Source organism: Pseudomonas sp. BP01 (assembly GCF_022760795.1).
GTDB lineage: Bacteria > Pseudomonadota > Gammaproteobacteria > Pseudomonadales > Pseudomonadaceae > Aquipseudomonas > Aquipseudomonas putida_Q.
Map to the genome: position 1 here is coordinate 114,278 of NZ_JAFBKA010000013.1, position 55,311 is coordinate 169,588.

The window sequence follows — 55,311 nt, forward strand, 5'->3', positions numbered from 1 at the left end:
GCTCGACGGTCGGTGAGTTGGCTTGAGAAAGGTTGCGCGCATAGGCGCGGCCCCAGCCGATGCTGCCGTTTGGCAACACCGAAGCCAGGTCGCTGACCTTTTCTTCGGTGTAGGCCCGTGCCGGCAACTGGTGGTTCCACAGCAGCTCCATGCCGTTTTTCGGAATCGGGAACGGGACTTGTCCAATCCCCTCGATGCCCATGCCGTCGTCGACCAGCTTGGCGCTCAAGGCGTTCTTCATCGCCCGCTCACAGACATAGTCCGGGTAACGGAAGTCCCGATGGCCCGGGTAGATGTTCATTTTGTAGGTGGTGGGATAGCGCTTGAGCAGGGCCTTCTGGCCTTCGGTCAAATGGCTCTCGTACTGGCCCATGTTCTGCGCGGTGATCACCAGGATGGGCTTCTCGTTGGCGTAGGGATCGACCGGTTGACCGCCGGAAAACTTCACATGGTTCCAGCCCGGCACTTCGCCAAGGTACTTGCCGGTGTAGGGCGGAATGGTGCCCTCGGCATTACCGGCTTTCTCGGCACCGACACAGGTCAGTTCCTTGCCGAGTTTGGCAGCCTCTTCAGGCGACACTTGCGCAAGTGCGTTGCCTTGCAGGCCGACATTGGCGGCCACTGCAGCTACGAACATCACGCCTTTTGTTGTTATTTTCATCGGTTGGCTCCTTCGCAGACCAGGACTACTGGGGTACCTCCATTGTTCCTGATCTGCGGGGGAGTACATCGTCCGGAAAGACTAATCAGTCAGGCGCCGACCAATGATTCCTTCAGTTGCGCCTTGATCACTTTGCCCGACGCATTACGCGGCAGCGGATCGCGGCGCAGGTGTACCTCGGCTGGCACCTTGTAGGCCGCCAGGCGCTGGCCGATAAAGGCGCACACCTGCTCGTGGGTAGGCGCTGGCTGCAGGTCGCTGCGCAACACCAGGGCCAGGCGCTCGCCCAGTTCCTCATCGTCCAGGGCAAAGGCGGCCGCCTCGGTCACCCCAGGCATTTCGCAGATACACGACTCCACTTCACTGGCGGATATCTTCTCGCCCGCCCGGTTGATCAGGTCCTTGGCACGGTCGGTGATGTACAGAAAGCCCTCGTCGTCCAGATGGCCAATATCACCGGTGTCGAGCCAACCGTCGCGCAAGGTCTCGGCACTGGCTTCAGGCAACCGCCAGTAAGCGTTCATCAGGGTCGGCGAACGTAGCCAGATCAAACCGCTGCGCCCCGCGGGTAGCGGTGAGTACGGGTCTGGGCCGATGCATACATCTACGATCGGCAGCGGCCAGCCCACCGAGTCGGGCTTGTAGACGAACTGATCGCCGCCCACCGCGGCACCGATGCCGTTGCTTTCGGTCAAGCCATAGCCACTGCCGCCAATCGCATGGGGCTTGCGCTTGCTGATGTGCGCCAGCAGCCGGCTGGAAGCCACCGCCCCGCCCAGGCCGAGGCCGTACAGGCTGTCGCTGTCGGTGCTGGCAAACCGCGGCGAGCCAAGCAATTGCTGCATCATCACCGGTGCGCCATTAAACTGGGTACAGCGCTCGTCGCGAATCAGGTCGAAGGCTTTGTCCACGTCCCATTTATACATCAGCAACAAGCGCCGGCCGCTGCGCAGCCCCAGCAAAAACTGCGCGTGCAGGCCACTGACATGGAACAGCGGCACCGCCATCAGGTTGGTCGGCGCCAGGCCGCTGGCGATTACCGCCTGGATCCGCTCGGGCGAACTCACGGCGCAGAACGCCGACTGGAACTCCAGCGCTGCCAGTGCCTGGCAAATGGCCCGATGGCTGGACAGCACGCCCTTGGCCCGGCTGGTGGTGCCAGAGGTATAGAGGATAAGCGCCGGGTCAGCCGGATTGATCTCGATGGCCGGCAGCGCCAGCAGCGGCCCCTGGATCAGCGCTTCGAAACGCTGGCAGTTGGCCGCTAATGCTTGCCCCGCCGGCATGCCAACCACAATGCTGACCAGTCGCTGTGCGAGCAGGTCGCTGGTCAGCAGTTGCAGGCGTTGTTCGTCACAGACCAGCACCTGCGCACCGCTGTCTTGCAGGCCATGGAACAATTCGTCACGCAGGCCCCAGCTGTTCAACGGCACGCACACCGCGCCACAACGCTGCACCGCGACAAAGGCCACCAGCCAGGCAGGCTGATTGCGCATGGCAATGGCCACTCGATCACCCTGCTTTACCCCGAAGCGCTGCGCCAGTTGCGCAGCCAGGCGGTCGACCTGATCGAAAAACCCGGCGAACGTCAGCCGTTGCTGCTCCCACACCAGAAACTCCCGCTCACCGTGCGCACGGCCTGCATCGATGGCTTCGAGCAAGTTCGCAGGTGCATGGCGAAAATACCGCAGGCCGTCGTTGGGCGAAGACACCACCTCGAACGGCGAACCAGGGCCAATCAATTGCTGCCAGGCGTTGCGCCACTGTTCCAACTTCATGTTCTTAGTTCTCCAAAGACGCAAAAGCGGCGTAGCGCGCGCACTGGAAGTCACTGTCACCCAGGCACGCCTGGGCCACGCGAACCCGCTTGAGGTAAAGGCCGACGTCCAGCTCATCGGTGACACCGATGCCACCGTGCATCTGTACCGCCTCATTGCTGACCTGGGCGGCCACCTCGCCGGCCTTCCATTTGCCCAGGCTCACCAGCCGCCCGCGCTCGGCCGCGCTCAACGCGTTGTCATCGAGTGCGGCCAATGCCGCCATCACCGCGCTGCGGGCCAGCTGCAACTCCACATGCAAGCGCGCGGCCCGATGTTGCAGGGCCTGGAACGAACCGATGGGGACATCGAACTGCACGCGGGTCTTGAGGTATTCCAGGGTCATGGCAAACAGTTGCTCGGCAGCGCCGAGCAACTCGGCGGCCAGGCAAGCACGTCCCCGGTCCAGCGCCTCGTCCAGCACCGACCAAGCCCCACCGAGCGTACCGAGCAATGCTTCGCTGCCCACTTGCACGGCACTCAGACGCAGCCGCGCGCAATTGCGCGAGTCGATCAGCGTCAACGCGCTGACCTGCAAGCCCGGGGTGTTCGCCGGGATCAGGAATACACTGATGCCCTGCTTCTCACCCGCGCGGCCACTGGTGCGCGCCGCAACCAGGTAGGCATCGGCGCCCAGGCCATCGATGACGAAGAATTTCTCGCCATCCAGACGATAACCACCAGCCTCGGCCGTCGCCGTCAGTGCCGTGTGCTCAGGGGCATGGCGCGGCTTTTCATCCAGTGCCAGAGCCAGGCGCCGCTCGCCACTGATCACCGCCGTCAGCCACTGGTCCTGTTGCGCAGCGCCGCCAGCCAGATGGATCAGCGAGCCACCGAGTACCACACTGGACAACAAGGGTGAAGCCGAGAGGTTTCTGCCCATGGCCTCGAAAATCGGCCCCAGGCCCATGCAGCCGAATTCAAGTCCGCCCAACGCCTCGGGAAATGGAATGCCACTCCAGCCCAGGCCCACGGCTTCTTGCCACAGCTGCGGGTCATACCCTGGCACGCTTGCCTCGTCGCGCAGGCGCCGCTGCGCCGCCACCGGGCTGCGCGCCGCGAGGAATTCGCGGGCGCTGTCGGCCAACAGGCGTTGCTCTTCGCTATACACCAGACTCATGTTCAAACTCCCCTCAAGCGCTGGGCAGGTTCAAGACCCGCTTGGCGATGACATTCAACTGCACCTCCGACGAACCGCCGGAAATGGTCAGGGCATAGCTGTTGAGCCAGCCACGGGTAATCGCCAGTTCCTGGCTGCTGAACGGCTCGCCTTCAACGCCCAGCGCGCGGTAGCCAAGGGCATCGAGGAGAATCTCGAACTTGTCGCGCTCCTGCTCGGTATGCACCAGTTTCATGATGGCCATGATCGCGCTGATATCCAGCCCAGCCCGGGCCTCCTCGCCCATGCGCTGCACGGTGAGGTTGTAGGCATGTTCATTCATCGCGCACGCCTGGGCCCGAGCACGCAGGGCGTGGTCGGCAGGCGCCTGGCTGTCGGGTAGATAGCGTTCGATCAACGGCAGCAGGTGAAAGTGCGTGGGCAGGCTGAACTCGCCGAACTTGGACATGGCCTTGCGCTCATGCTGCAGCAGGCTCTTGCCCAGGTTCCAGCCACCGTTGAGCGGCCCGATCAACTGGCTTTGCGGAACGCGCACGTTATCGAAGAACACTTGGCAAAAAGCCGATTTGCCGCTGATCAGGTCAATCGGTGAAACACTCACCCCAGGGCTTTTCATGTCCAGCACGATCAGGCTGATCCCCTGATGCTTGGGCGCCTTCGGATCAGTGCGCACCAGGGCGTACATCCAGTCGGACTTGTCTCCATAGGAGGTCCAGATCTTGGTGCCGTTGATCACGAAGTCATCGCCATCGACCACCGCCGAGGTTTTCAGGCTGGCAAGGTCGGAACCGGCATTGGGCTCGGAGAAGCCCTGGCACCAGCGCACTTCGCCGCGACACATCGGTGGCAGCAGCGCCTGTTTCTGCGCTTCGCTACCGAACTCCAGCAGCACCGGCCCGAGCATCCAGATGCCCAGGTTGATCTGCGCCGGCCGACACTTTAGCCGGCGCAGCTCGCTTTCCAGCACCGCGTTGTACTCGGCGCTCAACCCGCCACCGCCATATTCGCTGGGCCATTGCGGGCAGAACCAGCCTTTGTCACGCATACGCTCGAACCAGAGCCGGGCGTCTTCGCTGGGAAAGTCTACTTGACGGCCACCCCAGACGATTTCGCCGTCGGGGGTGGGCGTGCGCAGCGATGGCGGGCAATTGGCCTCCAGCCATTGGCGCGTCGCTTGCCTGAACTGCTCGATTGCGCTCATTCGTTCACCTGAAAGGGACGTTATTGTTATTCGCTTCAAGGGTACAACGGTGACTCAGCGTTGCGTGCGCGGCATGCCCAGGCCGAACTGGGCAATCAACTCGCGCTGGATTTCATTGGTACCACCGCCGAAGGTCAGGTTCACCGAGGCGCGCACTTCATACTCCAGCTCGCCGAGCAGATAAGCCGCCGCAGAACCCGCCCGCGTCAGGCCGCTGGCACCGACGATGGCCGACAGCTTGCGCAGGATCTCGATCGCCGATTCCGAGCCGTAGACCTTGGTGGTCGAGGCCAGCGCGACGTCGACGCGGTCCCGCTCAAGGTCGGCGGCAATACGGAAGTTGATCAGGCGCATGGCTTCGAGCCGGGCATAACACTCGGCCAGATCGCGCCGCACCCAGGCATGGTCGGTAGCACGCTGGCCCTGCTCATCAGCACACCGAGCCCACAGGTAGACGCGGCTGAACAGGCTGACGACCTTGTCTGACCAGGCCCCCAGGCCCAGGCGCTCGTGGTTGAGCTGTGCGGTGATGAGTTTCCAGCCACCGTGCAGTTCGCCCACCAGCATATCCCTCGGCACCCGCACGTTATCGTAATACGTGGCGGCCGTGGGGTTTCCGGAGGTCGGAATCAGCGTACTGGAGAAACCTTCGGCCTGGGTATCGAGAATCAGGATCGAGATGCCCTTGTGCCGCGCCTGCTCCGGATCAGTACGTGCCGCCAGCCAGATGTAGTCGGCCGAGTCGGCGCCCGAGGTCCACAGTTTGCTGCCGTTGACCAAGAAGCCGTCGGCGTCTTCGCGCGCGGTGGTTTTCAACACGGCCAGGTCGCTGCCGGCACTGGCTTCGGAGTAGCCGATGGCAAAGTTGATCTCGCCGGCGGCGATACCGGGCAGGAATTTTTCTTTTTGCAGCGCCGAGCCGTGGGCCATGAGGGCCGGGCCAACCGTGCTGATGGTCACGAACGGCAGCGGTGCGCCAGCAATGTTGGCTTCTTCGAAGAAGATCAATTGCTCGGTGGCCGCGTAGCCCTGGCCGCCATAGGCCTTCGGCCAGCCAACCGCCAGCCAGCCGTCACGGCCGATCTGGGCGATGGTGCGGCGAAACAGCTCGCCGCCTTCGGTGCCACGCATCTGCTGGCGAAGCTCGGGGGTCATCAGGTTCTGGAAATAGTCCCGGACCTTCAGCCTCAGGGCATGCTGTTCGGGGGTGAGATCGACGAACATGGGACGCTCCTTATACCGCGCCGAGAATCAGGCCGCTGGTAGGCACGCCGGTTCCGGCGGTCACCAACACGTTTTCGACACTGTCCACCTGGTTGGCGGCCGTACCCCGAACCTGGCGCACCGCTTCGGCGATGCCGTTCATGCCGTGGATGTAGGCTTCGCCCAACTGCCCGCCGTGAGTGTTGATTGGCAGTTTGCCGCCACGGGCGTGGTGCCCGGCACGGATGAATTCCTTGGCTTCACCGCGCCTTGCAAAGCCGAATTCTTCCAGTTGCGGCAGTACGAATGGCGTGAAGTGGTCGTAGATCACGGCAGTCTGCAACGCCTCCGGGCCCAAGCCCGACTGGCTGTAAAGCGCTTTGGCGACCACACCCATTTCCGGCAGCCCGGTGATGTCGTCGCGGTAGTAGGAGGTCATCACTTGTTGCCCGGCGCTGATGCCTTGGGAGCCGGCCTTGATGATCACGGGCTTTTGCTTGAGGTCTCTGGCCCGCTCGGCCGAGGTGATCACCATGGCCACCGCGCCATCGGACTCCTGGCAACAGTCCAGCAGGTGCAACGGCTCGCAGATCCAGCGCGAGGCCTGGTGTTCTTCAAGGGTGATGGGCTTGCCGTAGAAAAATGCCTGGGGGTTGGTGGCGGCAAAATCGCGCACTGCCACCGCCACCCGGCCGAAGTCCTCGGAGGTAGCACCGTAGGTGTGCATGTAACGTTGGGCAAACATGCCGACCCAGGCCGCCGGGGTGTGAAAGCCGTGCGGCATGTACCAGCCGTAGTTGACGTTCTCGAAGGTCGGCGTCGAGGCAAAGCCATAGCTGCCGGTACCGAAGCGGTACCAGGAGCGTTCGTTCATCGCCCGATAGACCACCACCACCTTGGCCACCCCGGTGGCCACCGCCATCGCCGCGTGCATCACCGGCCCGCAGGCGGCGCCGCCACCGTGGGGCACCTGGGAGAAGAACTTGACGTCCTTGCAGCCCAGCAGGCGGGCAATTTCGTACTCCGGTACCTTATCCACCGAATAGGAACTGAAACCCTCGACTTCGCCAGGGTCAATGCCGGCGTCCTCGAGCGCTGCCAGGGTCGCTTCCATGGCCAGGCGCAGTTCGGTGCGCCCGGAATTCTTGGAAAACTCGGTTGCGCCCAGCCCTGCAATGGCGGCGCGCCCGGAAATCGACGAATTCGTCATCTGTGTTGTCTCCCGCGGATCAAGGCAGAACCAGCGCGACCGTGCCGGTCACGTGATTGCCCATGGAATTTTTGCCCTTGAGCGTCACTTCCAGGCTGCGCGTAGCGGCATCCTGATGGGTCACTTCGCCGCTGAAGGTCATGCTGTCGCCGGGGTAGTTCGGCGCGCCCAGTTTGATTTTCAGCGTACGGAACTGCACCTGCGGGCCGCTCCACTGTTCGATGAAGCGTTGCACCAGGCCGTTGGTGGTCAGGATGTTCATGAAGATATGGGGCGAACCCAGCTCGCGCGCCGCGTCCAGGTCATGGTGACCGGGAAAGTAGTCGCGTGTGGCTATCGCCCCACCGGCAATCAGGCCAACCGTGATCGGGATCGTCAGCTCGGGCAGTTGCTCGCCAGGGCGCACGTCTTCAAAGCGCTTGGTGTTCATCGAGGTCATATTTCCATCCCAAGGTAGTGTTATCGCTCAACCAGTCGCCCAGACGCTCCAGGATCATCGACGACCCTCCCAATGCGCTGCTCAGGGCGCGGCTCCAATAGAGAAAGCGATGGATCGGATACGTCAGGTCGACCCCGATGCCGCCATGCACATGCTGTGCGGTGTGGCCGATGCGGTGCCCGGCTTCGCACGCCAGGTACGCGGTGGCCAAGGCTTGCGAAGGGGCCGGCAGACCGGCGTCGAGGCGGTAGCACAATTGCCACAGGGCACTGCGCAACACCTCCAGGTGCACATGGGTGTCGGCCATGCTCATTTGCACCGCCTGGAAACTGCCGATGCAGCGGCCGAACTGTTGACGCTCACTGACGTAGGCCACGGTGCGGTGCACCTGCTCGGCGCTGACGCCCAACTGCAAGGCCGCCAGGGAGGCAACTGCACGCGGTGCCAGCCAATCCAGGGCCGCGGCGGGCAGCACTTGCTGATTGCTCAGGTTGACGCCGCGCAAGTCCAGGTCGGCAATGGCTTCGCCGTGGGTCATGACGCCCGCTACACGGCTAATGGCCGACTGGCTGAGGTCCACCAGGACCAGCCGGGGCTGCCCCATCACCCGGGCCAGTACCAGCGCTGCCACCGACTGCTCGGCCAAGGCGAGCGCCGCAACCCGGCCATCGAGGCGCCACCCGCCCTCTTCGGCGCTGGCCTCGAGCTCGATGCCGCGCACCGTGTTCAGGCCATCGAGACTCAGGGTCAGCAAGCCTGAGCCCGCCACAGCCTGTTCCACCCACGGTGCCAGGGCCTTGTCGCCGAACTCGGCGAGGGCGGTCGCGGCCAATTGGTGACGCCACAACGGCACTTGCGCCAGGGCACCGCCCTGAGCATCGAGGATCTGCACCAGCTCGGTCATGCCCAGCCCGCTGCCACCAGCAGCTTCGGGGATGGCCAGGGCATGCAGGCCGGTTTGGACGCAGCTGTGCCACAGGTCTTGCATATAGGGTTGCCCGCAGAGGTCCCAGTCCCGCAGGCGCTCGTCGGTGCAGTAGTCGCTCATCAGGCTGCTCGCCATTTCGGCAATGGCCCGCTGGTCTTCGCTGAGTTCAAAATCCATGGTACCCCCTACTCTGCCGCTGGACGGAACATCGGCAGCGCCAGGTCGTCATCGAAGGTCTGAAACTCGACCTCCACACGCTGGCCAATGCTGATGTCTTCACGTTTGACGCCAACCAGGCCGGCGATCAGGCGTACGCCCTCGTCCAGTTCGATCAGACCGATCGGGTTGGGGTGATCGAACGGTGCCACCTGCGGGTAGTGCATCACCACGAAGGAGTACAACCGGCCCTTGCCGCTGGCCTGCTGGGTATCCCAGTCGAAGCAATGGCACTCGATGCACACCGGTGCCGGCGGATGGCGCAAGGTGCTGCACTGCGTACACCGCTGGATCAACAGCTTGCCTTCCTTGCAGCCGTCCCAGAAAAACCGTGTGTCGTCGCTGACACCGGGCGCCGGACGCTTCGCCTGCGCCTGCTCGGCCACGGCCTGGGGCTGCGCCTGGACCTTGTGCGCGTTGGCCGGGCGGAACTTGAACACCCGGAACAACAGCTCGCCGACCTTTTCGTCGCCCGTGGCCTGCTGCGAGAAGTAGCTCATGACCAGGGTGACAAAAAAGCCAGTGCCAAGGCCGGTGGTCTTTTCCTCGCCGACCGAGTCCAGGCGCGTGGTGTAGTAGAGCTTTTCGCCCAGGCGCAGGTTGCGCTCGAAGGTCAGCTCAGAATTCACCGCCACCACCGACGGGTAGCCATAGCTTTCGATCACACCGAGCACTTCATAGGGGTTTTCGGTGGTCGAGCCTGGTGCGTAGTTATTGATGTGAAAGCCTTCCATGCACCAGATCTGCAGCATGGGTGGCGGCGCGATGATGCCGTCATTGCTGCTGTTGGCAGCTGCCACGGGGTCGGTGTAGAGCGGGTTTTCAAGGCCGATGACTTCGCACCACTGGCGAATCATTGGCGCATTGACGTCGTCCCAGGCGTTCACACGACCGTATTGGCGCCCAACCAGGGCGCGCACTTTGGATAGCAATTCTGGATCAGCCAAGTTCGTCTCCTGCGTGTTCAAAGCGGCGCCCGCAACGCAACGCCGACGTGGGTCGATCAGTGCGGGGTAGCCTGCGCCGCACCGAGATAAGCCGGGCGTTCACCACCGCCATGCAGCAACAGGTTGCAACCGCTGGCGTAAGTGGCCAGCGGTGAAGCGATATAGAGGCAGGCGTTGCCGATGTCCTCGGGCACCGCCATGCGCCCGGCCGGGATACCGGCGCTGACCGCAGCGATACCTTGCTCGTCGCCATAGTGCAGATGGGCAAGCTCGGTGCGCACCAGGCCTGGGCTTATCGCCACCACCCGCACCTTTGGCGCCCATTCCGCTGCCAGCGACTGCACCAGGGCCAACACCCCGGCCTTGGCTGCGCCGTACGCTGCTGTGCCTGGCGAGGCACGCAGGCCGCTGATGCTGCCAATAAACACGATGCAACCGCCGTCGGCCTGGGCCTGCATCAGCAGGTTGGCTTGCTGGGCGACATTGAGCGGTGCAATCAGGTTGAGGCGGATAATCCCCTCATGAAAACGCGGCGAGGCGCTAGCTGCGTCGGCCGAGGGGCTGCCGCCGGCGTTGTTGACCAGCACATCGAGGCGGCCGTATTTGCTGCGGATGCTGTCAAACAGGCCTTGCAAGGAGGCCTGGTCGCGCACGTCGGCGGCGATGAAGTCCGCCTGGCCCTGAGCAACGCTCGGCAATTGCTCGGGCAGGTTGCGCCCACACACGATCACCTTGGCCCCGGCGGCCAGAAAGCTGCGGGCAATGCCAGCGCCAATGCCTTTGGTTCCGCCGGTGACCAGTACCACCTTGCCGTTGTAATCCAGCCCCGAGTGACCACTCATGGCACGCTCCTCATGCTTGTGTTGAGGGCCACTCTAGGGGCAAAACCGCTCCACCACGTCGTCTGAACGGACGATGAAGCGTGGCGCCGCGCTGGCAACAATCCGCGCAATGGCGCCCGCTCTGCGGTGCCTACTGCCAGAGGTTGATCATGTCCGATTCACTTACCGCGCCGGTGCTGCTGGAGTACCCGGCCCCAGGTGTCGCCCTGGTGCGGCTCAACCGCCCGCACGCCACCAATGCCCTGAGCCTGGAGCTGCAGGCACTGCTGTCGCACTACTTCAGCGAGCTGGGCAGCAATCCTGATGTGCGCTGCATTCTGCTGACCGGCGGCGACAAGGTGTTCGCCGCCGGGGGCGATATCAACAGCCTGGCCGGGGTGGGTCCCATTGATATCTATCAGCGCCACACCGAGCGGGTCTGGGCGCCGATCCAGCACTGTCCCAAACCTGTGATCGCGGCGGTATGCGGTTACGCCTATGGCGGTGGCTGCGAGCTGGCGATGCTCGCCGATATCATTGTTGCCGGGCAGAGTGCACGCTTCTGCCAGCCGGAGATCAAGATCGGGATCATGCCCGGGATTGGCGGCACCCAGCGTTTGGTGAGGGCGGTCGGCAAGGCCAAGGCGATGCGGATGGCGCTGACTGGTCAGCCGATCACGGCTGAGGAGGCCTGGATTGCGGGGCTGGTCAGTGAGGTGGTGGCCGACGATCAGGTGCTCGCTCACGGCTTGAAGTTGGCGCAGATGGTTGCGGCAATGCCGCCGCTGGCTGCCGAGCAGATCAAAGAGGTAATTCTTGCGGGGATGGATGCGCCGCTGGAAGCGGGTTTGGCGCTGGAGCGCAAGGCCAATGCATTGTTGTTTGCCTCACGTGACCAGAAGGAAGGCATGCAGGCGTTCATTGATAAGCGGCCTGCCCGGTTTGAAGGGCACTGATCGGGGTGGCGGACCAGCGCCAAGCAACGCTCCAGGGGCCCTGCGATTAGCTTCGGGCCCCCTCGCTGCTGCGGCGCTACGCGATACCACTGCACCTTGCGCGGTTGTTCAATCAGGGCCTCATCACGAGGCCAGCCCGCCCTCAGCCTGCAGAACCGCCTCACGCAGCTCAGGTTTGACCACCTTGTTCGAGGCATTCACCGGCAATGATTCGAAGAACCGAACCTGTCGCGGCACTTTGTAGTTGGCCATCCGCTCTCTGGCCCAGGCGATCAGAGACGGCTCATCCAGAAGCTGACCGGCACGCAATACCACGCAGGCACACCCCACCTCCCCCATGCGCTCATCCGCAACCCCGATCACCGCTACCTGCGCGATGGCCGGATGCTGGATCAAACCAGCCTCTATCTCTGCCGGATAGCAGTTGAAGCCACCGACAATGAACATATCCTTGAGGCGGTCGGTAATTTGCAGGTTGCCATGTACATCCAGATTGCCGATATCGCCCGTGTGGAGCCAACCCTCGGCATCAATGGCCTGCGCGGTCGCTTGCGGGTCATTGAAATAACCCCGCATCACATGAAAACCGCGCAGGCAGATTTCCCCCGACACGCCCGTGGCGACCGGTTGGTTATCCGCCGAACGAATGCACACTTCAGTGCCTTCGATGGCCCGGCCACTGGTGCCGGCAACAATGTCGGCGGGGTCACCCGGGTTGCAGATGGTCGCCAGGCCCCCACACTCAGTCAGCCCATAGGCGGTGGTCACCACATCTACCCCGAGCTCCCGCCGCATGCGCTCGATCAGCACCGGCGGGATCGTCGATGAACCGGTCACAGCGATGCGCAAGCTCGACAGATCAGTCTGGGCCAGGTGCGGGTGGGCCAACATCGACAAGTACAGCGTGGGCGGCCCTGGCAGCACGCTGATGCGCTCGGCGGCGATGCGCTGGAACACCGCTTCAGCATCGAACACCGCATGCGGCAGGATAGTCGCGCCAGCCAGCAGGCAGGTCAGCCATCCGGCCTTGTAGCCAAAGGCATGAAAAAACGGGTTGATGATCAGGTAACGGTCACCCGGCCGCAGGCCAATGACCCGCACATATTCGTTGTAAGCCCGCAGGTTCTGCCCATGGGCACTCATCACACCCTTGGGTTTGCCGGTGGTGCCGGAGGTGAACAGCAAGTCGGACAAATCCCGCGGCCCCACCGCCACCGCACGCTGGCGGGCTTGCAGCTCACTGACAGACTCGCCCCTGGCGAGAAAACCGGCCCAATCCAGGTCGCTGGCCAACTGCGGCGGCTGTGTACCGAACACTACCAGTTGTTCCAGACTGGCCGGACGTAGCGGCGCCAGCATGGCCGGGTAGTCCAGCCCCAGAAATACCCCCTGCGTCAACAGCACCCGCGCCTGGCTGCGCGCCAGGATATCGGCCGCCTCGGCGCCTTTCATGCGGGTATTGATCGGTACCAGCACAGCCCCCGCGCAATGCACGCCCAAGGCGGCGATCACCCAGTCGCGGCAATTGGGTGCCCAGATCGCCACGCGGTCGCCCGCCTCGATCCCCAGTGCCATCAGGCTGCGGCAGACACCCAGTGCCAACCCGGGCAAATCCCGGTAGTCGGTGGCAATGCCGTCTTCCTCGATCGCTGCCCGACCGGCAAAGCGTTCGGCACTGGCGAACAACAAGGCAGGAATCGACAAAGGCAACAGGTTCCAGGCATGCACGCTGCCCGGTAATGCTGAACATGCAGTCATAGTGACAAACTCGCCATCGGGTTATTCGGGAAAGAGCACCCGCAGGTGCTCGCTGCGGGCCAGGGACTGGCAAGCCAGCGTCCAGCCCTGGTCTATCTCCTGCTGGTCAAGAGCATCGTTGCGCAACATCTGCACCTCACCCCGTTCGACCGTGCACATGCAGGTGGCACAGGAGCCGACCAGACAAGAACTTGGCGGGCTCAGGCCGGCCCGGCGCATGGCGTTGAGCAGGGTTTCGCCTTCGGCGCAGGGCACCTCGAACTCTTCACCGTCCAGGCGCACCGAAAGCTGGCTGCTCGGGTGGCGGGTATCGACAGCTGCCGGCACTGCGACTTCGCCCTCTTCGGGCAGCGAGACAAAGCGCTCGACATGGACCTGCGCACTCGGCATGCCTAACGCCTGCAAGGCTGCGACGGCAGCATCCATGAACGGTCCGGGGCCGCAGATGAACGCCTCGGCACTCGCGAACGGGCGCGCCAGTTCGGCCAACTGGCTCACTGACGCAATGCCCTGCACCGAGTCGAGCCAGTGGATCACTTGCAGGCGCTGTGGGTGCGCGCTGGCCAGGGCTTTGAGCGAGTCACGGAATATCACCGACGCTTCGTCGCGGTTGGCGTAGATCAGCAGAATACGCCCAGTGCCCGCCAACAGCGCCGAGCGCAGGATGGACAGCACCGGGGTTATGCCACTGCCGCCGCCGAACAGCAGCAGGTCGGCGCCCAACTGGCGCGGCACAAACACCCCGGCCGGCGCCAGCACCTGCAAGGTATCGCCCGCCTGCACCGCGTCACAGAGCCAGTTCGAGGCGCGCCCATCGCGCACCCGCTTGATCGTGACCCGCAATGGCTCATCGAGCAGCGGCGTGCTCGACAGTGAGTAACAGCGCGGCAACCAACCCCCCTGGTGAGGTACACGCAGGGTCAGGAACTGCCCAGGTCGATAGCGCAAGCGCTCGGCAAGCGCTTCTGGCACCTCGAACTCCAGGGAGCGGCTGTCGGCGGTCTCTTCAATCACGCGGGTTACACGTACTGACAGGTAATCCAGGCTCATATCAATAGCTCGCTGGGTTCGATTTCGATGTCAGCCGTGGCCGCCGTCAACGACCGCCCGGCACGTCGCCCGGAAAACACACAATCGGCCAGCGACAGGCCGCTGACGTACAAATGGCAGGGAATGCCGATGGCGGTACGGCCGGCGGCGTACAAACCGGGTATTGGCAGGCCTTCAGGGCCCAGCACCGCGCCGCTGTCTTCATTGACCTTGAGGCCGCCCAGGGTCAACGCCCCGAGGGGGAACAGCGGGTTGCTGACAGAGATGTCACAGGCATAGTAAGGGCCCTGATCGAGTACCTGACGGCTGCTTTGCGACTTGCCGAAGGCATCCTCGGCGTCCCCCCGGGCAGCTGTGTTGTAGGCTTGCAATGCGCTGCGCAATACATCCGCACGCATGCCCGTGGCCTGGGCCAACTGCTCGATGCTCTGGCCCTTGCGCACACCGCGCAGCATCAGCAGCAATGCCGGCAAGCTCTGGAACCACCAGTAACCGTCGAACAGCGCTTGCTTGATCGACTGCTTGCGCAGGCGTGCGTCCAGCACCAGCCAGGCCTTGCCGCCCTGCTCTTCACACAGGGGCTGGCCCAGGGTGGCGCCATAGACTTCTTCGTTGACGAAGCGCTGCCCGAGGGTGTTGACCACAATGCCCTTGGGCCAGCACAACGGTGGGTTGATAAACCGCCAGGCCGACACCCGCTGCAGTCGGTCGCTGACCCCACCGACACTCACGCCCAGGCGTACGCCACTGCCATCGCAGCCGGTCGCGCCGACTTTGAAGTTGCGGCGAAACTTGGGGGCATGCTCGCTGACCATTTCGCGGTTGAAGATGAAGCCACCGGTGCTCAACACCACCCCTCGCCTGGCGCGTACCAGCCGCGGCCGGGCAAAGTCGACTTCCAGCTGGCGCACGCGTTTGCGCAAGGTATCGCAGTAGCGCGGGGCAAAGTTCTGCAGCCGTTCGGCACGCGCGGCCAATTTGGCATGCAACCGCGCCTGGGCACTGCCGGCCGGCAGGCACCACAGTTCCACGCCGACGACCCTGCCCGTGCGATCGCTCACCAGACGCCGCGCAGCGGACTGCACTTGCGGGCGCACACCGTTGCGCAGGCAAGCAGCCTTCAGGTGCGCGTACAGCACCGCGCCACATTGGCCCTTGCCCACCGTGCGATGGCCACGCGGGGCCGGCGGCAACTCGCTACGGTGCGACGGCACCAGCTCATTGCCGGAGTAATACAGAAACTGGCCATCGGCTGGATACGAGGTTTTGCCGCCGGGCGGCATACTGTGGGCATAAGGCACGCCATGGCCCTCCAGCCAGGCCAGGTTGGTGGCACTGTCCTGGCAAAAACGCCGCAAGGTGGCATCGGCGACCACACCTTGGGTTTCGTGCTTGAGGTAGGCGAACATCGCCTCAGGCGTGTCGCTGAAGCCTGCGGCCTGCTGCTGGCGGGTGCCACCGCCGGCGTAAACCACGCCACCGCTCTTGGCACTGGCACCGCCGCCGGTAAAACGGTCGGCGACCACCACGTCAGCACCCTGGGCGCGGGCCTCAAGGGCAGCGCAGGCGCCGGCCGCGCCCCAGCCGATCACCAGCACATCACAGTGGTCATCCCAGAGCATGGCGTCGGCATCGGCCACCTGCAACGCCGGCTGGATATCGGTACATGTCGATTTGACAGCGGCTCGCATGGCGATTCCTCAACGGTTGGCAGCAATGTGATGGGCCGCGATATAGCCGAACGTCATGGCCGGCCCCAACGTGCCGCCCGCGCCGGGATAGCTGGTGCCCATGACCGACGCCGAGCAGTTGCCAATGGCATACAGGCCAGGAATGACCTCGCCGTCCTGGCTCACAACCTGGGCGTGTTCGTTGGTCAATAGCCCACCTTTTGTGCCGATATCGCCAGCGTCCAGGCGCATCGCGTAGTACGGCCCCTTGCTCAGGGGCGCCAGGCACGGGTTGGGTTTGACGTTGCTGTCGCCGTAGTAACGGTCGAACACGTTGCCGCCACGGCCGAAGTCGGCATCGACGCCGCTGCGGGCGTAGGCGTTCATCTTCTGCACGGTCTGCTCGAGCCCTGCGCGGTCGACGCCGATCTGCGCCGCCAGCGCCGCCAGGCTGTCAGCCTTGAAATACAAGGTATTGAGCCATTCCTTGCGCAGTCGGCTGTCGGGCATGACCTGGGCCGGCATCAACGGCCCCATGGCGTAGTTGAAGCGAAAATGGCCGTCGAAGATCACCCAGGATGGGATCGACTTGCCACCGGTGTGCTGGTTGTCGCGGTACATGGCGTCGACAAATTCCAGGTACGGCGCTGCCTCATTGACAAAGCGCCGGCCCAGGCTGTTGACCACGATGGCACCAGGGAACGCCCGCTCGGCAAATACCCCACGGGGTTTTTCTTCGCCGGGCACGGTAATGGTCGGCGCCCACCAGGCCCAATCCATCAGGGCGGTCGCCGCACCCAGTTCGATACCGGCTTGCAACGCAGCACCGGTGTTGTTGCCCGGTGGCGTGGCGCTCCAGTCACGCAGGGTCGGCTGCGGTAGATAGCGCTCGCGCAAAGCCTGGTTTTGTTCAAACCCCCCGGAGCCGAAGATCACCGCATGGCGGGCATGCAGCTGCAGCGTCTGCCCGTCACGACTAACCTGCATGCCAATGACCCGGCCGTTGTCGGTGATCAGGTTCTGGAAGTCGGTGTTCAACCACAGTGGAATGTTACGGTCCATCAACGAGCGGCGCAGTGATGCAACCAGCGCACTGCCCAAGGCGGCGCGGCGGTCGCGCCGGCTCTTGCGGCGCCATTTGAAGTCGAGCTTGTAGCGCAGCATCAGGCCGAGAATCAGCAGGCGCCAGCCAAAGGAGCGCGACATGGCCTTGTGCGCATGCCGTGCGGTCCAGGCGATGCGCCCCATCAGCAGTGTCGAGGGTGAGGGTGTGCGCAGGTTGGCCAGTTCATCACCGAGCAGGCTGGTATCGAACAGTTCCGGGTCGAGGGTGCGGCCGCCGGCCAGCGAGCCTGGCAGTTGCGGATAGTAGTCCGGGTACTTCGCCGCCACGGCGTAACGCACATGGCTGTTGTCCACCAGGGCGCGGATCATCTGCGGCGCGTGCTTGACGTAGGCACGCAAGCGCTTGTCATCGCCATGCTCACCGGTGGCAGCTTTGAGGTACTGCAGTGCCAGCTCCACACTGTCGCCACCGCCTTTGGCGGCAAAGTAGTGGTTATTGGGAATCCAGATGCCGCCGCCGGATATCGCCGACGTACCGCCGAACTTGTCGCTTTTCTCGACAACCAGTACCGATAGACCCTGTTCGGCAGCAAACAGCGCCGAGGTCATTGCACCGGCACCGGAGCCGACGACGATCACGTCGTAGTGTGAAACAGGCTGAGCTTTAGCTGTCATTGTTGTTGTGCCTTGGCTGTGATCGGAAATATCCCGGCGTGCCGGCCAGGGGTGCGCATACCCGGGCCTGCAGCCAGGCCCGGGCACGGCTCATACGTAAGGATCAGGGTTGGGCAGGCCCAGTTGCACGGCGCCAAGGCTGCGGCTGAAGGCCATGTAGTTGTTGGCGATATGCCCACGTGCCTGGTGCAGGTCGCGGAACAGGCGCGCCACAGGGTTGGTGTTGTACAGCCCGGAAGCGGCCATGCAGCGCAGCAGTTCGTTGACCTTCTCGGCGCAGATATTGGTGACATACGAGGATTGGTAGCGGTACAGCAGGCGGGTTTCCACGTCCGGGTACTCACCCGCTTCAGCCAGCGTCATCAGGTGCGCGTAGTTGCGCTCCAGTACCAGCCTCAGGCTGTCGACGATGATCGTCGCCTCGGCAACGGTGGTTTGCGCCACCGGGTCATCGGCGGTTTTCATGCCGTGCTTGCCGATGTGCGCAGCCGCATTGGCACGAAATTCGTTGATCGCCCCCTGCAAGGCACCGATGGCCGATGACGACACCGCGCGCGTGAACACCTGGGCGAAAGGAATGGCATAAATCGGATTGGTGTTCACCAGACGTCCTGGCGTCGCTTCCAGCGTGCAGTTATTGGTGCGTTGCACGCGGTGTGCCGGCACGAAGGCATCTTCGACCACAATGTCGTGGCTGCCGGTGCCGCGCAGGCCCAGCACGTCCCAGTTGTGCTCGATACGGTAGTCGCTGCGCGGGATCAGGAAGGTGCCGTGCTCCGCCGGCTGGTCGCCATCGGCGGGCAGCACCCCACCAAGGAAGCACCATTGGCAGTGTTCGCTGCCGCTGGAAAAGCCCCAGCGACCACTGATGCGATAACCGCCTTCAACCACGGTTACCTTGGCCACGGGCATGTAGGTGGACGAGATCAGGGTGGTATGGTCCTGGCCCCATACATCGCGCTGGGCCTCGATCGGGTAACGCGCCAGCTGCCAGGGGTGTACGCCCATCACGCCATAAATCCACGCTGTGGACATGCAGCCCTCGGCGAGGATCATCTGGATTTCGAAAAACGTCCGCGGATCGACTTCGTAGCCGCCAAACGCACGTGGTTGCAAGGCCCGCAACAAGCCGGCCTGTTGCAATTCGAAGATGGTTTCGTCAGGTACCCGGAACTCGCGGTCAGCGCGCGCGGTGCGGCTTTTGAGCGCGGGCACCAGGCGCCGGGCGTGTTCAAGCAGTTCGATTTCTTCCGGCGTTTTTACTCGCATGCTGTCCATCCGTTCGTTCTCCCAATCTCGTTGCGCGGTTGCGCGAGTCTTGGTTGATGATCGAATGCAGCAGGCGAATATTCATCGTCAAAGCGGACTAGGGAAACACGGTACGGCGCCGTCCCTGGCGCCTTTTCAAGCTCAGATCGCGGCGCGCCTGGCGGCCCACGGGCGGTCCTGCTCCAGCTGCGAGGCCAGGCGCAGCAGCACGTCTTCCCCGCCCAGGCGAGCGGTGAACATCATGCCCACTGGCAGGCCGCTGTCACTCATGCCCAACGGCAAGGAAATAGCCGGCTGGCCGCTGACGTTGGCCAGCACGGTGAACGCGGCACTGCCCATGGCCTTGCGGGCGTAACTTTCGTAAGGCTGGTTGAGCGAGAGCTCGCCCAAGGCCGGTGTCAGGCTGGCGGTGACCGGCGAGAGGATCACATCAAAGCGCTCGAACTGCTGTTCCATTGCCATGCTGATGTCTTCGAACGCATGCCGGGCACGCACTACGCCCTCACCCGTGGCCTTCGCTGCACGCTCCAGCACACCAAAGGTGATGCTTTCCAGGTCCTGTGGCCCCAACGCGCGGCCCAGGGCTTTCTCCCGGTCATTGACCGTGACCAGCAACGAGTTGCCGATGGCCACGCCGTGGGCGCCGAACAGCTGCTGGGCCTGAATCGGCAAGCGCAGTTCTTCCACCTCGTGGCCAAGGCCCAGCAGTTGCTTGATGGTGTCCTCCAGAACCTTGGCAATCGCCGGGTCCAGCGGTGCCCCGGTCAGCGATTCCCGCACCAGCGCAACCCGTAAACGGCCCGGGTCACGGCCCAGCTCCTCAACGTAGGGACGTACCAGCGGTGAGCTCCAGTACGGGCTCCCTGGTTCGTGACCCTGACCGGCATCAAGAAACAACGCGGTATCGCGCACGCTGTGCGAGACCATGTTGGCGACACTGGCGCCAAACGAGCCTTCCAGGCGTGCCGGCCCGCTCGGCGTGCGGTAGCGTGTTGGCTTGAGGCCGACCAGCCCGCAGTAGGACGCCGGGATCCGGATCGAGCCGCCACCGTCGGTGGCATGGGCGACCGGGACGATACCGGCGGCCACCGCCGCAGCGGAACCACCGGACGAACCACCCGAGCTCAACGCCAGATTCCAGGGGTTGCGGGTCTGCCCCCATGCCAGCGACTCGGTGGTGGTGGTCAGGCCGAACTCCGGGCTGGTGGCTTTACCGAAAGGCACTGCCCCGGCGGCTTCATAACGGCGGATCAAGGTGCTGGTAACGCTCGACGGTGGCGCATCCTTGAACAGCCGGCTGCCGTTGCTGGTGGTCGTGCCCTGCAAGTACGTGTTGAGGTCCTTGAGCAGGATCGGCACGCCCGCCAGCGAGCCCTGGGTCAGGGTGCCGGCCTTCTGCCTGGCCGCCAGCAACGCGCGGGCATAATCGTCATGGCGCATGTTGACTGCGTTGATCTTCGGGTTGACCAGGTCACAACGGGCAAATGCTGCGCCGAGCAAGTCTTCGGCACTGAAGTGACCGGCCTGCAAGCCCTTGGCCATGGACCAGGCATCCAGGCCCAGGTAATCGCTGGCCGACAAGCCGCCAGCGGCCCAGGCATCGGCGAAGCGCCCCAGTAACCCGACGCCCAGCGCCACCGCGCCGGCCTTGAGCACCTGGCGGCGCGGCCATCCGTCAGCGGCGTCGGCACCCGCTGGGGCAAGCGTGTCGGCCAGTGGCAATGCGTTTTTTTCCATGTGCAGAATTCCGTTTTTTATTGTGTCTGTTCGATTCGCTCAGCGCGCGCCGGTTTCCCCGATCAGTCCGGGGTGATCTGCGCTTTCATCGCGGCCAGGAAGTGTTCGCTGTAAGGCGGCAGCAGGCCCCACTCACCGCGCGGGTCATGCTCGGGCGCCTTGAGTACGGTGCGCAGGTGGCTGAATTCGATAAAGCCTTCGCGACCGTGGTAGTGGCCCATGCCTGACCCGCCAACACCACCGAACGGGGCATCATGCAAGGCGGCATGCATCATCACATCATTGAGGGTGACACCGCCGGACAGTGTGTGCTCCAGCACCTGGCGCTGCTCCTTGGCGTCGCTGCCAAAGTAGTAAAGGGCCAGAGGCCGCGGGCGGCTGTTGATCTGGGCGATGACCTGGTCAACCTCATCAAAGGGCAGCACCACCATTGCCGGGCCGAAGATTTCTTCATGCAGAATCAGGCTGCCTTGGGGCGGGTCGATCACCAGTTGCAGCGGTCGGCGCCGGTTTTGCTCATCAGCCGCTTGCGCGTAGGGCAGGCTCACTACCCGGGCACCGGCTTGCAGCGCCTGCTGAACCAGGTTTTCAACACGGGCCAGGTGCTGGGCATTGACCACCGCGACCACGTCCGGGTTGTCGCTCACCTCAGGGATGAACTGGCGGTAAGCGCTGGCAAAGGCCTCAAGAAAGGTTTCCAGCTGCTCGCGTGGCACGTAGACCAGGTCCGGGTTGATGCAGACCTGGCCACTGTTGGTGGTCTTGGAAAGCGCAATACGAAACGCTGCGGTGCCCAGGTCGGCGCTGCGGGCGACGATGACCGGCGACTTCCCGCCCAGTTCCAGCGTCAACGGCACCAGGTGCTCGGCCGCGTTACGCATCACGGACCTGGCCACCGCGGTACTGCCGGTAAAAACCAGGTGGTCGAACGGCTGTGCGGTAAATGCCTGGGCCAGGTCGGCGCCACCGGTGACCACAGCCACCTCGAGCGGATCAAACACCTCGGCAAACAGCTTCGCTACCAGCGCAGCAGTGCGTGGCACTACCTCCGAAGGTTTGAGAATCGCCCGGTTACCCGCCGCCAACGCCGAACCCAGGGGGCTGAGCAAGGTATACAGCGGGGCGTTCCAGGTGCCCAGAATGCCCACCGTACCCTTGGGCTGATACATCACCCAGGCCTCGGCGCCCAGCTGATCGTAGGGGCTGAAGACTGGCCGCGGCTCATCCTGCATCCATCCCTCGAGGTGGTCGCGCGCATGCTTGAGCGAACCCAGCGAACCCAGCACATCATTCATCAACGAAAAACCCTGGGGGCGGCCGCCAAAGTCGGCATCCATCGCCTCGGCCAGCGCTTCGTGATGCGCCACCAGCATGTCGATCACCCGCTGGATCCGCGCGCGGCGCGCCACGGCAGTGACAGCCCCTTGAGCGTTGAACGCGGCCTTTTGTTCACGCAGCAAGGCCGACAGCGTGTCGACGGAAGAATTTGCACAACTCATTGGTGCCTCCTCAACTGAACAAGGGCCAGCATGTCGCCGCTGTGCCCACCATGGCCGTCGTTGCACGACGCCCTGCCCCGCAAACTAGCCCCAGGCCCCGGAGACCGCCTCGTCCAAGTGGACGATCGAGCCAAAAACGTTAGTCCGTTGAGACGATGCAAAGCCCCGTGACGCTGGGAATACTGCCAGCACGCACACTCATTCCATGAGGCCCATCATGGCAACGCCCGCCTGTTTCGACCCTCAAGCGTTTCGCGCCGCGCTCGGCACCTTTACCACGGGAGTGACCATCATCACTACCCAGGCCGAAGATGGCTCGCCGGTTGGCATCACCGCCAACAGCTTCAACTCGGTCTCGCTCAACCCACCTCTGGTGCTCTGGAGTCTGTCCAAGAACGCCCGCAGTCTGCCGGTGTTCAGCGGTGGTCGCCACTGGAACGTGCACGTTTTGTCGACAGAGCAGGAAACCCTGTCCGGCCGTTTTGCCCGCCAGGGTGAAGACAAGTTCTCCGAAATCCAGCTCGACACCGGCATCAGCGAGGCACCACTGCTGCAAGACTGTACGGCGCGCTTCCAATGCCGCACGGCCTTCCAGTATGAAGGCGGCGACCATGTCATCTTCGTCGGCGAAGTGCTCGCCTTCGACCATAGCGACCGCGCGCCGCTGGCCTTCCAGAGTGGCCAGTACGCCTTGGCAATGCGCAAGCCGCGCAACGAGCTGCGCCTGGCAACTACCCCGCCACCGCCCGAGTGTAGTTACACCGAAGACTTGCTCGGCTACCTGCTCGGGCGCTCGCACTACCAGATGCTGTTTGCACTGCGCCGTCTGCTGAAGAACCAGCAGCTCGATGAACACGCGTTCTTCATCCTCTCCACCCTGTGCATTCGGGACAACCTGACCCTGGACGAGATCAACGCCTTCGTCGGCTACACCGGCCATGTGGTCAGCGCCACCAGCATGCGCTTCCTGGAACGCCAGAACCTGGTCGCCCGTGAGCTTGATAATGAGCAGGTCCGCTATGTACTCACAGCCGACGGGCGGGAGGCTTCGTTGCAAGAGGTAGCCCTGGCCAAAGCCGTCGAGGAGGACATCGCCGCCCGTCTCGGCGCCGGCGACAGCCAGGCACTCAAGGTGTTGCTCAAGCGCCTGATCGCCACCTCCGACCCGGGCTTGCCGGACCTGTGGGCGCCGCGCTAAGCACTGTGAATTCCCTGAACCATTAGAACAACAAGGACAGCCATGAGCATTCTGCAACGCTTCAACCTCACTGGCAGTGTCGCCATTGTCACCGGCAGCGGCCGCGGCATCGGTCGTGCCATTGCCCTGGCCTACGCCGATGCCGGCGCTGATGTGGTCTGCAGCGCCCGTTCGCTGGCAGATGTCGAGGCCGTCGCCGAAGAGGTGCGCAGCCGAGGGCGGCGCGCCCTGGCCTTGAGCTGCGATGTCACCGACAGCGAGCAGCGCTGCGCCTTGGTCGCCAACGCCGCCGAACAGCTGGGGCGCATCACCCATCTGGTCAACAATGCCGGCGGCGGCGGCCCCAACGACCCGCTTAAGATGAGCCCGCAAGACTTCGAGCAGGTGTTGAACTTCAATGTCAGCGCCGCCTATGCCCTTTCACAGCTGTGCGTACCCCTGATGCGCGACGCCGGGGGCGGCAACATCATCAACATCACCTCGGTCGCCGCCCGTTACGCCCAGCGCCACTTCAGCGCCTATGGCACCGCCAAGGCTGCGCTGACTCACCTGACACGCCTGCTGGCACAAGAGTTCGCGCCGCAGATCCGGGTCAATGCGGTGGCGCCGGGGCCAATCCTGACCGACGCCCTGGCCGGGGTCATGCCCGATGCCATGCGCAAGACGATGGAAAGCAACACCCCGCTCAAATGCCTGGGCCAACCAGAGGACATCGCCGCCGCGGCCCTTTACCTGGCAAGCCCCGCCTCGGCCTGGGTCACCGGCAAGATCATCGATGTCGATGGCGGCGCCGATTCCAGTGTCTGGCCGGGTTGAGGCCTGTTTGCCGGGCGTGCCTGCAGATGGCCCGGCCTGTTATCCACTTGCCACAGAGCGACCTCCCTATGGATGCGCAACTGATTGAAACACTGGGCGACGAGCTGTTCCACGCCCTGAACGCACGCCAGAGCCTGCCCCCGCTGACACTGCGTTACCCGGCTATCAGCCTTGACGACGCCTACCGGATTTCCCGGCGATTTCTGGCGCGTCGTCAAACGGTGGGCGAGCAAGTGATCGGCAAGAAAATCGGGGTGACCAGCCGCGCCGTGCAAGAAATGCTCAATGTGCATCAGCCCGATTTTGGTTTTCTAACCGACCGTATGCAGGTTGCCGATGGCAGCGACATCAGCTTTGCTGCCCACCATCTGGTGCAGCCACGGGCCGAAGGCGAGATTGCCTTTGTACTGGGCGAAGACCTGCAAGGTACCGATATCAGCGCCAACGATGTGCTGGCGGCCAGCGAGTGGGTTATGCCGTGCTTCGAAATTGTCGACTCGCGTATCGAGAACTGGCAGATCCGCATTCAGGACACCGTTGCCGACAACGCTTCATGCGGTGTTTTCGCCCTGGGCCAGCAGCGCGTCGATCCGCGTGAACTGGACCTGGCCGAGGTCCAGTTGCACCTGTTCAAGAACGGCCTGCCGGTGGGCAGCGGCCTGGGCTCGGCGGTGCAAGGCCACCCTTGCGCCGCCGTGGCCTGGCTGGCCAACACCCTGGGCCGACTGGGCATCCCGTTTCGCAAGGGCGAAATCATTCTGTCCGGCGCCCTCGCGCCACTGGTACCGGTCGCACCGGGTGACTTCGTCAGCCTGTCGCTGAGCGGCATGGGCGAGATGCACCTGAACTTCGTGCCCTGAGCCTGCGGCCCTCCCTTCTTCCGATCGAGAACAACGCCATGAGTAAAAAGATAAAATGCGCCCTCATCGGGCCCGGCAACATCGGTACCGACCTGCTCTACAAGCTCAAGCGCAGTGAAGTACTGGAGCCCGTCTGGATGGTGGGTATCGACGCCACCTCCGAAGGCCTGGCCCGCGCCACCGCGCTGGGCTTGAAAACCACCAGCGAGGGCGTCGATGGCCTGCTACCGCATGTACTGGAAGACGGCATCCAGATCGCCTTCGATGCTACCTCCGCGTATGTGCATGCCGAAAACAGCCGCAAACTCAATGCCCTGGGTGTGCTGATGATCGACCTGACTCCGGCAGCCATCGGCCCCTACTGCGTGCCCCCGGTCAACCTGAAGCACAACCTTGGCCTGGGCGCGATGAACGTCAACATGGTGACCTGTGGCGGCCAGGCGACCATCCCGCTGGTGGCCGCGGTGACCAGCGTGCAGCCGGTGGCCTACGCCGAGATCATTGCCACGGCGGCCTCGAAATCGGTCGGCCCGGGCACGCGCAAGAACATCGATGAATTCACCCGCACCACCGCGGCGGCCGTGGAACAGGTTGGCGGCGCAAAAAAGGGCAAGGCAATCATTATCGTCAACCCCGCCGAGCCGCCGCTGATCATGCGCGACACCGTGCACTGCCTGACCGAAACCGAGCCTGACCAGGCAGCCATCACCGCCGCGATTGCCGGCATGATCGAGCAAGTCCAGCGCTATGTGCCCGGCTACAAGCTGGTCAACGGCCCGGTGTTCGACGGCAACCGGGTGTCGATTTTCATGGAAGTCGAAGGCCTGGGCGACTACCTGCCCAAATATGCCGGCAACCTCGACATCATGACCGCCGCCGCCGCGCGCACCGCCGAGATGTTTGCCGAAGCAATGCTCAAAGACGATTTGACCCTGCGTGCCAGCACCCCACAACCTGCCATCGCCTAAGGAGCGCACCATGGACCTTCACGGCAAATCCATCACCGTCCACGACATGTGCCTGCGTGACGGCATGCACCCCAAACGCCACCAGATCACCCTGCAGCAAATGAAAGACATTGCCTGTGGCCTCGACGCCGCCGGTGTGCCGTTGATCGAGGTGACCCATGGCGATGGCCTGGGTGGCAGTTCGGTGAACTATGGTTTTCCGGCGCACAGCGACGAGGCGTATTTGTCGGCGGTCATCCCGCTGATGAAAAATGCCAAGGTCTCCGCACTGCTGCTACCGGGCATCGGCACGGTCGATCACCTGCAGATGGCCTACGAACTGGGTGTCAGCACGATTCGCGTCGCCACTCACTGCACGGAAGCAGACGTTTCCGAACAGCACCTTGGCGCGGCCCGCAAGCTGGGCATGGACAGCGTCGGGTTCCTGATGATGGCCCATATGAACAGCCCGCAAGGCCTGGCCACCCAGGGCAAGCTGATGGAAAGCTACGGGGCCAATTGCATCTACATCACCGACTCGGCCGGCTACCTGCTGCCCCATGACGTCAGCGCGCGGGTCGCGGCGTTGCGTGCAACGCTCAAGCCCGAGACTGAAATCGGCTTCCATGGCCATCACAACCTGTCGATGGGCGTGTCCAACTCAATCGCGGCCATTGCCGCTGGCGCCACCCGTATCGATGCCGCGTGCGCAGGCTTGGGCGCGGGCGCCGGCAATACCCCCATGGAAGTGCTGGTGGCCGTCTGCGACCGCATGGGCATTGAAACTGGCGTGAGTGTATTTGGTATCCAGGACGTTGCCGAGGACCTGGTGGTGCCGATCATGGACTTCCCGATCCGCAGCGACCGCGATGCCCTGACCATGGGCTATGCCGGTGTCTACGGCTCGTTCCTGCTGTTTGCCAAGCGTGCTGAAAAAAAGTACGGCGTCCCGGCGCGAGAAATTCTTGTCGAAATGGGCCGGCGCGGCATGGTCGGCGGGCAGGAAGACATGATCGAAGACACCGCCATGACCCTGGCCAGGCAACGCCAAGCCAGCGCCTGACCGCTTCACGGGGCCCAGGCACAGCTTGGGCCATTGCCCATCTCTGCGGTTTGACCGGGAGTCATCCATGAGCAGTACGCACCCTCAACCCATCGGCTGGCGCAGCCATGGTCTGCTGTTTGTGCTCGCGATGATGTACGCCGATAACTTTGTCGGGCGGCAGATCATTGCCGTGATGATCGAACCGCTCAAACAAGAGTTCGGTGCCAGCGACACTGCCATGGGCCTGGTGTCGGGCCTGGCCTTCGCTGCCGTCTATGTGCTGCTGGGCCTGCCTGCCGGGCGCCTGGCCGACCGCCTGTCACGCACACGCCTGCTGGCCATCACCTGCTCGTTGTGGGCGCTGGCAACGGTGGCCTGCGGCCTGTCTACCAGCTTTGCGATGCTGGTAATCGCGCGCATGGCGGTAGCAGTCTTCGAGTCACCAAGCACCTCTACCTCGATGTCGATCATTGCCGATATCTACCCACCGCACCGGCGTTCTTTTGCCATCAGTTGCTACACCGCCGCACCGACGTTTTCGACCATCGTTGCCCTTAGTGCCGGCGCCTGGGTGGTCGACCAATATGGCTGGCGCAGCGCTTTTTTTGCTGTCGCCCTGCCCTCCCTGCTGATCAGTGCGGTGTTTGCCTTTGTGATGCGCGACCCGGTACGTGGTCGCTTCGACCTCCCCCATAGCCACGCCAGCCAGGCTGCACCGCCCATTCAAAGCCTGCTGGGCAGTGCTCGTGCACTCATGGCACAACCGGCCTACCGTTGCCTGGTACTGGCTTGCGGCATCACCACCTTCAGCGCCTACGCCTTTGCCATGTGGAATGCCAGCTTCCTGGTGCGATCGCATGACCTGCCCCTGCACTACGCCGGCCTCCTGGCCGGCTTGGTCGGCGGCACCTTTGCCGGGCTCGGGGCGTTGTTCAGTGGGTGGCTGACTGACCGCTTGGTGATCAGGAGCCAGCAGTGGCAAATCGGCATTCCGCTCATCGGCCATGTGCTCGGCAATTGCGCGTTGATCATTTACCTGCTTTGGCCACGCGACATCCTGCTGCATGTGGGTGCGGTTCCGGTACCCAGCGCGATGCTCTGGTGCGCGCTGGGCAGCTTTTTCTCGGTATGGTGGGTCGGCCCCTGCTTCTCGTTGTTGACCCAGTTGGTGCCCGCCCACCGCCGGGCGACCGCCGTCGCCCTGCAGACCATCATCTCGACCTTGTGTGGGGTCGGTATCGGGCCATTGGCAACCGGGCTACTGAGCGATGTACTGATGCCATTGCTGGCGGACGAGTCGCTGCGCTACGCCCTGCTGCTGGTCAGTCTTACCATCGTCATACCGATCGTGCTGCTCTGGCGGACCTATCAGCACCTGGCCGTCCCCTCGCGGCTTTCTGCCTATGCCTGAAACCTGAACATTGGCGCAGAATCGCCGATCAACTAGTTGAAACGGACGATCCACCCGCACATTCCCTACGTTACCGTCCTTGTCAGACACCCGCTGCCCCGCGTTCGCAATATCAATGACTGGAGAGCTTATGAGGATACTGGTAAGCGTCAAACGAGTGGTCGACTACAACGTCAAGGTTCGCGTCAAAGCGGACAACTCCGGCGTCGACCTTGCTAACGTCAAGATGTCCATGAACCCCTTCTGCGAAATCGCCGTGGAAGAGGCCGTACGCTTGAAGGAAAAAGGCGTTGCGACCGAGATCGTCGTCGTTTCCGTCGGCCCGACCACTGCCCAGGAGCAACTGCGTACCGCCCTGGCCCTGGGTGCCGACCGTGCCATCCTGGTAGAGGCCGCTGACGAGCTGAACTCCCTGGCGGTGGCCAAGGCGCTGAAAGCCGTTGTCGACAAAGAGCAGCCGCAGCTGGTCATCCTTGGCAAGCAGGCCATCGACAGCGACAACAACCAGACCGGCCAGATGCTGGCTGCGCTGACCGGCTACGCCCAGGGCACCTTCGCCTCCAAGGTCATCGTTGCTGGCGACAAGCTGAACGTCACTCGTGAAATCGATGGCGGCTTGCAGACCGTGTCGCTGAACCTGCCAGCCATCGTCACCACCGACCTGCGCCTGAACGAGCCACGCTATGCGTCGCTGCCGAACATCATGAAGGCCAAGAAAAAGCCGCTGGAAACCGTCACGCCAGCTGCGCTGGGCGTTTCCCTGGCCTCCACCAACAAGACCCTGAAAGTCGAAGCGCCGGCAGCCCGCAGCGCGGGCATCAAGGTCAAGTCGGTGGCCGAACTGGTCGAGAAGCTGAAGAACGAAGCGAAGGTAATCTAAATGACTATCCTGGTTGTCGCTGAATACGAAGCCGGCGCCGTTGCCCCGGCCACCCTGAACACTGTCGCCGCAGCCGCCAAGATCGGTGGTGATGTGCACGTGCTGGTCGCAGGCCAGAACGTCGGTGGCGTTGCTGAATCCGCTGCCAAGATCGCGGGTGTGGCCAAGGTGCTGGTTGCCGATAACGCCGCCTACGCCCACGCCTTGCCGGAAAACGTCGCGCCGCTGATCGTCGAGCTGGCAAAGGGCTACAGCCACGTGCTGGCCCCGGCCACCACCAATGGCAAGAACATCCTGCCGCGCGTTGCCGCGCTGCTGGACGTGGACCAGATCTCCGAGATCATCTCGGTCGAGTCCGCCGACACCTTCAAGCGCCCGATCTATGCCGGTAACGCCATTGCCACCGTGCAATCGAGCGCTTCGATCAAGGTCATCACCGTGCGTACCACCGGCTTCGACCCAGTCGCCGCCGAAGGTGGCTCGGCGGCTGTTGAAGCGGTGAGTGCCGCGCACAACGCCGGTATCTCGGCCTTTGTCGGTGAAGAGCTGGCCAAGTCCGACCGCCCAGAGCTGACCGCTGCCAAGATCGTTGTTTCCGGCGGCCGCGGCATGGGCAACGGTGACAACTTCAAGCACCTGTACAGCCTGGCCGACAAGCTTGGCGCTGCCGTCGGCGCTTCGCGCGCTGCGGTCGACGCAGGCTTCGTGCCGAACGACATGCAGGTCGGCCAGACCGGCAAGATCGTTGCGCCACAGCTTTATATCGCCGTCGGTATCTCCGGCGCGATCCAGCACCTGGCCGGCATGAAAGACTCCAAAGTGATCGTTGCGATCAACAAGGACGAAGAAGCGCCGATCTTCCAGGTAGCCGACTACGGCCTGGTCGCTGACCTGTTCGAAGCGGTTCCGGAGCTGGAAAAGCTGGCCTGACCCGCCTGCCTGGTTTTTGAAGAAGCCCGGCCCTCTTACAAAGGGTCGGCTTGCAAATGCTTCTTCAAAAAAGCCCGGGTACGATCCTGCACCGGGTTCCTCAGGATGTCCCCCGGAGCCCCTTGTTCCACAACAACCCCGCCATCCATGAATACGATCTGGTCAGCAACCTCGCCGGCAAAGCGCATCTCATGCGTGACGATCAACATGGTCATGTGCTCGGCCGCTAGTTGCTTCATCACCAGGTTCACTTCTTCCACGAGCTCCGGGTCCAGGGCTGAGGTTGCTTCATCGAACAACATGACCTTGGGTTGCATGGCCAACGCCCGGGCAATGGCCACGCGCTGCTTCTGCCCACCGGACAAGCGCGAAGGATATTCATCGATCTTGTTAGCCAGCCCGACCTTGTGCAGGTACTCCAAGGCCAGCGCTCTGGCCGCAGTTTTCGAGTAGCCTTTGAGCTTCACAGGTCCTATCGCGACGTTTTCACAGACGGTGAGGTGCGGGAACAGATTGAAGTGTTGAAACACCATGCCCATTTGCTGGCGCACCCGATTGATGTGCTGCTCGAAGGCGCGGCCTTTCAAGGGCCGGTTGACCTGAGCACCATCCAGCCAGATTTCACCGCCATTGAGCACTTCGAGATGGTTGATCGACCGCAGCAGGGTACTTTTGCCAGAGCCACTCGGGCCGATGATAGCGAAGATCTGCCCACGCGAGACCGACAGGTCGATGCCCTTGAGCACCTCAAGTGTGCCGTAGGCTTTGCGAGCGCCCTTCACTTCTACCATAGCGTTGTTGTTCATCGTGACATCTCGACCTTGGCTTCAATAAGATGCAACCCGGCCTCGAGCACCAGGTTGGCCACGTAGTAGATCACTGCGACGGCGATATAGAATTCGAACGGGCTGTACGTTTCGCTGACGGCCAACTGGGCGCTGTAGACGAGTTCGGCAATACCGATGATCGATACCAGTGAAGTATCCTTCAGCAACACAATGAGATTGTTCCCCAGCGGCGCAATGGTTTTTCTGAGCGCCTGCGGAACAATGATGTAGCGCTGGGTCATGGCCTTGCTAAGGCCAATCGAGCGCGCGCCCTCTATCTGGCCTGGGTCCACCGCCTCGATCCCGGACTTGATCACCTCGGCGTTGTACACCGCAAAATGCAGGCTTAGCCCCATTATCCCCGCAGCCAGCGCCGGGATATCGATACCGACCTGAACCAGCCCGTAATAGATCAGATACAGTTGCAGCAACAATGGCGTGCCCATCAACAGCCAGGTCACGAAACGCACAGGCAGTGCCATGGCTTTCGGCGCATACAGGTCGATCAAGGCAAATAACACACCCACCGTCAGGCTGATGACGCTGGAACAGAGAAACATGACAACCGTCCACCACAGACCGGTTGCCAGCATTTCATAGTAAGGCGTGATGACACTCAGGTTGAACCCTTCCACTGGCACTCCTCACTGGGTTGCGTAGCGCCGGTCCAGCACTTCCACCAGGTACTTGACCGCGTAGACCATGACGATATAAAGCAGCGCCGACACCATGAATATCTCGAACGGTTTGTAGGTTGAACTGATGAAGCGCTGCGCGGTGTAAGTCAGTTCGACCACCGAAATGGCCGACACCAGGGCAGAACCCTTGATCAGCCCGATAGCATTTACGCCAAGCGGCCTGATCATCAGCTTCATTGCCTGGGGAATGATGATGAACAACAGCGTCTGGCTGCGGCTGAAGCCAATCGACCGTGCGCCCTCCTCCTGGCCTGGGTCGACATTATCGATAGCCCCTCGAATGGACTCCGACATATACGCCGCGATATTCATGCCTAAACCGATCACCGCAGCAGCAAACGGCTCAAGCTCAATACCTATCTGTGGCCCACCAAAATAGATAATGAACAACTGCACCAGGCAGGGTGTGCCGCGAAATACGCTGACGTAAATCTTGGCTGCCCACCGCAGGATGATAAATGGCGATAACCGGCACGCCACCAGAACGATTGCAAGGAGTAAACCCAGTAAGAGTGATAGCAACGAAATCTGCACAGTTACCCAGGCGGCTTCCAGAAAGAACGGGTAGGTGCGATGGATCAATGACAGGTCCATAAAAACCACTCACAAAATTCAGCCAACCCGGCCCAACCTGTTGGTCAGGCCACTCCAGGTGTGCATCAGCGAATGTCGCTACCCACCCATTTCATGGAGATTTCTTTATAGGTGCCATCGGCCAGGATCTCGTCCAGGGCCTTCTGCAACTGGGCCTTGAGTTCAGGGTTGTTTCTGCGAATGGCAATGCCCAGGCCTTCACGGCCACCCTGTTCGTCCGGCAAGCTGATGATGCGTACTTTCTGCCCGGTTTCCTTTACCGCAACCATGACCGGAATGCTGTCCATCACTACCGCGTCGATACGACCGGCTTCCAGGTCCACCAGCATTTCCGGTAAGCCTTTATAGGTGCGCACTTTAAGATTGCCGCGATTACGCGCCCATTTGTCATGCGAGTCGCCCAACGTGACGCCGACGGTGACATCCTTGAGGTCATCAAGCCCCTTGATCGGAGAGTCTTCCTTGACGCCGATGGTACGGCCTGCGTGGTAATAGGGGCCTACAAAGTCAACGGCTTTCAGCCGCTCAGGGGTAATGGTCATCGAGGCGATGACAGCGTCATACTTCTTGGCCAACAGCCCGGCGATAATCCCGTCAAACGGCGTGGTGATAATTTTTAAATTCACACCCAGACGCTGGGCGAGTGCTTCACCAATGGAGGCATCGAAACCGACAACTTCATTCTTTTCATTGGCAAAGCTGAAGGGGGAGTACTGGCCACTCATTGCCACGCGCAGTACTTTTGAATTTTGAACGGCCTGCAGATCATCGGCGTGCGCCATGCCGTGAGAAAATAATGCAGCCGCTGCAACAGCGGTGGAAGCCAGTAGCATCCTGGTTTTTCTTGCCAGCATCGAGGCACTCCTTGAAAGTTTCTATTTCTTATTGTCCTGGGCGCTGAAGTCCCAACCTTCACTGAGAGCTTTGCACACTGAAACCTTGAAATCACCCTGCAATGTGCGTGTTCGGGTGGCACATTGCCGGAATCGGCCGACATAGTGTCGGCGCTACTTCGGGCTTTGGAATAACTGGAGTAGTGTCTGGCGATGCACTAAAAACAAGCGAGTACTCGGCTGGTTTGCCCCCCTGCACTTTACCGGGGCAGCCGGTCATTTACCGGTGATCAGGGGGGAGTGTCAGCATTGCGCGAATTAGACGTCAAAGATCGGGAAATCCTCGAAATACTCTCCAAGGAAGCACGTGTGGCACTCAAAGCGCTGGCTGCAAGAGTTGGCTTGTCAAGAAGTGCCACCAGCGAGCGGGTTTTGCAGTTGGAGCGTAGTGGGGTCATTCGCGGGTATCGCGCCGACATCGGTGAAATCGATGCCAATGTCATACGGGCAATCATCCTGGTAGCGCTGAAACGTACACCGGCACTTGGGCTGTTGGACCTTCTGGCACAGAACGCCCAAGTGAAACGGGTTTCATCGGTCAGCGGGCAGCTCGACCTGATAGTGGAGGTCGAAGCACGGACGATTGATGACTTGAACCGTGTACGGGACGCCGTGGCGTGCCACGATTCTGTAGACGACATCACCACGGCGGTAGTGCTGCGGCGTGACATAGACCGGCAGAAGGCGTGATGCAGGAGCGGCCTTGTGTCGCGAAAGGGCTGCGCAGCAGCCCCAGGGTTTCAGCGCAGATGCACCGAGTGCCGGGGCTGCTGCGCAGCCCTGTCGCGACACAAGGCCGCTCCTACAAAGACCGCGTAGTCTGCAAAAGCTACTTCAGTGCTGCGGTAAAGCTGTCTTTCAGCACGTCAAGGAGGAAGTCGGCATTGGCCCGGCTGAAAATCATCGATGGCCGCATTTTCAGCACGTTGTCATGCGGGCCTTCGGTGCCGATCAACACGCCGCGTTCCCTGGCGCCATCAGCCACTTTCCGGGCCAGGGCCGTGGCCGGCGCCTTCGACTTGCGGTCGGTGACCAGGACGATGCCGAGAAACAGCCCAAGCCCGCGCACATCACCAATCGCGTCAAATTGCTGCTGAAGCTTGCGGAAACCCTCGAGCAAGTAATTGCCGACGTTCAAGGCGTTTGCTTTCAACTGGTCGCGCTCGATTGCATTGAGCACCGCCAGGCCTACCGCGCAAGACACGGGGTTGCCGGCGAAGGTATTGAAATACTCCATGCCGTTATTGAAGGCATCGGCAACCTCACGGGTGGTCACAACCGCCGACATCGGGTGGCCGTTGCCAATCGGTTTGCCCATGGTGACGGCATCCGGCACCACGCCCTGGGTCTCGAATGCCCACCAGTGGCTACCGACGCGGCCAAACCCGACCTGCACCTCATCGGCCAAGCATAGCCCACCCTCGGCGCGGACCATGGCGTAGACCTCCTTGAGGTAGTTGTCAGGCAGGAACACCTGGCCTGCCACGCTGGGGATCGACTCTGCAAGGAAGAACCCGGGGCCCTTGCCTGCCTTGCGCATGGCATCCAGCTGCTCTGCTACCGACTCGGCAAAGCGCTTGCCGTGCTGTTCCACTGGCCAGTGCTCAGGCGCGTAGTAGCTGTCCGGGACCACCGCCTCGTATACATGCGCTGCCCTGCCCTTGCCGGCCTTGCGTTTGTACTTGTAAGGGCTAAGGTCGATGAGTTCTTGCGTAGTGCCGTGGTAGGCCCAGTCCAGCACGATCGCCTGGTCACTGCCTGTGTAGTTGCGCGCCATGCGCAGCATCAGGCTGTTGGCTTCACTGCCCGAACAACCAAAGGAGGCTACGCAAAGTCCCTCTGGCAGCGTACCCGTCAGGCGTTCGGCGTATTCGACGATGTTGTCGTGCAAGTAGCGGGTGTTGGTGTTGAGTAGCGCAGCCTGGCGGGTCAAGGCCTCGACCACGTCGGGGTGGCTATGGCCCAGGTGGCACACGTTGTTGAAGCAGTCCAGGTAGGCGCGCCCGAAGTTGTCGATCAGCCATACGCCATCACCGCGCACGAACTTGATCGGGTCGCTGTACGAAATCGACAGGTTCGGTAGCAGCAGCTCCTTGCGCCTGGCAATGATCTGGGCCTTGGTCATCCCTTGCTGGGTGTAGGTCTCCGGCGGGATACCCGCCAAGGTCGAGGCATCGGGGAACAGGTCGGCCCACACTTCGCGGTACTCTGGCTCGCCCACGCCAATGACCTCGCTCGCGCTCAGCTGGGTATCGGTGGTCATCTGCAGGTGCAGGTGGGGAATCCAGCCGCCGTTTTCATGATCGGTGCCCATGTATCCGACCAGGTCGCCTGCTTCGAGCTTGTCACCGGCTTTCAAGCGGCTGAGCGCTTCATGGGCCATATGCCCCCACAGGGTCAGAAATGGCGGGCAACCGGGTGGCGTGTGCTCGATCATCACCAGGCCACCATACCCCAGCGGGTCCGGTTCAACCTCCACACTTCTGACAGTGCCAGCGACCGGCGCGTATAACGCCGTACCCGCCGGCATCAGCAGGTCGACACCGACATGCAGTGTGCGGCGTTGCCCCTTGATGAAGCGGGACTCGAACGCGCTGTCGGTGTAGATGCTGCGCAACTCACCCCATGGCCCGATGGCCAGCGGCACCTGGTGAGCGGCAGAGTACTGCTCCCACCAACGGGTTGCGTCTGCCGGGCGCTGCTCAGCCGAGGCGATGGTCATCTCGTGGGTGGCGTCGCCAAACGGCGCAATCACCTTGTTCAGGATGGCGGCGGACGGGCGCACCAGGTCGGCGAAGGATTTGTGGTTGTCCGCAATCCAGCGGCGGACATCGCCCGCGCCTTCGATGGCATCAAAACCACAAGCCTTGCGCAGGATGCCGGTGGCCAGCCGTGGGTTCATCGCATCAAGCTGTTCCAGCAGGCGCCAGGCAGGTGCTTCACTGATCGCCAGATAGGGGTTGTCGTCTGTCTGGTCCTGCCGCGAAGCGGAGAAGGTGACGCTGATGACCAGGCGCATGGCGATCAGGTTGAACAACACATCAAGCTCTTGCGCTTGCAGCGGGTACTTTTCATGGAAACCGGCGACCAGCGCAGCAGCGGCGCCGATCGGGTCGTCCATGTCGAGAATGGCGTAGGCACTGGCGATCGCAACCTCGGCTATCAGCACGGTATGCACGGCATCGCCAAAGTCGATGAAGCCAGTCACGGTACTGGTAGTTTCGGCATCGACCAGAATGTTCCAGTCGTTGGCATCGTTGTGGATCACCTGGGCCCGCAGGGAAGCCAGCCTGGGCTGTACAGACTGTTCGAACTGGGTGATGAAGCGCTCGACAATGGCCCGGCGTTCAGGGCTCTTGATGAAGTGCAGGCGCGAACGGGAGCGCGCAGCATGGCGCAGATCCCAGTCAAGGTCGCGGATGGCACCCGGGTGCATGAAGCCCTGCAGCGCGCGATCGAGTTCGCCGAGTGCCTGGCCGAAGTTGCTCATCAGTGCGAATGAGCGCCTGGCCTCGGCAAGTGGCGTGCCGGCCAACCAGCTGACCAGGCGCACTGCGTGCTTTTCACCTGTGGCACCGGTCACCGACGGCAGGTAGTCGCCAGCTACGCTGGCCCGCAAGTGAGGCACGCCCAGATGCCCGCCGTGCACGGCCAGGTGATCGAGCAGCGCGGTTTGAAACTCGCTTTCTACCCTGGGCTCGCTGGCATTGACGATTTTCAGTATCCAGCCTGCATCCAGGCCAGTCTGCAGCCGGTAATTGCGATCACGCTCCCCGTCCAGGGGCGTGGCAGTGCCAGAGACATTGAAGAAATCTTTTGCGAGGCCCTCTGCATCGCTTGCCGAAAACCGAGGTGCCGGGTGGGAAAGGTCTGTCATATCATCACGTTCCGAGCGAGCAAATTGTTTTTTCAATAGCTTGTCATGCACCACCGAAACCGACACCCTGCATACGGTCGGGATCAACAGGCATTATGCCGGTTCTGACCGGCATAAAGACGGCGAGCTAATCAGGTGCTGCAATGCGTGAGCTGGATGCAAAAGATCGTGAGATTCTTGAAGTACTTTCGAAGGACGCGCGCATTGCGCTCAAGGCATTAGCCGGCCGCATAGGCCTTTCCAGAAGCGCCACGACCGAACGGGTTGCCAACCTTGAACGCAGCGGGATCATTCGTGGTTATCGGGCGGATATCGGCGAGATTGACGCCAATGTGATACGCGCGATCTTGCTGGTAACGTTACAGCGCACGCCTGCCATGGGGCTGCTTGACCAGCTGGCTACGGACGCCCGCGTGCGACGGGTTTCCTCGGTGAGCGGTCAGCTTGATCTGGTGGTTGAAGTGGAGACCCGGACCATCGACGACCTCAACCAGGTTCGCGACAATGTCGCACGCCACGAATCCGTGGATGACATTACCACGTCGGTAGTCCTGCGCCGTGATATCGACCGCCAGGGTGCCTGACGACCTGCAAGATGGCACGAGCTTCACCGGTGCCATCCACGCCGGGTGTATCAAGTTTCGCGTATATGCCGCTCCTGGCGTTCCTGCCGCTCCTTGGCCTCAATGCTCAGTGTCGCCGTTGGCCGCAGCAGCAAGCGCTTGAGGCCGATGGGCTCGCCGGTGTCCTTGCACCACCCGTACTCACCCCGTGCAATGCGCTCCAGGGCTTCGTCGATCTTGTCCAGCAGTTTCTTTTCCCGCTCAAGCAGGCGCAGCTGCCATTGCCGTTGCTCTTCCATAGTGCCCAGGTCAGATGGGTCGCTGCTTGGCTCGAATGCGCGCATGAGTTCGAACTCGCTGGATATTCGGGCTTGCAGCTCATTGCGCTGCGCCAACAACAGGTCGCGGAAGAACCCCTGCTGCCGAGCATCCATATAGGCCTCTGCAGGCATGCAAAGCAGGTCTTGTTCGGTCATGTCTATTACGCTCGCGGCTGCATTCGAAGGTCGGCCCAGGTTGCAAATGACTCGTCACATGGCTTACGTTGTTACTTTATAACATTCGCTAAGGAGTTCTACAATGAAACCAGGCATTCACCCCGACTACCGCCCCGTTCTGTTTCACGATGTGGCTGCCAGTGCCTTCTGGCTGATCCGCTCGACCATCGAAACAGACAAGACCCACGTGCACACCGATGGCGTCAGCTACCCCTACGTCACCCTCGACGTTTCCAGTGCCTCGCACCCGATCTACACCGGCCAGGAACGCAAGGCGAAGGCCGAGGGCCGGGTGGCGGGGTTCAACAAGCGGTTTGCAGGTTTTACTGCCAAGTAAGAAAAAGCCGCTTTCAGTCCAGGGAAAGCGGCTCTTCCAACCCATCATCGCGCAGCCTCAAGCCGCCCAGGTTTCCTGAAGATGGCGCCATAACACGCGTCCCCCTACAGCACTGAACAGTGCGGTGGATATCCGTGTCTTCGCGTTCTGGCCGGGCAAATGGTGCGTCTCGCGATAGCACACCACTGCACCCTCCGGCCATTGTGCGATGGTTTCCAGTTCGGCGACCTCAATGCTCAACCCTGGCTGAGACCCTGCACGCTGAGCAAACAGGGATGAAACATCGCCCAGGCCTACCTGAGCACCGGCAGGTGTCACCATCGCAAAATCCGCGTGAAACCGCTCGACCATGGCTGCAACAGAACCCTCCCCCCTGGCGAAGAGCGCCTCGATCAATATGTGCAGATCAATGACTTCTTTCAGATACCGATTCATGGCGTTCCTTTCGTGTGACAAGTGAGCGTATCCGCAGACAGATGAGGACTGCCAGGCAGGTTGCCTGCACCCCTCCTGCCAGCATGAATGTGGCTTGGTAGGCTTGCCGAGCCTCGAAGAGCATGGTCAGCAAGCTGAATACCAGGCTGACGGCTGTGACGCCCAGGCAGAAACTCAACTGCCGGTTCAGGGCCCACAGGGTACTGGCCTGGCCAAGTTCGGATGAGGCCAATGCTGCAAAGGCAGCGCTTTGCGCGACGCTGGTGCATAAGCTCCCCCCGACACCGAGCAGCGCGTAGGCAACCATGAGAGAAGACGTGCTGGAAGCCATCGCCAGCAGCGCATAACCCGGTATCTGCAGCGCCAGCCCCAGCAGCAGTAATGGGGTGGGCCCGGATGATCTGTAACGCCAGGTGGTGCAAGCGATCGCCAGCGCTGCCCCCAAGGACCATGGCAACATCAGGCTGCCCGCTGCGCTTGCGGTCCATCCAAGCTCGGCCTGAAGGTAAAGCATGGCCAACAGGTTTACCCCGATGAACAGGCCCGGCACAGCCAGGTACAACATGATCGATCCGGCGAAAACGGGCTCGCGCATTACCGAAAAGTCCAACAGGGGTGCAGCGATACGCCGTGAGTGACGCAGGTAGCTGCCGAGCAAGATTGCAGCCAGTGCGGCCCAGGCCATAGCCATGCCACCCTGGCCACCACCCGCATCAGTCATACCCAGCAAGCCGCTGGCCACCCCTCCCCCAGCCAGTAGCAAGCCTTTGCCATCAAAGGGTTCATTGCGCGCGGCTGCCGGTGGGCGCGGTAACCAGCAAGCACCCAGGATCAAGGCCAGCAGTGCCATGGGAAGACTGGCGAGCAGCACCCACTGCCAGGGCATCCGTTGCGACAACCAACCGCCTGCCAGGGGTGATACGGCTGGCGCTAGCAAGCCTATGGCCATGATCGCCATGGTCACCCTTGGCCGCTCATGCGCCGAATACAGGCGGTAGACCAGTGCCTGGCCCAGAGGAATGAACAGCCCGGCTGCAAAACCCTGCAGGCCGCGTAAAGGTAGCAGCGTTGCCATCTGGCCCGACCAGGCGATCAACAGTGTGGCGCCTGAGAAAAACACCAGTGAGCCGAGCAGTACTGAGCGCTCGCCCATGCGCTGCCCCAGCCATCGGCTGGGCAACATCCCCAGCATCAGCCCGAGTAGATAGGCCGTACTCACCCAAGCCAACGTGGCGACATCAGCGTGCAGGGCTTCACCTATCTTCGGTGAAACCACGGCGGTGATGAAGGTATTGATCAGGTCTACGAAGAAACCCAGCAAGTAGAACAGCGTGATACGACGACGCAGGTTGAGTAAGGCCACGGTGAACTCCAGTCAGCGAGCGTGACTGTAACCCTGCACCGACAGCGACATAAGTGCTGTAATATCGCCCAGACTGTTAACTGATTTTTGACAATCATGCTCGACCTCAATCGCGTTGCCAGCTTTGTCGCCGTTGCAGATAGCGGCAGCTTTACCAAGGCTGCCCAGTTGCTGGGCCAGTCCAAGGCGCGGATCAGCTTCAATGTACGGCGTCTGGAAGCTGAACTGGGCACCAGCCTGCTGGCCCGTAACACCCGCCGCACCGTGCTGACCGATTGCGGTGAACGGTTTCTGGTTGAAGCGCGTCAGCTGCTTGACCAGGTGGAGCGCGCGACAGCCAGCGTGCAACAGTCATCCGCGGGGCTTGGCGGGCGGTTACGCATCACCAGTACCTCCGCCTTTGCACAGCGTGCAGTGCTGCCGGTGCTGGCAGACATGGCAGAAGCTCATCCCGATCTGTCGATCGAGCACGTAGCGTCATCGCACCTCTGTGACCTGGTTGCTGAACGCTTCGACGTCGCAATCCGGCTAGGCGAGTTGGCGGACTCCGATTACAAGGCCGCCAGGATTGGCGACTATGCCTTGCAGCTGGTCGCCAGCCCGGCGTATCTGCTACGGCACCCGGCTGGCTCAACGGAGGCGCTGGTCAACGTGCACTGGCTGGCTCATACGCACCTGAGCGATGCACCCTGGCGCTTCTTCAACTCACAGTCCATGACCGAAAGCTGCCAGTTCGTGCGCCCGTCCCGCTTTCAGGCAGATAGCGCAGAGGCGTTGCTGGACATGGCCTTGCGCGGGCTCGGGGTTGCGCTTCTGCCAAGCTGGCTGGTAGACGACGCCATCGCAAAGGGTAAGCTCAGCGCCGTCCTTGACCCACAACACTTTGCACGGCAACCCATTCATGCGTTGTACCGCAACAGCATGTATGTACCTGCTGCAACACGCGTTTTCATTGACCAGCTGGCAGCCCGATGGGCCCTTGAGGACACCGGGCTGTAACAGCCATATCACGTTGCTGGCACAGCGCGCATGCGTGCAAGCACGCTCTGAATCTCGCCAACCACCTGCCGGGTTGCCTCGTCGATCGTCCTTTCATTGCGGCACAGCACCCAGCCGTGCGCTGCAACGGCACGCTCGAACGCCTCGGTACAGGCCACCTGTTCATCCAGGTTGTGGATCACCGTACTGCCCAGCCCACGCGTACGCGCTGCCGCCCGTGCCCATGAGGTCTCAGCGGCTGTGACAACCCCGACATGCAAATCGGGCACTTGCACCTTTCGTTCGAGGTTCAGGCGCAAGATCTGGTCGAACGGCACCGTGCGTCGGAACGCAGCGTCAGAGGGGTACCAGCGATCAATCAGGATGATGCTGTCAGCTGGCTGCCTGGGCAGCACATGCCGGGAAATCCAGGCGCGGCTCTCGGCAAAGCGCTCGCACACCTTGAACTCCAGGTCCCGGCATGGGCTTCTGGCAAGCTGGTTGACCAGGGCCATGGTCTCGCCCCGGCAAGGGTCGTTCTTTCTTTCACAAAGGCGGATCACCTTGTTCCCCTCCAGCCGCAAGGCTTGAGTGACGGCCTCCAGCAGCGTGGTCTTGCCGGTACCCTTGGGCCCATCAATGGAAACAAACAGCGGGCGGTTCATCGTTCAATACCAGTTGGCTCAGGCGCGGGATGAGACCATTGATCGTGGCTCGGCTTCAAGCGATTCTCTTTCTACGTCAACCCTGAGCCTTCCAACCCACTTGCTCAAGGGCCGCCAGCAACCGCTTACCCTCCAGGCCTGGCACCTCTCGCCCATCCTCTGCCTGCATGGTCCTGCCTGCCAGGATCGCGGTGAAGCACCGGCGCCCCCTGTACGCGAAGCTGAACATCTCGTCTCACCCCGAATTGTTTTCGATGTTCATACGGGAGCTGGGGTTCGCAGATGAACGGGGGGGACACCCCATCAGCTTGAAAAGGCAACCACCCGGCAATGCCCAAGGCGGACAATGCCTGCTAGGCTGACGATGGCGGCCCTCCTGGCAGCCTACTCTTTACCCTTAGGCACGGGCCAAATGACCTTCGACCCACAAGTAAACCTGACCAACTGCGACCGCGAACCCATCCAGATCCCTGGCAGCATCCAGCCCCACGGCTGCCTGCTGGCCTGTGATGCATCCGCGACAGTGGTCCTGCGCCATTCGGTCAACGCCCCGCATCTGCTGGGCCTGGCAGGCGACATCAACGGCCAGAAGCTGCACGCGGTGCTAGGTGACGAGGTAGCCCATACCTTGCGCAACGCCTTGGCCCGTACCCGCGAAGCCTCGCGCCCTGCACTAAGCTTCAGCGTGATGCTGCCCAACGGCCAGGCCTTCGATATCGCCGCCCACCTGTGCAAAGGTACGGCAATCCTGGAGTTTGAACCGGCCGGCGCCAGCATCGCCGAGCCCATCGAGCTGGCCCGTACCCTGATTGCCCAGCTGCGCGAAATCGACCAGACCAGCAAATTGTTCCGCGACGCTGCCCGCTTTATCCGGGCCGTACTGGGCTACGACCGGGTGATGATCTACCAGCTCGGCGCAGACGGTGCCGGCAAGGTGGTCGCAGAAGCCAAACGTGGCGATCTTGAAAGCTTCATGGGCCAGTACTTCCCCGCCTCCGACATCCCGCAGCAGGCCCGAGCGCTTTACCTGCGCAACCCGATCCGGGTGATTTCCGACGCCCGGTTCAAAACGGTCGCCATCGAGCCGGTCCTTGACCCGTCAGGCGAACCGCTCGACCTGTCCTACGCGCACCTGCGCAGCGTATCGCCGGTGCATTGCGAGTACCTGTGCAACATGGGCGTGGGTGCCTCCATGTCGATATCGGTCATCGTCAACGGCGAGCTATGGGGGTTGATCGCCTGCCACCACTACGCACCGCGTACTCTGGCCATGGGGCAGCGGGTGGCCGCCGAAATGTTCGGCGAGTTCTTCGCGTTGCATATCGAGACCCTGCGCAGCCGGCAAAAACTCGAAGCCGCCGTACGGGTTCACAAAGCACTGGACACCATCGTGCGCAATGCCAACCAGTCAGCGGATCTCGATGGGTTCTTCCACTCACGCCTGCCGCGGCTGATGTCGCTGATCCCCTGCGATGGCATCGGCATGTCGCTGCAAGGCCGCTGGGCAACGGCCGGGCTGGCAGTGCCCAAAGCTGCCGTGCCCGACCTGTTGCGCCTGGCGGATATGGTCACCGATGGCCGTACCTGGGCGTCCAACCGCCTGTCGATGGTGCTTCCCTCTGCCCAGGCGTACTTCAGCGACGTATCCGGCGTGCTGATCATCCCGATGTCGCAGCAGCCGAGGGATTACCTGATCTTCTTTCGCAAGGAGGTCATCGAGACGCTCGACTGGGCCGGGGACCCGAACAAAACTTACGACAGCGGCGCGCTGGGCGATCGCCTGACGCCGCGCAAAAGCTTTGCCATCTGGAAAGAAACCGTTCACCAGCAGTCGCTGCCCTGGACCGAACAGGACCGCCAATTTGGCGATGCCATCCGCACCGCCATCGTCGAAGTGGTGCTGCACAACAGCGAGCTGCTGGCCAGCGAGCGCTCGAAGGCTGAAGTGCGCCAGCGCATCCTTAACGAGGAGCTCAATCACAGGGTCAAGAACATCCTGTCACTGATTGGTGCGCTGGTTGCCCACCCGACCTCCGAGAGCCAGACCCTCCAGGACTATGTGGCCACCCTCAAAGGCCGTATCCAGGCATTGTCACTGGCCCACGACCAAGTGGTGCGTGGTGATGGTGGCGGCCGCCTGGCAATGCTGCTGGAGGCCGAGCTTTCACCCTATCGCACGGCTGCAGGGGTGATCGAGCTGCAAGGCCCGAACGTCATCCTCGACGCGCGCGCCTACTCGGTGATGGCCCTGGTGCTGCACGAGCTGGCCACTAATGCGGCCAAGTATGGTGCGCTGTCGCAGGCCGGCGGCAAGCTGTCGGTGAGCTGGGCAATCGACGCCGCCAACGCCTGTGCCATCTGCTGGTGTGAAAGTGGCGGGCCCACGGTACGCCCGCCCAGCCGCACTGGCTTTGGCTCGGTACTGATCGACCGCAGCATCCCGTTCGACCTGGGCGGCACCAGCACGGTGGAATATTACCCCGAAGGCCTGCAAGGACTATTCAGAATCCCGGCCAAGCACCTGACCGTCGCCGAAACGTTCGAACCCGCCATCCCGGTCGCGGCCATGACCATGGCTCGTGTAGATGATACCTTTGCAACACGGGCGGGCTTGTGCGTGCTGATCCTCGAAGACCAGTTGGTGATTGCAGTCGGCTTGGAGCAGATTCTCAACGATGCTCACATCAAGGACGTGATCACCGCCAATTCCGAAGATCAGGCAATGCAACTGCTCGCCCGCCGCACACCGGACGTTGCGATACTGGATGTCAACCTGGGCACCGGCACATCCATTTCCGTGGCCGATGAACTGGTACGCCGTCAGGTTCCATTCCTGTTTGCCACAGGCTACGGCGATGGCATCAGCATTCCCGAGCACTTGAAGGGCGTCCCCGTAGCGCGCAAGCCTTACGACGCCAACAGCATCCTGGCCAGCCTGCGGGGCCTGTTGGATCGCTGAAAGGCGATACCAGGCCGCTCCTCAGGGAAAGGCGCCAGCCTTGCGCTGGCGCCGTACCTCAGGGCTTACACCGCCAGCGCGCGCTCACGCAGCTCGCTGTTGAGGATGCGGTCGTTCTCGCTGTAATCGACCGGGCAGTCGATCACGTGCACGCCTGGGGTCTTGATGCAGTGTTCCAGCAGTGGCAGCAGGCCTTCGGCGCTTTCCACGCGATGACCGTTGGCACCGTAGGCTTCGGCGTATTTGACGAAGTCCGGGTTGCCGTAGTCCAAGCCGAAATCGGTGAAGCCCATGTTGGCCTGCTTCCAGCGGATCATGCCGTAGCCATCGTCACGCAGGATCACCACGGTGATGTGCATGCCCAGGCGTACTGCGGTTTCCAGCTCCTGGCTGTTCATCATGAAGCCGCCGTCGCCGCACACCGAGATCACCGGGCGGTCCGGGTGCACCAGGTGCGCCGCCATGGCCGATGGCAGGCCGGCGCCCATGGTCGCCAGGGCGTTGTCCAGCAGCACGGTGTTCGGCTTGTGCGCCTTGTAGTTACGGGCGAACCAGATCTTGTAGATGCCGTTGTCCAGGGCAACGATGCCTTCGGACGGCAGAACACGACGGATGTCGGCAACCATGCGCTGCGGGTAGACCGGGAAGCGGTTGTCGTCAGCGCCTTCGGCGATTTGGGCTTCGTTGGCTTCACGGATGGCCATCAGGCGGGTGAAGTCCCAGTGCGAGGTGTCGTTCAGCGCTTCGCTGATCTGCCACACGGCGTTGGCGATGTCGCCAATCACTTCAACCTGTGGGAAGTAAACAGCATCGACTTCGGCAGAGCGGAAGTTGATGTGAATGACTTCGGTGCCACCACGGACCATGAAGAACGGCGGCTTCTCGATCACGTCGTGGCCGATGTTGATGATCAGGTCGGCGGCTTCTACGGCGCGGTGGACGAAATCACCCGACGACAGCGCAGCGTTACCCAGGAAGCGCGGGTGGCGCTCGTCGACCACACCTTTACCCATCTGGGTGGTGATGAACGGGATACCGGTCTTGTCGATCAGCTGCTTGAGGACCTTGGCGGTCATCTTGCGGTTGGCGCCGGCGCCGATCACCAGGATCGGGTTGCGCGCGTTCTGCAATTTCTCGACGGCAGCTTCGATGGCGACGTGTTCGGCCAGCGGGCGGCGGTGCAGGCTACGCGGGATCGGCAGTGCGTCGGTCTGCTCGGCGGCGATGTCTTCCGGCAGTTCCAGGTGTACCGCACCCGGCTTTTCTTCTTCAGCCAGGCGGAAGGCTTCGCGCATGCGGGCCGGGATGTTGTCGGCCGAGGCGAACTGGTGGGTGTACTTGGTGATGGGGTCCATCATGCCGCACACGTCAATGATCTGGAAGCGGCCCTGCTTGGACTTCTTGATCGGCTTCTGCCCGGTGATCATCATCATCGGCATGCCGCCCAAGTAGGCGTAGGCGCTGGCGGTGACCAGGTTGGTGGCACCAGGGCCGAGGGTCGACAGGCTGACGCCGGTCTTGCCGGTCAGGCGGCCGTAGGTGGCAGCCATGAAGCCTGCAGACTGCTCGTGACGGGTCAGTACCAGCTTGATCTTCGACTTGCGCAGGGATTCGAGCAGGTCGAGGTTTTCCTCACCAGGGATGCCGAACACATACTCGACACCTTCGTTTTCCAGACATTGCACAACGACATCGGCGGCCTTGGCCATTTGGGGTACTACCTCAAAATCTTTGTGGGATTGCAGCTTTATGACGCTGCGTGACTGAGATATTGCAGGATGTCTCAGTGGCGCGCATCGTAGGCCCTCTGGTTAATAATAATAAATATATTGTTATGATGCTTAGCATCACAGTTCGTTATGAATGGTAGAACGCCTCAATGAACCTCAAGGCATTGCGCTGCTGCGTCGAGATCGTGCGCCAAGGCAGCTTCACCAAGGCTGCCCAGCATTTGCACATCGCCCAGCCTGCGCTGAGCATGGCCGTCACCCGCCTGGAAGAAGAACTGGGCGTGACCCTGTTCAACCGCACCACGCGCAAAGTCATCCTTACCGCCGAGGGCGAACAGTTCCTGCCACGCATTGCGTCGGCGCTGCGCGAGATGGATGTTGCCCGGCAAGAGCTGCGCGACATGGCCGACCTGAAACGCGGCGAAGTGCGCCTGGGCATCCCGCCCATGTTCGGCCTGCACTATGTACCTGGGTTGATGAACGCCTTCCGCCAGCTGTATCCAGGCATTGCCATGACCGTGTTCGAAGGCAGTGCCGAGGACATTGGCCATCGCCTGGAACAAAGGGAAATCGACCTGGCATTGTTGGAGTCCAGGCGCGTGCCCCCCGACAAGGAATCGATCCTGCTGGGCAGTGACGAGATGCTGGCGTGCATGCACCCCGACCACCCTTATGCCGGCAAAGCCTTTCTCACGGCGCAAGACTTGCGTAATACCGACATGGTGGTGTTCGACCGCACGTTCGTTCAACGTCACCTGCTGGACGCGTTTTTCGCCGAGCATGGCATCACTTACCAGGTGGCGTTGCAGAGCAACTTCGTCTCGCTGGTGGTGCAGGCCGCGCTGGACAACATGGGCGTGGCGACCCTGCTGCGCTCGGTCCAGCAGCGCACGCCGGGCATCGTCGGGGTGCCGTTCCGGCCCGCGCAGCAGATGAGCTTCAGATTGTGCTGGCGCTCCGGGGAATACCTGTCGCTGGCCAGCAAGCGGTTCATCGACTTTGCTGCGCAGACGCATTACCTGGAGCGGTGAGGCTAGCCTGTTCCGGCCCTTTCGCGGCTAAAGCCGCTTCCACAGGTACGGCGCATGCCTTGAGGCCAGTGCGATCAATGTGGGAGCGGCTTCAGCCGCGACCACCGGCAACGCCGGTGCCAGACCACCGCAGCCGTTCTAGGGTAGTGCGGTTTTCAACGCCAGATGGGCGATCACCTGCTCAGCCGCCCGCCCCAGGCAGCCCTTGAAAAAGTGGTTGGCACCTGCATAAACCGACACCGCCCGTTGCCCCGGGCCAGCCCATTGCAACAGGTTGGCCAGCGGCGCCATTTCATCCTGTTCGCCATGCAGCAGCAGGCAATCCGCAGGCACCGGCAGTGGCTCGTAATAGCGCCCGCCCGGTACATCACCCACCGGCAGCCCCAGCAACGCCACTGCCTGCAACTGCCCTTCAAGCGCACAGGCCACACGGGCGAACACATAGGCACCAAAAGAGAACCCTACCAAGGCTATTGGCAGCTCCGGCAACTCCCGGCTGAAGTGACGGATGACCGCGATGCAGTCTTGCGCTTCGCCGATGCCCTCGTCGTGCGCGCCTTGTGTCTGCCCTACCCCACGAAAACTCGGCCGCACCACCTGCCAACCGGCTGCGCACAGCTGACGCGCCAGGGTCAGCGGCACAATATGGCGCGGGCTCCCGCCCAGCAGCGGTTGTGGGTGACTGACCAGCACCACCCCCTTTGGCGGCCCGGCCGGGTGGTCGATCAGCAGTTCGATCTGGCCGGCCAGTCCATCGATAAGCAACTGGTTACGTAATGCATCCGACATCTTGATTGTCCTTGCTAGCCAAATGAGTAGCGCCTGATCACGCCGTTTGCCGCGGCAGGCCATGCATCACCAGCAACACCAGCACGACACTGGTCAATGCCAGCGCCGACAGCGTTGCCAGTACCCCCGTCGCGCCGAAGTGCTGGAACAGGTAGCCACCCACCAAAGGCGTCAGTGCCTGGCCAACCAACGAGGGGCGCGACATCTTGCCCATCAGCGCAACATACTGGGCTGGCGGCATCAGGGCCAGCGGCAGCAGCCCCCTGACAATGGCCCGCAGGCCATTGCCACAGCCATACAGCAGCAGGCCCAGCGCGGTCACGCCCGGCGCCACGGCCACCAGCGTCAGGCCGACGGCTACCAGCACCGATGACACCAGTGCAGTCCAGATCGGGTGGCGCTTGCCGGCGATGATCTGCAGCACCCGCGATGCCACCTGGCTCGGCCCGAGCAAGGCACTCAGGCCAATGGCAGCCGCCAGCGAATGCCCCTGGCCCTGCAGTACTGCGACCAGCTGCACCGAAACGGCAGTCATGATGATCGCGCCAATGGCAAAGATTGCAGTCAGCAGCCAATAGAGGCGGCGGTCCACAGGCAGATTGCTCGTCGCCGTCACGCCCTGGGCCTTGTGTGCGGGCTGGCCTGCCGGCAACACCCAGAGGTACAACGGCGCCACGGCAACGATCAGCACCAGCGCATAAGCCGTACACGCCGTGCGCCAGCCCAGTTGCTCGATGGCCAGGGCCACCACCGGCCAGGTGATGGTGGTGGCAAACCCCGAAATCAGGGTGATACCGGTAATCGCCCGCCCTGCCCGTTCCGCATACAAGGCACCGAGGGTGGCAAACAGCGCTTCATACAGCCCCATTGCCATCCCCGCGCCAATGATCACCCAGGCCAGCAGGAACACCAGCAGGCTGTGGCAGTTGGCAACCACCAGCAAGCCCAGCCCTACTACCACACCGCTGGCGGCCAGTTGCGAGCGCCCGCCATAACGCGCCACCAGGCGGCTGGACAGCGGCGCCAGCAGCGCCGAAACCATCAGGCCCAGCGACAGTGCCCCATACACCCAGCCGCTGTCCCAGCCAGTCTCGCGCAGGATTGGCTTGCCCATCACCGCCAACAGGAAGAACGAACCACCCCACACCAGAATTTGCAGCAGCCCCAGCCAGAAAATACCCAAGGGCCCGGGAAAACGTACGCCAGCATTCACTAAAGCAACCTTATCGACCAAGCGGGCCGGATGTCGGCGCACGCAGGTGGCAGTCTAAGAGAGCAGGCGTACGGCTTGCCATAACATCCCGGCATTTCAGTTATGCGCTCGCTGTAGTGTGCCGGAAATCCAAGAAGAGTACTTTTGTACTCCTCCCGCTAACCCAGTGATGAGAAAACCGTCGAGCGGCCCTTCAAGACCGCACGCAGAAAGGGCCAAAAGCCCCAAGCCGGTCAGCTTCCTCGACGTTGCCGGCAAATATTGACTATGATCCCGCCTTGAACGTTTCAGCATGTTTCAAAAGGGATACAGATGTCAGTCCAGGAATTACCCCCTCTCCCCAGTAAGAGCACCGTCGCGAAGATGGAAGCCGCCATGGCGCTGGGCAGCTTTGCCATTGGCACCGGCGAATTCGCCATCATGGGCCTGATGCCCGACATCGCCAGCAACCTGCAATTGAGCGAGCCCCAGGTGGGCCATGCCATCAGTGCCTACGCACTGGGGGTGATGGTTGGCGCCCCGACGCTAGCGATCCTGGGCGCCCGGCTGCTGCGCAAGCACATGCTGTTGCTGCTGATGGCACTGTACGCCCTTGGCAACCTGGCGACTGCCTTCGCCCCCTCGTTCAGCAGCCTGGTTGCCTTCCGCTTCATCAGCGGCCTGCCCCACGGCGCGTACTTCGGCATTGCCGCAGTGGTGGCATCGAGCATGGTGGCCAAAGACCAGCGCGCGGGTGCGGTTGCCCGGGTGATGATGGGCCTGACCTTGGCCATGTTGCTCGGCAACCCGGTGGCAACCTACCTGGGCCAGTTTTTCGGCTGGCGTTCGGCGTTCGTGCTGGTTGGCGCCATCGCGCTGTGCACCATCGCCCTGGTGTGGCGCTTTGTGCCCCAGCGCCACGACGAAGTGCGCAGCGACCCGCGCAAGGAACTGCAAGCCTTTACCCTGCCGCAGGTGTGGATGGCGCTGGCCATCGCTTCGATCGGCTTTGCCGGCATGTTCACGGTATTCAGCTACCTGGCACCGACCATGCTGCAGGTGACCCAGGTGTCACCCCAGTGGATTCCGTTCGGCCTGGCGGCGTTCGGGGTGGGCGGCATCGTCGGCAACATTGCCGGCGGCAAACTGTTCGACCGCCTGCAGTTCCGCGCCGTGGGGCTGGTGCTGGTGTGGTCAATCGCCGTACTGCTGTTCTTCACCTTCGCCGCCCATGCGCTGTGGAGCCTGCTGTTGGGTATCGGCCTGGTGGGCACCATGATTGCCCTGGCCGCGCCGCTGCAGATCCGCCTGATGGACATTGCCCATGAAGCGCCGAGCCTGGCAGCTGCGTCGAACCATGCAGCGTTCAACCTGGCCAATGCGCTGGGGCCATGGTTGGGTGGCATGGCGATTACAGCGGGCATGGGCTGGACCAGCACCGGCTATATTGGCGCGGCAACTGCGCTGGTCGGGCTGGGTATCTATCTGGTGGCACGACGGATGAAAGGCGGCCACTGAGGCCAGCCATGTGGGGCTGCTGCGCAGCCCTTTCGCGACACAAGGCCGCTCCCACAGGTACATGACGGCCTTCGAGGCAAATGCAAATCCTGTAGGGGCGGCCTTGTGTCGCGATGGGCTGCAAAGCAGCCCCAAAAATCTCAAATCCACCCAATCCACAGTGGACCCGCAGAAAACGCTACCCTACCCCCTTCTGCACAGGCTACTGCCGAGCCCTCCATGTTCGATTGGGAAGACCTGCGTCATTTCTGCGCCTTTACCTCGGCCGGCTCGCTGTCCGCCGCGGCCAAGACGCTGGGCGTCGACCACGCCACCGTGGCCCGGCGCATCGCTTCGCTCGAAGCCTCGCTCAAGCTCAAGCTGGTCGACCGGCGCCCCCGCGCTTATGCGCTCACCGACGAAGGCCGACGCGTTGCCGAACTCCGCGTTCATGGCGCAGGAGCACGGCATGAAGGAAGCCGGCAGCGCCGAGCAGACCATGAGCATCGAAATCTGGCTGGCAGTGCATGAGGACGTGCGCGCCACCCCACGGATCAAGGCGGTTACCGACTTCCTCCAGCAACAGGTGCGGCCATTGCTGCGCTTGTGAATTTTTGCGGATGGGACCTGCATCAATACGGAATTTTCGCGCAAGGCTGCCCGCGTTAGGCTGACACCATCACTAACGCCCTTGAAGGAGACGACGATGCAATACGTAAAGTTGGGTAACACCGGGCTGGACATCTCCAGGTTGTGCCTGGGCTGCATGACCTTCGGCGAACCCGACGCCGGCACTCATCCCTGGACCTTGGGCGAAGACGCCAGCCGACCTATCATTCGCCATGCCGTCGAGCAAGGCATCAACTTCTTCGACACCGCCAACAGCTATTCGGCCGGCACTTCGGAAATCATCCTCGGCAAACTGCTCAAGGAATTCACCCGCCGCGAAGAAACCGTGATCGCCACCAAGGTGTTCTTCCCGGCCAACATGTGGGAAGGCGCCAGCCGGCCCAACGAGCAAGGCTTGTCGCGCAAGGCGATCATGGCCAACATCGACGCCAGCCTCAGCCGCTTGGGTACCGATTACGTCGACCTGTACCAGATCCACCGCTGGGACTACCACACCCCCATCGAGGAGACCATGGAGGCCCTGCACGACGTGGTCAAGGCCGGCAAGGCCCGTTACATCGGTGCATCGTCGATGTACGCCTGGCAGTTCGCCAAGGCACAGCAGGTGGCGGCCAGCAACGGTTGGAGCCGTTTCGTGTCGATGCAGAATTACCTCAACCTGATCTACCGCGAAGAAGAACGCGAAATGATCCCGCTGTGCCTGGACCAGGGGGTCGGCCTGATGCCCTGGAGCCCGATGGCCCGCGGGCGCCTGACCCGGCCGCACGGGCAGCAAACCGCACGCACCCGCAGCGATGTATCCGGCCAGTCGTTCTATGAAAAGACCGAGGTGGAAGACGGCCGGGTGATCGATGTGGTCGAGCAGATCGCTGGCGAACGGGGCGTGCCGATGGCCCAGGTTGCGCTGGCCTGGGTACTGGGTAAGGCCGGCGTCAGCGCCCCTATCGTCGGCGCCTCGAAGCCCGCTCACCTGGACGATGCACTGGGCGCGTTGTCACTGCAGCTGAGCGAGGCCGAGGTGGCGCGCTTGCAGGCCCCTTACGTCCCCCATGCGGTAACCGGCTTCAAGTAGGGCGGGCTTGCGGCAGCTCGATGCGCACCCGCAGCCCGCCGCTGGTTGCGGCCAGCGCGGTGATGCAGCCGCCATGCAGGGCGATGGCCCGCTGGGCAATCGCCAGGCCCAGGCCAAAGCCATCGTCGCTGCTGTCGGTACCTCGGTCGAACGGCTCGAAGATGCGCTTCAGCCGCGCCGGGTCTACGCCCGGACCGTGGTCGCTGACACTGACCTGGAACCATTGCCCGCCCGGCGCCAGCGCAGCCTGCACCAACACTTCTGTGCCGGCGGCGGTGTAGCGCACGGCGTTGCGGATGATGTTCTCGAACGCCCGGTACAGCAACTCTTCATGCCCATGGATAAGAAACGCGCCTTGGGCTTGCAGGGACACCTGGCACTGCTTCATGCCCGCCTCGAAACGGGCGTCTTCAACAATCTGCGCAAGCAGCTCTACCACATCCACACTGGCAAAGTCGCTGTCGCCCTGCCGAGCCTGGGCGCGGGCCAAGGTCAGTAGCTGCTCGATCAGGTCGTCCATGCGCCGTGACTCGCGCTCCACCCGCTCCAGCATGTCATGTCGGTCGGGTTGCTGACGCATCAGGCCGATGGCGGCATGCATGCGGGTCAGCGGTGAACGCAGTTCGTGGGAAATATCGTGCAGCAGGTTCTGCTGGGCCTGCACCAGGGCCTTTAGCTGGCCGGCCATGCGGTCACAGTCCGCGGCCAGTTCGACAATCTCGTCGCGCCGCTTGCCCAGCCTGGGCTTCACCCGCACATCGAACCTACCCTGGGCCACCTGGGCCATGGCTTCGCGCAGCCAGGCCAACGGGCGAGTCAGGTAAAGGCTGCACAGGAAGGCAAACAGCGCACTCATCAGCGTGCCGGTGAACAGCGGGCCCATGCCACGCGGGCGCGGCGGTTCGCCAAGCACCGTGGCCACCGACGCACGCAGCACCAGCGGGCGACCCTCGCGGTCGCTCAACGCCTGCTCGAAACGCGACACCGACACCGCCCTGCCCGCCAGCAGCTGGCCTTTACTGTCATAAAGGCCCACTTGCACATCCGGCGGCTGCGGTGACACCTCCAGCAGTTGCCGGCCTGCCTGCTCACCGTAACGCTGCAGTAGCTGTAGTTCGGTGGCCAGCAGCGAACGCAGCGCCGGGGTATCGCCGCGCCAGTCATTGAGCATGAAGGCACCCGCACCCACCAGGAAAGTCAGGCAGTTGGCCAGCCAGAACGCCAGGAACAGCTTCCAGAACAGGCGCCGGCGCATCATTCGACTATCAGCATGTAGCCCATGCCACGCACGCTCTGGATCCAGCTGCTGCCGTCGGCACGCGGGCCGAGCTTTTGCCGGATGCTGCTGACGTGCACGTCGATACGCCGGTCATAACGGGTCAACGGCCGGCCCAAGGCATTGAGTGACAAGTCCTGCTTGCTGACCAGCTGGCCAGCCTGGCGGGCCAACGCTTCGAGCAGGCTGAACTCCGAGCCGGTCAGCTCCAGCGTGGCTTCGCCCCAGTGCGCTTCACGGCGGCCCGGCCACATTTTCAATGCGCCCGTGCGCACGTGTTCGGGCGCACTGCCCTCGCCCGTCGGGTGCGGCTGCACCCGGCGCAATATCGCCCGCAGGCGTGCCACCAGTTCACCCGGGGAACTGGGCTTGGGTACGTAGTCATCGGCGCCCAGCTCAAGGCCGGCAATACGGTCGATATTGTCGCCACGCGCGGTCAGCAGCAGCACCGGCACCTGGCTGCGCGCACGCACGCGCCGCAGCACTTCGATGCCAGAGATACCCGGCAGCATCACGTCCAGCACCACTACCTGGAAGTGACCGGACAACGCCTGGGTCTCGCCTTCTTCACCGGTAGCCACCGCCGTGGCCTGGAAGCCTTCGCGCGCCAGGTACAAAGAAAGCATTTCAGTCAGTTCGCGGTCGTCGTCGACCAGCAGCACAGGGATCATCGGGGCCAGATATCGCAATTGCAGGGGCTGTAATGATCGCCCCGGCGGCCGGGGCTGTCACCGCCGGCCGGTCGGACTTTACACATCTTTACCCTCGGCTAACCGCGCCGTACACAGCCCGCCCGTATCCTCATCGCCCGCTGCCAGCGGGTTGCCCGCGCTTGCTCCCCTCCGAATCCGCTTGTCTGGAACCCCCGATGAACTACCCGCGCCTGTTGCTCTCCATCCTGTTGCTGAAAGCCTCGCTGGCCCAGGCCTCCCCTTTCAGGATCGCCGACATCCGCGTCAACGGCCTGCAGCGGGTTTCCGCTGGCAGTGTCTTCGGTGCCTTGCCGCTGAACGTCGGTGACCAGGCCGATGACCGCCGCCTGGTGGACTCGACCCGTTCCCTGTTCAAGACCGGGTTCT

The 55,311-nt window shown here is 62.6% G+C and carries 48 protein-coding genes and 2 pseudogenes (1 of these 50 running past the window's edge); 19 read left to right on the forward strand and 31 right to left on the reverse strand.

Translation table 11 applies throughout. The annotated features are described in order from the left end of the window. The 10 genes from JOY50_RS13950 to JOY50_RS13995 form a co-directional block, all read right to left on the reverse strand. Positions 1-661, reverse strand: the beginning of a protein-coding gene (locus JOY50_RS13950) for a DUF1329 domain-containing protein (RefSeq protein WP_243055423.1). 722 nt of this gene lie to the left of the window's left edge; 661 of the gene's 1,383 nt are visible here — the first part of the coding sequence; its start codon is at positions 659-661; its stop codon lies off the left edge, out of view. 89 nt (positions 662-750) lie between these two features. Continuing rightward, positions 751-2,439 carry a class I adenylate-forming enzyme family protein gene (locus tag JOY50_RS13955; protein ID WP_243055424.1) on the reverse strand — a complete coding sequence of 563 codons (1,689 nt, stop codon included), beginning with the start codon at positions 2,437-2,439 and terminating at the stop codon, positions 751-753. 4 nt (positions 2,440-2,443) lie between these two features. Further along, positions 2,444-3,598, reverse strand: coding sequence for an acyl-CoA dehydrogenase family protein (locus tag JOY50_RS13960; RefSeq protein ID WP_243055425.1), 1,155 nt, complete (start codon positions 3,596-3,598; stop codon positions 2,444-2,446). A 13-nt stretch (positions 3,599-3,611) separates the two neighbouring features. Next, positions 3,612-4,799, reverse strand: coding sequence for an acyl-CoA dehydrogenase family protein (locus tag JOY50_RS13965; protein WP_243055426.1), 1,188 nt, complete (start codon positions 4,797-4,799; stop codon positions 3,612-3,614). 54 nt (positions 4,800-4,853) lie between these two features. Then, complete coding sequence (locus tag JOY50_RS13970) at positions 4,854-6,023, reverse strand: acyl-CoA dehydrogenase family protein (protein ID WP_016486829.1); 1,170 nt, start codon at positions 6,021-6,023, stop codon at positions 4,854-4,856. A 10-nt stretch (positions 6,024-6,033) separates the two neighbouring features. After that, positions 6,034-7,212 carry a lipid-transfer protein gene (locus tag JOY50_RS13975; protein WP_028612915.1) on the reverse strand — a complete coding sequence of 393 codons (1,179 nt, stop codon included), beginning with the start codon at positions 7,210-7,212 and terminating at the stop codon, positions 6,034-6,036. Positions 7,213-7,231: 19 nt separating this feature from the next. Continuing rightward, positions 7,232-7,651 (reverse strand): MaoC family dehydratase, encoded by a 420-nt coding sequence (locus tag JOY50_RS13980; protein WP_016499783.1) that lies wholly within the window; start codon positions 7,649-7,651, stop codon positions 7,232-7,234. Next, positions 7,623-8,756, reverse strand: a complete 1,134-nt coding sequence (locus JOY50_RS13985) for an acyl-CoA dehydrogenase family protein (RefSeq protein WP_243055427.1) — start codon at positions 8,754-8,756, stop codon at positions 7,623-7,625. Before JOY50_RS13985 ends, JOY50_RS13980 begins: the two co-directional genes overlap by 29 nt. Positions 8,757-8,764: 8 nt before the next feature. Beyond that, positions 8,765-9,742 (reverse strand): bifunctional MaoC family dehydratase N-terminal/OB-fold nucleic acid binding domain-containing protein, encoded by a 978-nt coding sequence (locus tag JOY50_RS13990; protein ID WP_132845737.1) that lies wholly within the window; start codon positions 9,740-9,742, stop codon positions 8,765-8,767. A 56-nt stretch (positions 9,743-9,798) separates the two neighbouring features. After that, positions 9,799-10,584 carry an SDR family oxidoreductase gene (locus JOY50_RS13995; protein ID WP_132845739.1) on the reverse strand — a complete coding sequence of 262 codons (786 nt, stop codon included), beginning with the start codon at positions 10,582-10,584 and terminating at the stop codon, positions 9,799-9,801. A 149-nt stretch (positions 10,585-10,733) separates the two neighbouring features. On the opposite strand from JOY50_RS13995, the gene JOY50_RS14000 reads away from it, so the two are divergent. Further along, complete coding sequence (locus JOY50_RS14000) at positions 10,734-11,519, forward strand: enoyl-CoA hydratase (RefSeq protein ID WP_132845827.1); 786 nt, start codon at positions 10,734-10,736, stop codon at positions 11,517-11,519. Between the two features lie 123 nt (positions 11,520-11,642). On the opposite strand, the gene JOY50_RS14005 is transcribed toward JOY50_RS14000, so the two are convergent. From JOY50_RS14005 to JOY50_RS14035, 7 genes are all read right to left on the reverse strand, one after another. Next, the gene (locus tag JOY50_RS14005; RefSeq protein ID WP_132845742.1) at positions 11,643-13,277 is read right to left on the reverse strand and encodes a FadD3 family acyl-CoA ligase; all 1,635 of its coding nucleotides are present in this window, start codon (positions 13,275-13,277) and stop codon (positions 11,643-11,645) included. Between the two features lie 21 nt (positions 13,278-13,298). Continuing rightward, positions 13,299-14,327, reverse strand: coding sequence for a ferredoxin--NADP reductase (locus JOY50_RS14010; RefSeq protein ID WP_243055428.1), 1,029 nt, complete (start codon positions 14,325-14,327; stop codon positions 13,299-13,301). Next, positions 14,324-16,018 (reverse strand): FAD-binding protein, encoded by a 1,695-nt coding sequence (locus tag JOY50_RS14015; RefSeq protein ID WP_243055429.1) that lies wholly within the window; start codon positions 16,016-16,018, stop codon positions 14,324-14,326. Before JOY50_RS14015 ends, JOY50_RS14010 begins: the two co-directional genes overlap by 4 nt. A 9-nt stretch (positions 16,019-16,027) precedes the next feature. After that, on the reverse strand, positions 16,028-17,737 hold the full coding sequence (locus JOY50_RS14020) for an FAD-dependent oxidoreductase (protein ID WP_138736427.1): 1,710 nt from the start codon (positions 17,735-17,737) through the stop codon (positions 16,028-16,030). Positions 17,738-17,827: 90 nt separating this feature from the next. After that, positions 17,828-19,015 carry an acyl-CoA dehydrogenase family protein gene (locus JOY50_RS14025; RefSeq protein WP_243055430.1) on the reverse strand — a complete coding sequence of 396 codons (1,188 nt, stop codon included), beginning with the start codon at positions 19,013-19,015 and terminating at the stop codon, positions 17,828-17,830. 132 nt (positions 19,016-19,147) lie between these two features. Continuing rightward, on the reverse strand, positions 19,148-20,743 hold the full coding sequence (locus JOY50_RS14030; protein ID WP_138736429.1) for an amidase: 1,596 nt from the start codon (positions 20,741-20,743) through the stop codon (positions 19,148-19,150). Between the two features lie 62 nt (positions 20,744-20,805). Further along, positions 20,806-22,242 (reverse strand): aldehyde dehydrogenase family protein, encoded by a 1,437-nt coding sequence (locus tag JOY50_RS14035; RefSeq protein ID WP_138736430.1) that lies wholly within the window; start codon positions 22,240-22,242, stop codon positions 20,806-20,808. 217 nt (positions 22,243-22,459) lie between these two features. Between JOY50_RS14035 and JOY50_RS14040 the strand changes: the two genes are divergently transcribed. The 8 genes from JOY50_RS14040 to JOY50_RS14075 all read left to right on the forward strand — a co-directional run bounded on the left by JOY50_RS14040 (position 22,460) and on the right by JOY50_RS14075 (position 30,329). Beyond that, positions 22,460-23,440, forward strand: coding sequence for a flavin reductase (locus JOY50_RS14040; RefSeq protein WP_016499795.1), 981 nt, complete (start codon positions 22,460-22,462; stop codon positions 23,438-23,440). Positions 23,441-23,482: 42 nt separating this feature from the next. Then, the gene (locus tag JOY50_RS14045; RefSeq protein WP_243055431.1) at positions 23,483-24,256 is read left to right on the forward strand and encodes a glucose 1-dehydrogenase; all 774 of its coding nucleotides are present in this window, start codon (positions 23,483-23,485) and stop codon (positions 24,254-24,256) included. A 68-nt stretch (positions 24,257-24,324) separates the two neighbouring features. Continuing rightward, the gene (locus JOY50_RS14050; protein ID WP_243055432.1) at positions 24,325-25,116 is read left to right on the forward strand and encodes a fumarylacetoacetate hydrolase family protein; all 792 of its coding nucleotides are present in this window, start codon (positions 24,325-24,327) and stop codon (positions 25,114-25,116) included. A 38-nt stretch (positions 25,117-25,154) separates the two neighbouring features. Beyond that, positions 25,155-26,084, forward strand: coding sequence for an acetaldehyde dehydrogenase (acetylating) (locus JOY50_RS14055; protein WP_243055433.1), 930 nt, complete (start codon positions 25,155-25,157; stop codon positions 26,082-26,084). A gap of 10 nt (positions 26,085-26,094) precedes the next feature. Next, positions 26,095-27,126, forward strand: a complete 1,032-nt coding sequence (dmpG, locus tag JOY50_RS14060; RefSeq protein WP_138736434.1) for a 4-hydroxy-2-oxovalerate aldolase — start codon at positions 26,095-26,097, stop codon at positions 27,124-27,126. Between the two features lie 67 nt (positions 27,127-27,193). Beyond that, on the forward strand, positions 27,194-28,519 hold the full coding sequence (locus JOY50_RS14065; RefSeq protein ID WP_243055434.1) for an MFS transporter: 1,326 nt from the start codon (positions 27,194-27,196) through the stop codon (positions 28,517-28,519). A gap of 130 nt (positions 28,520-28,649) precedes the next feature. After that, entirely contained in the window at positions 28,650-29,399 is a 750-nt protein-coding gene (locus JOY50_RS14070; protein WP_132845774.1) for an electron transfer flavoprotein subunit beta/FixA family protein, read from the forward strand. Further along, positions 29,400-30,329, forward strand: coding sequence for an electron transfer flavoprotein subunit alpha/FixB family protein (locus JOY50_RS14075; RefSeq protein ID WP_138736437.1), 930 nt, complete (start codon positions 29,400-29,402; stop codon positions 30,327-30,329). It begins immediately after the preceding gene. A 35-nt stretch (positions 30,330-30,364) separates the two neighbouring features. On the opposite strand, the gene JOY50_RS14080 is transcribed toward JOY50_RS14075, so the two are convergent. The 4 genes from JOY50_RS14080 to JOY50_RS14095 all read right to left on the reverse strand — a co-directional run bounded on the left by JOY50_RS14080 (position 30,365) and on the right by JOY50_RS14095 (position 33,302). Further along, the gene (locus JOY50_RS14080; RefSeq protein ID WP_243055440.1) at positions 30,365-31,120 is read right to left on the reverse strand and encodes an amino acid ABC transporter ATP-binding protein; all 756 of its coding nucleotides are present in this window, start codon (positions 31,118-31,120) and stop codon (positions 30,365-30,367) included. Positions 31,121-31,131: 11 nt separating this feature from the next. After that, positions 31,132-31,791: an amino acid ABC transporter permease gene (locus tag JOY50_RS14085; RefSeq protein ID WP_243055435.1), complete on the reverse strand. Its 660-nt coding sequence runs from the start codon at positions 31,789-31,791 to the stop codon at positions 31,132-31,134. A 9-nt stretch (positions 31,792-31,800) separates the two neighbouring features. After that, positions 31,801-32,448, reverse strand: coding sequence for an amino acid ABC transporter permease (locus JOY50_RS14090; protein ID WP_019473559.1), 648 nt, complete (start codon positions 32,446-32,448; stop codon positions 31,801-31,803). 65 nt (positions 32,449-32,513) lie between these two features. Continuing rightward, positions 32,514-33,302, reverse strand: a complete 789-nt coding sequence (locus JOY50_RS14095) for an ABC transporter substrate-binding protein (RefSeq protein ID WP_132845781.1) — start codon at positions 33,300-33,302, stop codon at positions 32,514-32,516. A 288-nt stretch (positions 33,303-33,590) separates the two neighbouring features. Here JOY50_RS14095 and JOY50_RS14100 point away from each other — a divergent pair, with 288 nt between their 5' ends. Beyond that, positions 33,591-34,031, forward strand: coding sequence for an Lrp/AsnC family transcriptional regulator (locus JOY50_RS14100; protein WP_024717903.1), 441 nt, complete (start codon positions 33,591-33,593; stop codon positions 34,029-34,031). A 139-nt stretch (positions 34,032-34,170) separates the two neighbouring features. On the opposite strand, the gene JOY50_RS14105 is transcribed toward JOY50_RS14100, so the two are convergent. Continuing rightward, positions 34,171-37,218, reverse strand: a complete 3,048-nt coding sequence (locus tag JOY50_RS14105; RefSeq protein ID WP_243055436.1) for an aminotransferase class III-fold pyridoxal phosphate-dependent enzyme — start codon at positions 37,216-37,218, stop codon at positions 34,171-34,173. 143 nt (positions 37,219-37,361) lie between these two features. Between JOY50_RS14105 and JOY50_RS14110 the strand changes: the two genes are divergently transcribed. Next, positions 37,362-37,802 (forward strand): Lrp/AsnC family transcriptional regulator, encoded by a 441-nt coding sequence (locus tag JOY50_RS14110; RefSeq protein WP_016714074.1) that lies wholly within the window; start codon positions 37,362-37,364, stop codon positions 37,800-37,802. A 50-nt stretch (positions 37,803-37,852) separates the two neighbouring features. On the opposite strand, the gene dksA is transcribed toward JOY50_RS14110, so the two are convergent. Then, entirely contained in the window at positions 37,853-38,257 is a 405-nt protein-coding gene (dksA, locus tag JOY50_RS14115; RefSeq protein ID WP_019473562.1) for an RNA polymerase-binding protein DksA, read from the reverse strand. Positions 38,258-38,360: 103 nt separating this feature from the next. Here dksA and JOY50_RS14120 point away from each other — a divergent pair, with 103 nt between their 5' ends. After that, positions 38,361-38,615 (forward strand): type B 50S ribosomal protein L31, encoded by a 255-nt coding sequence (locus tag JOY50_RS14120; protein WP_019473563.1) that lies wholly within the window; start codon positions 38,361-38,363, stop codon positions 38,613-38,615. Between the two features lie 57 nt (positions 38,616-38,672). Here the strand turns inward: JOY50_RS14120 and JOY50_RS14125 are convergent, their stop codons facing one another. Together JOY50_RS14125 and JOY50_RS14130 are read right to left on the reverse strand one after the other, a co-directional pair. Beyond that, positions 38,673-39,050 carry a hypothetical protein gene (locus tag JOY50_RS14125; protein WP_132845785.1) on the reverse strand — a complete coding sequence of 126 codons (378 nt, stop codon included), beginning with the start codon at positions 39,048-39,050 and terminating at the stop codon, positions 38,673-38,675. Beyond that, positions 39,022-40,413: an MFS transporter gene (locus JOY50_RS14130; RefSeq protein ID WP_132845788.1), complete on the reverse strand. Its 1,392-nt coding sequence runs from the start codon at positions 40,411-40,413 to the stop codon at positions 39,022-39,024. The genes JOY50_RS14125 and JOY50_RS14130 overlap by 29 nt, the downstream gene beginning before the upstream one ends. A 96-nt stretch (positions 40,414-40,509) precedes the next feature. Between JOY50_RS14130 and JOY50_RS14135 the strand changes: the two genes are divergently transcribed. Continuing rightward, positions 40,510-41,412 (forward strand): LysR family transcriptional regulator, encoded by a 903-nt coding sequence (locus tag JOY50_RS14135; protein ID WP_132845791.1) that lies wholly within the window; start codon positions 40,510-40,512, stop codon positions 41,410-41,412. An 8-nt stretch (positions 41,413-41,420) separates the two neighbouring features. On the opposite strand, the gene JOY50_RS14140 is transcribed toward JOY50_RS14135, so the two are convergent. Further along, entirely contained in the window at positions 41,421-42,056 is a 636-nt protein-coding gene (locus JOY50_RS14140) for a dTMP kinase (protein ID WP_132845794.1), read from the reverse strand. 412 nt (positions 42,057-42,468) lie between these two features. Here JOY50_RS14140 and JOY50_RS14150 point away from each other — a divergent pair, with 412 nt between their 5' ends. Further along, positions 42,469-45,015 (forward strand): HWE histidine kinase domain-containing protein, encoded by a 2,547-nt coding sequence (locus JOY50_RS14150; RefSeq protein ID WP_132845796.1) that lies wholly within the window; start codon positions 42,469-42,471, stop codon positions 45,013-45,015. A gap of 65 nt (positions 45,016-45,080) precedes the next feature. Here JOY50_RS14150 and JOY50_RS14155 read toward each other — a convergent pair whose 3' ends face one another. After that, complete coding sequence (locus JOY50_RS14155) at positions 45,081-46,724, reverse strand: acetolactate synthase large subunit (RefSeq protein WP_132845798.1); 1,644 nt, start codon at positions 46,722-46,724, stop codon at positions 45,081-45,083. Between the two features lie 170 nt (positions 46,725-46,894). On the opposite strand from JOY50_RS14155, the gene JOY50_RS14160 reads away from it, so the two are divergent. Continuing rightward, on the forward strand, positions 46,895-47,776 hold the full coding sequence (locus JOY50_RS14160) for a LysR family transcriptional regulator (RefSeq protein ID WP_019473596.1): 882 nt from the start codon (positions 46,895-46,897) through the stop codon (positions 47,774-47,776). A gap of 138 nt (positions 47,777-47,914) precedes the next feature. On the opposite strand, the gene JOY50_RS14165 is transcribed toward JOY50_RS14160, so the two are convergent. Both JOY50_RS14165 and JOY50_RS14170 read right to left on the reverse strand, forming a co-directional pair. Beyond that, positions 47,915-48,565 (reverse strand): alpha/beta hydrolase, encoded by a 651-nt coding sequence (locus JOY50_RS14165; RefSeq protein ID WP_132845800.1) that lies wholly within the window; start codon positions 48,563-48,565, stop codon positions 47,915-47,917. 37 nt (positions 48,566-48,602) lie between these two features. After that, positions 48,603-49,727, reverse strand: a complete 1,125-nt coding sequence (locus JOY50_RS14170; RefSeq protein WP_243055441.1) for an MFS transporter — start codon at positions 49,725-49,727, stop codon at positions 48,603-48,605. Positions 49,728-50,090: 363 nt separating this feature from the next. Between JOY50_RS14170 and JOY50_RS14175 the strand changes: the two genes are divergently transcribed. From JOY50_RS14175 to JOY50_RS14185, 3 genes and pseudogenes are all read left to right on the forward strand, one after another. After that, positions 50,091-51,275: an MFS transporter gene (locus JOY50_RS14175; RefSeq protein ID WP_132845805.1), complete on the forward strand. Its 1,185-nt coding sequence runs from the start codon at positions 50,091-50,093 to the stop codon at positions 51,273-51,275. A gap of 219 nt (positions 51,276-51,494) precedes the next feature. After that, positions 51,495-51,698: pseudogene (locus tag JOY50_RS14180) on the forward strand (LysR family transcriptional regulator); the annotation flags it as partial. A gap of 262 nt (positions 51,699-51,960) precedes the next feature. After that, entirely contained in the window at positions 51,961-52,956 is a 996-nt protein-coding gene (locus JOY50_RS14185) for an aldo/keto reductase (RefSeq protein WP_028612938.1), read from the forward strand. Here the strand turns inward: JOY50_RS14185 and JOY50_RS14190 are convergent. After that, on the reverse strand, positions 52,949-54,214 hold the full coding sequence (locus tag JOY50_RS14190) for a HAMP domain-containing sensor histidine kinase (protein WP_243055438.1): 1,266 nt from the start codon (positions 54,212-54,214) through the stop codon (positions 52,949-52,951). The two genes, JOY50_RS14185 and JOY50_RS14190, sit on opposite strands and share 8 nt — an antisense overlap. Continuing rightward, positions 54,211-54,903 (reverse strand): response regulator transcription factor, encoded by a 693-nt coding sequence (locus JOY50_RS14195; RefSeq protein WP_132845811.1) that lies wholly within the window; start codon positions 54,901-54,903, stop codon positions 54,211-54,213. Before JOY50_RS14195 ends, JOY50_RS14190 begins: the two co-directional genes overlap by 4 nt. A 197-nt stretch (positions 54,904-55,100) precedes the next feature. Here JOY50_RS14195 and JOY50_RS14200 point away from each other — a divergent pair. Continuing rightward, positions 55,101-55,311: pseudogene (locus JOY50_RS14200) on the forward strand (outer membrane assembly protein); the annotation flags it as partial.

Bases quoted from the DNA above. Each gene is read 5' to 3' on its own strand.
- JOY50_RS13955 (WP_243055424.1), bottom strand. From the start codon at position 2,439: ATGAAGTTGGAACAGTGGCGCAACGCCTGGCAGCAATTGATTGGCCCT.
- JOY50_RS13960 (WP_243055425.1), bottom strand. From the start codon at position 3,598: ATGAGTCTGGTGTATAGCGAAGAGCAACGCCTGTTGGCCGACAGCGCC.
- JOY50_RS13965 (WP_243055426.1), bottom strand. From the start codon at position 4,799: ATGAGCGCAATCGAGCAGTTCAGGCAAGCGACGCGCCAATGGCTGGAG.
- JOY50_RS13970 (WP_016486829.1), bottom strand. From the start codon at position 6,023: ATGTTCGTCGATCTCACCCCCGAACAGCATGCCCTGAGGCTGAAGGTC.
- JOY50_RS13975 (WP_028612915.1), bottom strand. From the start codon at position 7,212: ATGACGAATTCGTCGATTTCCGGGCGCGCCGCCATTGCAGGGCTGGGC.
- JOY50_RS13980 (WP_016499783.1), bottom strand. From the start codon at position 7,651: ATGACCTCGATGAACACCAAGCGCTTTGAAGACGTGCGCCCTGGCGAG.
- JOY50_RS13985 (WP_243055427.1), bottom strand. From the start codon at position 8,756: ATGGATTTTGAACTCAGCGAAGACCAGCGGGCCATTGCCGAAATGGCG.
- JOY50_RS13995 (WP_132845739.1), bottom strand. From the start codon at position 10,584: ATGAGTGGTCACTCGGGGCTGGATTACAACGGCAAGGTGGTACTGGTC.
- JOY50_RS14000 (WP_132845827.1), top strand. From the start codon at position 10,734: ATGTCCGATTCACTTACCGCGCCGGTGCTGCTGGAGTACCCGGCCCCA.
- JOY50_RS14005 (WP_132845742.1), bottom strand. From the start codon at position 13,277: ATGACTGCATGTTCAGCATTACCGGGCAGCGTGCATGCCTGGAACCTG.
- JOY50_RS14010 (WP_243055428.1), bottom strand. From the start codon at position 14,327: ATGAGCCTGGATTACCTGTCAGTACGTGTAACCCGCGTGATTGAAGAG.
- JOY50_RS14015 (WP_243055429.1), bottom strand. From the start codon at position 16,018: ATGCGAGCCGCTGTCAAATCGACATGTACCGATATCCAGCCGGCGTTG.
- JOY50_RS14020 (WP_138736427.1), bottom strand. From the start codon at position 17,737: ATGACAGCTAAAGCTCAGCCTGTTTCACACTACGACGTGATCGTCGTC.
- JOY50_RS14025 (WP_243055430.1), bottom strand. From the start codon at position 19,015: ATGGACAGCATGCGAGTAAAAACGCCGGAAGAAATCGAACTGCTTGAA.
- JOY50_RS14030 (WP_138736429.1), bottom strand. From the start codon at position 20,743: ATGGAAAAAAACGCATTGCCACTGGCCGACACGCTTGCCCCAGCGGGT.
- JOY50_RS14035 (WP_138736430.1), bottom strand. From the start codon at position 22,242: ATGAGTTGTGCAAATTCTTCCGTCGACACGCTGTCGGCCTTGCTGCGT.
- JOY50_RS14040 (WP_016499795.1), top strand. From the start codon at position 22,460: ATGGCAACGCCCGCCTGTTTCGACCCTCAAGCGTTTCGCGCCGCGCTC.
- JOY50_RS14045 (WP_243055431.1), top strand. From the start codon at position 23,483: ATGAGCATTCTGCAACGCTTCAACCTCACTGGCAGTGTCGCCATTGTC.
- JOY50_RS14050 (WP_243055432.1), top strand. From the start codon at position 24,325: ATGGATGCGCAACTGATTGAAACACTGGGCGACGAGCTGTTCCACGCC.
- JOY50_RS14055 (WP_243055433.1), top strand. From the start codon at position 25,155: ATGAGTAAAAAGATAAAATGCGCCCTCATCGGGCCCGGCAACATCGGT.
- dmpG (WP_138736434.1), top strand. From the start codon at position 26,095: ATGGACCTTCACGGCAAATCCATCACCGTCCACGACATGTGCCTGCGT.
- JOY50_RS14065 (WP_243055434.1), top strand. From the start codon at position 27,194: ATGAGCAGTACGCACCCTCAACCCATCGGCTGGCGCAGCCATGGTCTG.
- JOY50_RS14070 (WP_132845774.1), top strand. From the start codon at position 28,650: ATGAGGATACTGGTAAGCGTCAAACGAGTGGTCGACTACAACGTCAAG.
- JOY50_RS14075 (WP_138736437.1), top strand. From the start codon at position 29,400: ATGACTATCCTGGTTGTCGCTGAATACGAAGCCGGCGCCGTTGCCCCG.
- JOY50_RS14080 (WP_243055440.1), bottom strand. From the start codon at position 31,120: ATGGTAGAAGTGAAGGGCGCTCGCAAAGCCTACGGCACACTTGAGGTG.
- JOY50_RS14090 (WP_019473559.1), bottom strand. From the start codon at position 32,448: ATGGACCTGTCATTGATCCATCGCACCTACCCGTTCTTTCTGGAAGCC.
- JOY50_RS14095 (WP_132845781.1), bottom strand. From the start codon at position 33,302: ATGCTGGCAAGAAAAACCAGGATGCTACTGGCTTCCACCGCTGTTGCA.
- JOY50_RS14105 (WP_243055436.1), bottom strand. From the start codon at position 37,218: ATGACAGACCTTTCCCACCCGGCACCTCGGTTTTCGGCAAGCGATGCA.
- JOY50_RS14110 (WP_016714074.1), top strand. From the start codon at position 37,362: ATGCGTGAGCTGGATGCAAAAGATCGTGAGATTCTTGAAGTACTTTCG.
- dksA (WP_019473562.1), bottom strand. From the start codon at position 38,257: ATGACCGAACAAGACCTGCTTTGCATGCCTGCAGAGGCCTATATGGAT.
- JOY50_RS14120 (WP_019473563.1), top strand. From the start codon at position 38,361: ATGAAACCAGGCATTCACCCCGACTACCGCCCCGTTCTGTTTCACGAT.
- JOY50_RS14125 (WP_132845785.1), bottom strand. From the start codon at position 39,050: ATGAATCGGTATCTGAAAGAAGTCATTGATCTGCACATATTGATCGAG.
- JOY50_RS14135 (WP_132845791.1), top strand. From the start codon at position 40,510: ATGCTCGACCTCAATCGCGTTGCCAGCTTTGTCGCCGTTGCAGATAGC.
- JOY50_RS14140 (WP_132845794.1), bottom strand. From the start codon at position 42,056: ATGAACCGCCCGCTGTTTGTTTCCATTGATGGGCCCAAGGGTACCGGC.
- JOY50_RS14150 (WP_132845796.1), top strand. From the start codon at position 42,469: ATGACCTTCGACCCACAAGTAAACCTGACCAACTGCGACCGCGAACCC.
- JOY50_RS14155 (WP_132845798.1), bottom strand. From the start codon at position 46,724: ATGGCCAAGGCCGCCGATGTCGTTGTGCAATGTCTGGAAAACGAAGGT.
- JOY50_RS14160 (WP_019473596.1), top strand. From the start codon at position 46,895: ATGAACCTCAAGGCATTGCGCTGCTGCGTCGAGATCGTGCGCCAAGGC.
- JOY50_RS14165 (WP_132845800.1), bottom strand. From the start codon at position 48,565: ATGTCGGATGCATTACGTAACCAGTTGCTTATCGATGGACTGGCCGGC.
- JOY50_RS14175 (WP_132845805.1), top strand. From the start codon at position 50,091: ATGTCAGTCCAGGAATTACCCCCTCTCCCCAGTAAGAGCACCGTCGCG.
- JOY50_RS14185 (WP_028612938.1), top strand. From the start codon at position 51,961: ATGCAATACGTAAAGTTGGGTAACACCGGGCTGGACATCTCCAGGTTG.
- JOY50_RS14190 (WP_243055438.1), bottom strand. From the start codon at position 54,214: ATGATGCGCCGGCGCCTGTTCTGGAAGCTGTTCCTGGCGTTCTGGCTG.
- JOY50_RS14195 (WP_132845811.1), bottom strand. From the start codon at position 54,903: ATGATCCCTGTGCTGCTGGTCGACGACGACCGCGAACTGACTGAAATG.